The following is a 44,791-nucleotide window of genomic DNA, read 5'->3' on the forward strand; positions in this document are numbered from 1 at the left end:
TCACATATCGCCAATACCCGCCGCGATTACCTTCACAAGGTCACAACGACTATCAGCAAAAACCACGCGATGATCGTCATTGAGGATTTGAAGGTTGCCAGCATGTCAAAATCAGCAGCGGGCACGACCAGCCAGCCGGGGCGCAACGTCCGGGCAAAATCAGGGCTGAATCGTTCGATATTAGATCAGGGCTGGTTTGAGCTGCGCCGCCAGCTCGAATATAAGCAGGCATGGCGAGGCGGTCAGGTGTTGGCGATAAACCCGGCCTACACGAGCCAGCAGTGCGCCTGTTGTGGGCATACTGCGAAGGATAACCGCCAGACGCAAAGCCAGTTTAAATGCGCTGCGTGTGGTTATGAGGCGAACGCCGATGTGAATGGCGCTCGCAATATTTTAGCGGCGGGACACGCCGTTTTAGCCTGTGGAGGCGCGGTGCAATCAGGCCGCCCGATGAAGCAGGAACCCGGTACTGCGCGAGCAGCTATCACCCAGTAATGGGGATCCCCCTCCTGTGACGCGAAGCGCTAAGGTGGGGGAGGATGTCAATGATTGAGATGACGGGTACGAGTGGCTGGGTTCATCGACGCTTCCTCTGGATTTGACGGCCGCGAAGTCTACCTAAAAGTGGGGTTATTTGCAGCAAAGGGGGAACTGAATGCTGCTAATATCGTCAATCTGGCCGCCCGGTAGCGGGAAAAGAGGTCAGACACAGGGGGGAGGGGCTAGGTCCTGCTGCCGCTCTGGGGTAACATGCGCGCCTGCATGACATAAATCGGCCCCGTCCTCTCTCATCCGACGGAGGCGATGCACCTCTATATGACGGGTCTTCCATGAGATGGGCCCATCCGGATATTGAAAGAAGAGATCACCATGTTACAGATTGGCAAGATGAACACCCTGACCGTCGTCGAGATCGAGGAGCGCGGCGCCTGGCTGGCGGCGGGGGAATACGGCGAGCTGCTGCTGCCCAGGCGCCAGTTGCCGGAAGGCGTTGCCGAGGAGAGCGAGGTGTCCGTCTTCCTCTATCTGGATGCGGATTGCGAGCCGGTGATCACCACCGACAAGCCCTTCGCCATGGTGGGGGACATCGTCGGTCTCAAGGTGGTCAATGCCAACAAGATTGGTGCCTTCCTCGACTGGGGCATGAAGAAGGATCTCTTCGTACCAAGCCGCGAGCAGAACAAGCCGATGCAGGTGGGCCATGTCTATCTGGTGCACCTGATGCTGGACAACGAAGGGCGCATGGTCGGTACCAGCCGTCTGGAGCGCTTCCTGCGCATCGACCCCCCTTTCAAGAGCGGTGACGAGGTGACGGTGCTGCCGGGGGAACACACCCCCCTTGGCATCAAGGCCGTGGTCAATGGCCAGTACGCCGGCATGCTGTTCAAGAACGAGGTGTTCGGCCGCGTGATGACGGGCCGGCCGCTGACCGCCTGGGTCAAGCAGGTGCGCGAAGATGGCAAACTGGACCTGACCCTGCAAAAGCCGGGACTGGCCCGGATGGATGACGCCGGTGCGCGCATCCTGCTGCGCCTGCAAAAGCAGGGGGGCAGCCTTGCGGTGGGAGACAAAAGCGATCCTGACGTCATCTACAAGATGTTCAGCATGAGCAAGGGCACCTTCAAGAAAGCGATCGGCGGCCTCTACAAGCAGGGCAAGATCGTCATCGAGGAGCACAGCATCCGCCTCGTGGGCTCCGACACGCCGGCAGGGGACGAATAAGTTGCCGAGTCCCTGCATCGGTGACTGCCGGGCCAAAGAGGGGCTCTGCCTCGGTTGTGGCCGCACCCTGACCGAGATAGGCCAGTGGTCCACCATGGACAGCGAGGCCCAGCTGGCCCGCATGGCCGAGCTCGATGGCTCGAAGAGCACTCATGCCTGCCCGGGCTGCGGCGAGCCGGCGTTCTGCGCCGTGTCGGCGGGGGAACCCATCGAGCGCTGCTGGTGCAACCAGCTTCCCGCGTTGCCCATGAGCGATGCCAGCGCCTGCTGGTGTCGCCGCTGTCTGGCCAAGGCCATCGCGGCACGCCCCTGACTCGGGCATCGCAAAAAACGAAAAAGGCGCCTGGGGCGCCTTTTCTTATGCCTGTTGCTGGCGGTGCCAGCGGATATGCACGTCGTGCTCGCTCTGATCCCGGGGGAGCAGGAAGGTGGCGTAGATCACCTCGAACTCGTCCTGATGATCCAGCAAGCCGACCCAGACCTCGGCCCAACGTGCCATGTCCACCGGCTCGCCAAGTTCGGTTGACCAGTCGGCATTGGGCAGGGTTGCCTCCACCGCGCCACGTTGCTCGAACTCGAGGGTGATGTCGACGATTTGTTCGGGGGCCAGCATGTCGGCGGCCTGCTCCAGAAACTGATCATAGGCCCACTCGACCAGCTGATCCGGGCTACGTTGTTCCATGAAATCACTCCAGATACGTCCAGGTTCGCCACTTTAACAAGTATTGGGATGGGCAGCCAGCCCGGGGGCGGTGACGCCGTGCTGTCAAATGGCGGGATCAGGGGATAAGGTTAACAGAGCCGCCAGCAGGGGCGGCGTGACGGGGCGGCCTGGCAAGATGAAGCGACGACAGTACCGAAGGCAGATCAAGCGGCGGCGCGAAACCTGGTGGTGGCACTATCTGCCCCTTCATCGGGAAACCGTCGGCGGCCATCTGGGGCCCGCCTCTGATCCGCAGGATGGCGCTACTCTGTGCCGTGGACCCGGTTCAGGGTGACTTGCCCGAGTTGACCCATCTGACGACGGATCCAGGCCGAGCGCTGCTGCACATAGGGTGAGGGGGGCTTGACCCGATAACGCCAGGGGTTGGGCAGGGCGGCGGCGAGCAGGGAGGCCTCGTAGCGGGTGAGGCGTATCGCCGGTTTGCCGAAGTAGTGCCTGGCGGCTGCCTCGGCGCCATAGATGCCGGGTCCGAACTCCACGATGTTGAGATACACCTCGAGAATGCGGGACTTGTCCCAGCCCAGCTCCATCAACAGGGTGAACCAGGCCTCTATCCCCTTGCGCAGGAAGCTGCGATCGCTCCACATGAAGAGGTTCTTGGCGGTCTGCTGGCTGAGGGTGCTGGCACCGCGCACCCGCCCGCTTTGCTGGTTGTGCCTGAGGGCCGAGCTGATGGCGTCCATGTCAAAGCCGTGATGTTCGGCAAAGCGCTGATCCTCGGCGGCGATCACCGCCAGTTGCAGCTCCCGGGAAATCTGCTCAAGCGGCACCCAGTCGTGCTTCACCTCGGCCACCTTGGCAGGGGGAAACAGGGCGCGTTCGAGGCGCCAGGTCCACATGGGAGGGTCGATGAAGCGCAGCAGCGCGACCGAGACGATGGTGCTCGCAAAGGCGGCCAGCAGCAGCTTGCCGAGCCAGCCCAGCAGTCGCCGTCTGTGCGAAGGCCTCACGGGCGCGGGCCCGCCGTCCCAGTCATAGTGGCCAGGATCATCGGGATCCGGAATTATTGGGGCAGCCATTCGATGTGGCAGAACTTCTCGTCGACGCGGCGGGAGAGCAGCATGCGGGCAAACAGGTGCTCGTACTCTTCTTGTTCGTTGCCAAGGCCGACCCAGATCTCGGCATAGTCGGCGTCGCTCACCTCAAATCCCACGTCGGCCGCCCAGTCGTCGGCGGGATCGGTCTCCGCCAGCAGGCCGCGGTCGTTGAACTCCTGATTGAAGCGGACGATCTCCTGCTCGGGCAGGTTGTCGGAGGCCAGCTCCATGAAGAGTTCGAGGGCGGTGTCGAGCAGTTCCTCGACGCTGTGCATTTCGTCATTCAAAGACATAAAAGCCGTGTTCCAGATAAGGGGGGAGGGAAAGTCCGTCGGCAGCGCCTCGGGGTGCGCGGTATTCTAGCTGGCCCTGATGCCCTTGGCGAGATGCCGGGACGCCAGGCATTAAAAAACCGGATCCTGGGAAAGGATCCGGTCTTCGTTGGGGGAAGGGGTCGCGCATGGTGCGTCAGCTCATCCCTTCTTCTGGTCGTCGGCGAAGGTGATGTTGAGCTCCAGCACCGACAACTCGTCACTCTTCTGATCAAGCTGGACGGTGATCTTGTCCGGGTCGATCTGCACGTATTTGCGGATCACGTCGAGGATGTCCTGCTTGAGCTGGGGCAGGTAATCCGGCCCCCCTCTGGATGAACGCTCGTGAGCCACGATGATCTGCAACCGCTCTTTGGCCAGTTGTGCGGTGTTCTGTTTCTTGTTGGAACGAAAATAATCCAATAATGACATGCTTAACTCCCGAACAGTCGGCTAAAGAAGCCCTTCTTCTCTTCTTCCAGAAAACGGAAATCCTTGGTGTCACCCAGCAGACGGGCGACGGCGTCCTCGTAGGCCTGACCGGCATCGGACTCCTTGTCCAGAATGACCGGCTCGCCGGAGTTGGAGGCGCGCAGCACCGCCTGGGACTCCGGGATCACCCCGAGCAGTTTGATGGCCAGGATCTCCTGTACGTCCTGCACGCTCAGCATGTCGCCGCGGTTGACGCGGGTCGGGCAGTAGCGGGTTAGCAGCAGGTGCTCCTTGATGGGATCCTCACCGCGCTCGGCACGGCGGGACTTGGAGGCCAGGATACCGAGGATGCGATCCGAGTCACGCACGGAAGAGACTTCCGGGTTGGTGGTGACGATGGCCTCGTCGGCGAAATAGAGCGCCATCAGGGCGCCGGATTCGATACCGGCGGGGGAGTCGCAGACGATGTAGTCAAACTGCATCTCCGCCAGCTGATCCAGGATCTTCTCCACCCCTTCACGGGTCAGGGCATCCTTGTCCCGAGTCTGGGAGGCGGGCAGGATGAACAGGTTTTCGCAACGCTTGTCCTTGATGAGGGCCTGGTTGAGGTTGGCTTCCCCGTTGATGACGTTGACGAAGTCATAGACCACGCGCCGCTCGCAACCCATGATGAGGTCCAGGTTTCTCAGACCAATGTCAAAATCGATGACCACGGTCTTGTGGCCACGCTGGGCCAGACCGGTGCTCAGTGCCGCGCTGGTTGTCGTCTTGCCAACGCCACCCTTGCCCGATGTAACGACTATGATTCGCGCCATTCTCGCTTCCTTGTAACTCTATTTGATTCGGTCTATACGAAGTTGTTCATTGTCGAGCCGGATATGGACCGGCTCTTGTATCACGCCTGCAGGCAATGCATCGCTGAGCTGGAAGGTGCCCGCGATGGAGAGCAGCTCGGCCTGCAATTGCTGGCAATAAATGCGGGCCTTGGGATTGCCCTTGGCCCCTGCGATGGCTCGCCCACGCAGGGCACCATAAACATGGATGCTGTCATCGGCGATGACTTCGGCGCCAGGGCTCACCGAGCCCAGCACCACCAGCGAGGTGCCGGCTGCATAGATCTGCTGACCGGAGCGCACCGGGCCCACGTGGACCTTGCTTGCCTCCACGGGCGCTGGCACCGGAGGAACCGGTGCGGCCTCCACTTGCTTGGGCTCAGACACTGGCGGCGTCGGCTCAGGTTCTGCCTTGCGGCTCTTGCCTGACACCATGACGGCGAGGCCTGCCGCCTTGGCGGCCGTCTTCATCGCCTCGTCCCGCGCCCCCGTGATCCCGACCAGCACGAAGTCTTCCGACTCGACCAGCTCCCTGAGCTGTTCGAAATCGGGGATCGCCTCGAGGCGTTCCACATTGAGGACGAGGGGGGCACAATTAAAAAACTGGGGGGCCTGCGCGACCTTGGCCTCCAGCAGTTGTCGGATCCGGGCCGGATTGCCATCGCTGAGATGCAACACAGAAATAGTGAAGGTGGTCCCTTTCAATTCGTTATCGCGTTCAACCATGAATCTTCCCCGAACCGAGACGGTAATACGTTATTGTTATTCAATTCCTGATGTTATAGTTTGCCACCACCAGAGGCAATAAACCCGTCGGATTATATCAATTTCCATGTTGTGTGCAGTCTATAAAAGTCGCAAAAAAGCCGAGACCTATCTCTTTATTGAACGAAGAGAGGACTTTTCCCGCGTTCCCGAGGTGCTGATGAGTACCTTCGGGCGTCCCGAACTGGTCCTGATGACCAAACTGGACCCGGCCAAGCCCCTGGGGCTGGCCTCCACGGAGCGGGTGATGGCCGCCCTGAAGAGCCAGGGCTTTTATCTGCAGGTGCCACCGCCACCGGAAAACCTGCTGGAGCAGCACAAGGCGCAATTAAAGGACGCACGATGAGGGCGGGGCGGCTGGCACTGCTGTTGTCAGGCGCCCTGTGTTGTCAGGCGCCCTGTCGGGATCGCCGGTGCAGGCCGGCCCCGATTTTGACCAGTACGTGGCGAGCCTCAAAGAGCAGGCGCTGGCGGCGGGCATGTTGCCCGAGACGGTGAGTGCGGCCTTTGCGGATGTCCACCTTGTCGATGCCGCCATCAGGCACGACAAAAATCAGCCGGAATTCAAACTGACCCTGGACACATATATTCCCCGGGCGGTGCCGGAATGGAAAGTCAAGCAAGCCCAAACCTTATATCGCCAGCATTTGCCGCTGCTCACAAAAATAGGCAGGGAATATGGGGTTCAACCCCGCTTTATTGTTGCCTTGTGGGGAATTGAAACCAATTTCGGCAAAATAACCGGCCATTATCCCCTTATCTCTTCTCTCTCGACCCTGGCCTGGGACGGTCGCCGTGAAGCCTTCTTCAAAGGCGAGTTGTTCGATGCCCTGCGCATTCTGGAGCAGGGACATGTGAACCCCGCCAACTTCAAGGGATCCTGGGCGGGGGCCATGGGACAGGTGCAGTTCATGCCCTCGTCATTCCTGCAATACGCGGTGGATCAGGACGGGGACGGCAAGAAGGATCTCTGGGGCAATCTGGCGGATGTATTTGGATCGGCTGCCAATTATCTGAGCCAGAACGGCTGGCGTGAAGACCAGACCTGGGGACGGCGGGTGAGGGTGCCCGAGGCGCTCGATCCGGCGCTGCTGGGGCTTGAGATCCGCAAGCCGCTGTCGGCCTGGCAGGCGCTCGGGGTGCGGCAACTGGACGGCTCCCCTCTGCCTGCGGTCGACATGCAGGCCTCCCTCATCCGCCCCGACGATATTCACGGGCGAAGCTACCTTGCCTATGACAATTACCGGGTACTGCGTCACTGGAATCGCTCCCCCTATTTCGTGGTGGCCGTCGGTACCCTGGCCGATCGCATCGTGAAATAGCTCTCCCCCGTTCTCCTGTCACGGCGAACGGGTGGAGGTGATATGCCCGTCTCTTTTTATCCCTTGTCGGCCTCCCTTTATCCACGAACGCTGCCCTTTAAATCGCGACTAAAAAAAAGCGGGAATATATCCCGCTTTTTTCATGTCATCGCGACTCGGCGTTAGTCGCAGGCAACCTGCATCACCTTGATGGCCAGGCCACCGCGGGAGGTCTCGCGGTACTTGGAGTCCATGTCCTTGCCGGTGATGTACATGGTCTCGATCACCTTGTCCAGCGACACACGCGGCTTGGAGGTGCGACGCAGGGCCATGCGGGAGGCGTTGACCGCCTTCATGGCGGCAATGGCATTGCGCTCGATGCAGGGCACCTGTACCTGGCCGGCCACCGGGTCGCAGGTCAGACCCAGGTTGTGTTCCATGCCGATCTCGGCGGCTTCACAGACATGCTCGGGGCTGCCGCCCATCAGCTCGGTCAGGCCGGCGGCGGCCATGGAGCAGGAGACGCCCACTTCACCCTGGCAGCCCACTTCGGCGCCGGAGATGGACGCGTTCATCTTGTAGAGCATGCCGACGGCGGCAGCGGCCAGATAGAAGCGGGTGTACTCGTCGCGGCCCACCGGCTGGATGAACTTGTCGTAGTAGGCCAGCACCGCGGGGATGATGCCGGCGGCGCCGTTGGTCGGTGCGGTGACGACGCGGCCACCGGCGGCGTTCTCTTCACTCACTGCCAGGGCGAACATGTTGACCCAGTCCACGATGTTCATGGGATCGTTGGAGAGGTTCTCGTTGGTGGTCAGCTGGCGGTAGAGCGGGGCGGCGCGGCGCGGTACGCGCAGCGGGCCGGAGAGGACGCCCTCGGTGCGGCAGCCGCGCTCGATCCCTTCCCGCATGGTGGTCCAGATCTTGCCGAGCTTCTTGTAGATCTCTTCCGGGGTGTTGAAGCACTTCTCGTTTTCCATCATCAGGGCGGAGATGGAGAGACCACTCTGGCTGCAGTGGGCGATGAGCTCGGCGGCACTCTTGAAGGGATAGCTGACGGACATGTCGCCGCTGTCACCCTTGCCAAAGTTCTCTTCGTCGACGATGAAGCCACCGCCGATGGAGTAGTAGGTCTTGCTGTAGACGGCGTCATCTTCGATGAAGGCGGTCAGCCTCATGCCGTTTTCGTGCAGGGGCAGGGCCTCGTCATGGAAGATCATGGCGCCCTTGGGGAAGCTGACGGTGTGGCAGTGCAGGCCGATGGGCAGACGACCGGTCTGCTCCACGCGGGAGATGAATTCGGGGATGGCGTCGATGTCGACGTTCTCCGGCAGGTTGCCCGCCAGACCCATGATAATGGCGGTATCCGTGTGGTGGCCTTTGCCGGTCCAGGAGAGTGAGCCATAGACATCGACCTGGATCCGGGTGATGTCACGGATCTTGCCGCCAGCACGCAGTTCATCCACGAACTGTTTGGCTGCCTTCATGGGGCCGACAGTGTGGGAAGAGGAGGGGCCAACACCGATTTTGAAGATATCAAAAACGCTGATCATGTAACAATTACCTCAGGGTAGAAGGGGGCGCCATGCCCACTCGCAGAAAAGGGATCCATGGGACGGGTCTGTCGTCACAAAGGCCAGGGAACCGGATAACCACAGTGTAACGGTTCAATGCCTAAAAAAAGTTGAAACAGATCTATTTTTGTTGAATTCGTGGCGCGAGTATAAAATTTATTTTGATGGTTATCCATTTTGTTAAGCGCCAGACAAACGTTTTGCAAAAAAATACCCGGCGATGCCGGGTATTCGAGTGCCATATGCGGCTTTATCACAGCGGCTTAACACTCGGTGATGTTGACGGCAAGGCCGCCTCGTGCGGTCTCCTTGTACTTGGTCTTCATGTCGTTGCCGGTTTCCCACATGGTTCTGATCACCTTGTCCAGCGACACCTTGTGCTCGCCGGTGCCGCGCAGGGCGAGGCGGGCGGCATTGATCGCCTTGACTGCGCCCATGGCGTTGCGCTCGATGCAGGGCACCTGCACCAGGCCACCGACGGGATCACAGGTCAGCCCGAGATTGTGCTCCATGCCGATCTCGGCGGCGTTCTCGACGATGGCGGGGCTGGCGCCCAGCAGCTCGGCCAGGGCACCAGCGGCCATGGAGCAGGCCACGCCGACCTCGCCCTGACAGCCGACCTCGGCCCCCGAGAGGGAGGCATTCTTCTTGTAGAGGATGCCGATGGCGGCGGCAGTGAGGAAGTACTGCATCAGCAGCTCGTCATCCACCTTGCGCACGAAGCGATCGTAATAGTGCAACACGGCGGGGATGATGCCGGCGGCGCCGTTGGTCGGCGCCGTCACCACGCGGCCTCCGGCGGCGTTCTCCTCGTTGACGGCCAGCGCAAAGAGGTCCACCCACTCCATCACCATCAGCGGATCCTTGTTGAAATTGGTCTCGCCACAGAGCTGGCGATAGAGGGCGGGAGCCCGGCGCTTGACCTTGAGACCGCCTGGCAGCACCCCCTCGCTCTTGCAGCCACGCTCCACACACCCCTGCATCGCCTGCCAGATCTTGCGAAGCCCGGCCTTGATCTCCGCTTCCGAGCGAAACACCTTCTCGTTGGCCAGCATCAGCCCCGAGATGGAGAGGCCGCTCTCCTGGCACTGGGCCAGCAGTTCGGCGCCGCTCTCGAAGGGATAGGGGATGGGGTGGGCGGCATCGAAGCGGGCCGCCTCTTCCCGGGCGTTGGCGAAGTGACTCTCCTCGATGATGAAACCGCCCCCGATGGAGTAGTAGGTCTGCTCGAACACAAGGGTGTCACCCTCATAGGCGCGCAATGTCATGCCGTTGGAGTGGGCGGGAAGGGTCTTGCGCCGGTTGAAGAGGATGGCGCCGATGCGGGGAAATTCGCTGGGTTGCTCACCGCCCAGGCAGAGGGTCTGGGTCTGCTCTACCTGGGCGAGGAAGGCGGGAATGGCCTCGATGTCCACGGATTCGGGTTCAAATCCGGCCAGTCCCAGGATGATGGCCTTGCCGGTGCCGTGCCCCTTGCCGGTCTGGCCCAGTGAGCCGTAGCACTCGACGACAACGCGTCCGGTACGGGAGAGGAGTGCGTTCGCTTTGAGGGTCTGGATGAAGGCGCAGGCGGCCCGCATCGGTCCCACGGTATGGGAGGAGGAGGGGCCTATCCCGATGGAAAACATGTCGAAGACACTGATCATGACGTACTCCAATTATGGATTTCGTCTAAACATTGTAAATTTTTTGTAGTCGTTGAAAAGGGGGGAGATAGCGGGGTGTGATGGCGGTAGGGAAATGGGCGCGGGAGAGACGCGCCATGGGGGAGCCGCTCGGCATCCCATGGCGCCCGTGATACATCAGTCGAGGAACTCGCACAGATAGGCGGAGGCGATCTTCACTTCCAGCTTGAAGGAGGAGTGACCGGCCACGTCGAAGGATTCCCCCTGCTGGTAGGTGTGCCACTCATCTTCGTCGGCCAGCTGGATGGTGAGGGCGCCCTTGATCACCGTCATGCGCTCCGGGGCGGCGGTATTGAACAGGTACTCGCCCGCTTCCATCACACCAACGGTAGCTTTCTCGCCTTTTTGCTCGAAACCGATGGATTTAACATTTCCGTCAAAATACTCGTTAACTTTCAGCATCTTTTCTTCCCTGTATGCACGTTTGCAGAGCCAACGTAGCACACTGTTTTGGATGTTGTCATGGTAAAAGGAGCAAAAACAGCCGTGTCTCTTTTGAGGTTTTACTTTCTCATAAAGTTATCAATGCATTTCGTTAACGGATTCTAATGTAAAACGGGGCGCAAATATGAGATAAAGCGCACCGCCAGAGCAATGGAGAGGATTTGACGCTCTGGGTGGTCATTTACGCTGTAAAAGTGTGAGTAATTGCTAAATAAAGGAACATTCTGTGTTAACAAAAGGATTAATCAAAAGCATCGGCTTCCAGGTAGTGGTGGCCATGGTGCTGGGCGCGCTGGTCGGGGCGCTCATGGGAGAGCAAGCCACGGTGTTTGCGCCGCTCGGCACCCTGTTTATCCAGCTGATCAAGATGCTGGTGATCCCGCTGGTAGCGGTGGCCATCCTGTCCGGGGCCGCCAACCTGGGGGCCAGTCCCGCTGCTGGCAAGATTGGCGTCACCACGCTCGCCTTCTTCCTCGTCACCTCCGCACTGGCGGTGTTCCTGGCGTTGGTGATGGGTCAGGTGTTCAAACCCGGTGTGGGTGTTGACTTTGGCGCCACCGCGGCCATGTTCTCCGGCGACTACGCCGACAAGGGGGCACTGCCCGATGCAGTGGCCACCCTGCTTGGCATGATCCCGACCAACGTGTTCAGCGCCTTGAACGAGGCCAACATCCTGCAGATCCTGGTGTTCTGCATGTTCCTCGGCATCGCCCTGGCCAAGCAGCCCCGCGAGCGCGCCAAGCCGCTGGTGGACGGGCTCAACACCTTGGTGGACGCCTTCGTCTGGATGATCAACAAGGTGATGCTGATCGCCCCCATCGGCGTCTTCGGCCTGATGGCCGACGCCATCGGCACCTACGGCTTCGACGTGCTGACCCTAGTGCTCAAGCTGTTCGTCGTCTATATCGCCGCCATCCTCATCTTCGGCTTCGTGGTCTATCCGCTGCTGATCGCGTTCTTCTCCAACACGCCGGTACGCAAGTACTTCTCCGCGATGAAGAAACCGCAGATCGTGGCCTTCTCCACCGCCTCTTCCATGGCGACCCTGCCGGTCAACATGGAGACCTGCGAGCGCGATCTGAAGGTGACCAACGCCACCGCGTCCTTCGTGCTGCCGCTGGGCGCCACCATCAACATGAGCGGCAACGCCATCTATTACGGCCTGGTCGCCATCTTCTTCGCCCAGGTCTATAACATCGATCTTTCCATGGGGGCCTGGGCGGCGATCATCGTCACCTCCACCCTGGGTGCCATCGGTCAGGCCGGTGTGCCGGGCCCGAGCTTCCTGGTGGTTGCCGTGCTGCTGGCGGCCGGGATTCCCATCGAGGGTCTGCCGCTGCTGTTCGCGCTGGATCGTCTGTTCGACATGATCCGGACCGCGCTGAACATCACCGGCGATGCGGCCTGTGCCATCATCGTCGATCGCTACAGCCCGGATTACGATCCGAACCGCTGGAGCAAGGAGGCCTGATATCGGTCGTCCACGATGCATGACAAGAGGGAGGCTTCAAGCCTCCCTCTTTCATTTGTGTCTATTTGCTGGCGGTGTTCCCCGCTCGCCTCGCCCGTCTGCGTGCCTCAGGGGGAGAGGTGTGCCAGGGCCTGGCGGCAGCGCTGTTCGGCCGCCTCCAGCTCCAGCAGGACCATCTGGATATCTTCCAGCTGCTGCTGCAGGGTCTCCCGCTTGTCGGCCACCAGCCCCAGCATGGTCTGCAACTGGGAGCGGCTGCTCTTGTCCGCATCGTAGAGGTCGAACAGCTCCCGGATCTCTGCGAGGCTGAAGCCCAGACGCTTGCCACGCAGGGTCAGCTTGAGCCGCACCCTGTCCTGACGGCTGTAGATCCTGTGCTGTCCCTGGCGGGTCGGGTTGAGCAGGCCCTGATCCTCGTAGAAGCGGATGCTGCGGGTGGTCACATCGAACTCGCGAGCCAGTTCGCTGATGCTGAAGGTGCGGGTGTCGTCCCTGGATTTGGTCATGGGGCTGTCTTGGCTGCCATCTGGTTGTCAATGCAGGCTGGCACCTTACCCAAACGTCAACTTCCTCGCAAGTCTTGTTCCCGTCGCGGTCGCGGCATATGTTATCCCGATGTAACAAGGAGAGTGCTATCGATGGATATCGTGATTGTGGCGGCCAAACGTACCCCCATGGGGGCCTTCCAGGGGGCCCTGAGCGCGCTCGGTGCCCCCGAGCTTGGCGCCTGCGCCATCCGCGCCGCGCTGGCGCAGGCCGGGATGACGGGGGGGCAGGTCAATGAGGTCTATATGGGCAACGTGCTGAGCGCAGGGGTCGGCCAGGCGCCAGCCCGTCAGGCGGCGCTCAAGGGTGGGCTGCCGGACAGCGTGCCCTGTACCACCATCAACAAGGTGTGCGGCTCCGGCATGAAGGCGGTGATGCTGGCGGCGGACAGCCTGCGCCTGGGGGAGGCCGAGGTCGTGGTGGCGGGGGGCATGGAGAGCATGAGCCGCGCCCCCTATCTGCTGGACAAGGCGCGCAGCGGTTTTCGCATGGGGCACCAGAGCGTGCTCGATCACATGTTCCTGGACGGCTTGCAGGATGCCTACGAAGGCCATCTGATGGGTCATTACGCCCAGTTGAGTGCTGATCGCAGCGGACTGACCCGGGCCGACATGGATGCCTTTGCCATCGCCTCCCTGGAGCGGGCGTTGACGGCGCAGCGCAGCGGTGCATTTGCCGCGGAACTGGCTCCCGTCATGACCGCTGACCACACCCTGCTGCTGGCCGAGGATGAGCAACCGGGCAAGGCCAGGCCCGACAAGATCCGCGGCCTCAAGCCGGCCTTCAGCAAGCACGGCACCATCACGGCGGCCAATGCCAGTTCCATCTCGGACGGGGCGGCAGCCCTGGTAGTGATGCGGGGCGAGAGCGCTGCCCGGCTCGGATTGCCGGTGCTGGCCAGGGTAGTGGGTTACCAGAGTCACGCCGCCTTGCCGGCGGAGTTTACCAGTGCCCCCGTCGGCGCCATCGACAAGTTGCTGGCACGGGTGGGCTGGTCGGTGGAGGAGGTGGACCTGTTCGAGGTGAACGAGGCATTCGCCATGGTGAGCATGCTGGCGATGGCCGGGTGCGGCATCCCCCATCACAAGTTGAACGTGAACGGCGGGGCCTGTGCGCTGGGGCACCCTCTTGGCGCCAGTGGCGCCCGCATCCTGGTGACCCTGATCCATGCCCTGCGTGCCCGCGGGCTCAGACGAGGGGTGGCGAGCCTGTGCATCGGGGGAGGGGAGGCAACGGCCATCGCCATCGAGGCAGGCTGAATGCGTGGGTGAGATTGCTGCGGGTTGATGAAATGACAACGTCCCTTCAAGAGGGACGTTGTCATTTCTGGCGGGAGTGGACCGGTTGCGCTTCCATGGCCTGAAGCTGCTGGTTGACCCAGGCGGTGGCGCTCAGATAGAGGTGGCTGACTTTCTCTTCGTTGAGGCCGAGCCGGACGGTGTTGGCGGCGACCCGCTGCCAGTCGGCTTTCTCGAAATCTTCACAGAACGCGAGGTAGAACCCGAGCTTGCCCTTGCGGGTGAGCAGGGCGGCACGAATGTCATCGGTCAGGGGAATGGAGCCGAGCAGCTGATCCAGCGGTTCTCCCATGAGCACGTCCAGCAGGGAGAAGAGGCCGGTGACAAAGGCTTGCTGTGCCTGCTCTGCGGGCGCATGGGTCTGGGCCAGCAGTTCGCAGAACCGGGCTCTGATGAGGGACATCTGGTGGAGTTCGGCGCTCTTTTCACTTCCCGCACTGGTGGCGGCGATCAGGGCGACGAAGCGCTTGAGCTGGGCGTGCCCCAGGGAGCTTGCGGCCTGGCGAAACGAGGCGATGGGTTGTGGGAAGCGCTTGAGGTGGTTGATGTAGCGCAGCAGCTTGAGAGAGAGGGTGAAATCCTGATTGAGCAGTTGCTCAATCTTGTCCAGATCCGGTTCGGTCTGATTGACCACCTCGAGCAGCTGCATCACCACTAGTTGGGCCGGCGGTATGGTGGGCTGTTGCACCATCTGGGGGCGGCTGAAGAAAAATCCCTGGAACAGGGTGACGCCGAGCTGCTTCATCCGCTCGAACTCGGCCTGATCCTCGACTTTCTCGGCCAGATAGGTGAGGGGCAGGTGGCGATGATTCGCCATGAAGTGCTCGATGCAGGGTTGCGGCGTGCTGCGCAGGTCGAACTTGATGATATGGATGTAGGGGAGGAACCTGTCCCAGTCTGAGACCATGGTGAAGTCATCCAGCGCCAACCGATAGCCCAGCCCATAGAGCTGGATCACTTTCTCCAGCAGCGCATCGTCGGGCTCGGCATCCTCCAGGATCTCGATCACCACCTTGTCACGGGGGAGGCACTCGGCCAATCCGTCCAGCAACAGGGAGTGGGGGAAATTGATGTAGCAGGGGTGATCTCCGATGAGCTGATCGATGTTCTGCTGCAAGAACTGCTCGGCAACCAGCCTGGAAGTGGCCTGCTGTGCGGAGACGGAGGGAAATACATTGTCCAGGCTGTCGCGAAACAGCAGCTCATAGGCTTGGGTGTTCAACTCCCGATCCAGAATGGGCTGCCTTGCTACATAGGAATACATGCATCTCTCCACCATGGTTACAGGCTTGATTCTATGGTGAAGCGGATCACTATGCCAGTGCCGACCGGTCGGGAAGGTCAACAACTGGCATACTATTTGTCAGGAAACCCGGGGTGTCAGAACAGGTAGTTGAGCTGCAGGCCGGCGAGCCAGGCATCCCCTTCCGAGGTGCCATTGAAAGTGGAGGTGGTCTGGGGGATGCCGGGCCTGAGCTGCATGGTTTCGCTCACGTCCACCTTCTTGCCGTCGATCAGGGTCAGCCCCAGATCCAGCGAGAGGTGACGGTCAATCTGGTAGCCCACGCCAGCGCTGTACCAGACCCGATCCGAGTCGGGGATGGAGATGGTGCGGCGATCCGCCGGGACCGGGCTGCGGTCGTAGGCGATACCGGAGCGCAGTTGCCACTGGGGGGCCAGCTGGTAGGTCATCCCCAGGGCATAGCGCCAACTGTCTTCCCAGTGCTCCTCCTTGATGTGCATGGTGCCGTGGTGGTCGAGCTCGGATTCGAGCTGCACGAACTTGCTCCAGTTGGTCCAGTTGATGCTCGAATGCAGCGCCAGGGCCGGGGTGAGCTGATGGAACAGAGCCAGCTCGGCGGTGGCGGGCAGGGGCAGATCCAGGCTGCCGGTATCGGTGAAGGGCTGGCCCCTTTGATCGATGCCGATGGCGTCACCGGAGAGGGTCAGGGTCACGTCGTGGCGATAGGAGAGACCGACGCGGGTTGCCTGCGACAACTCAAGCAGGGTGCCCAGGTTCCAGCCCATGGCCCAGCCATCCCCTTTCAGGTGCTTGGCTATCTGGTTGTTGGAGGGGAAAGTGCCGCCCACTTCCCCTTCCCCCTGAATGGCGGAGAGACCGGCCCCGACGGACCAGATGCGGTTGATGCGATAGGCCAGGGAGGCCCCCAGATCCACTGTCTTGATGTCGGAGACGTTGCCGAAGTGACCGGCGTTGTAGTTGTCCGGCATCTTGACCCCGAGTCCGTAATAGGAGGTGGCGGCAAGTCCGAGGCGCCATTGCTCGCTGAGGGGCACGATGAGATAGGCGTTGGGCACCCAGGCGTCACCCGCAATGTCGTGGGCTCCGGCATCCAGACTGACCGGCCCCAGGGTGGTAGGCACCCGGGTGGTGCCCTCGATGTTGACGTCGGGGTGCACGTGGATGACGCCGCCGGAGAAGGCCAGGGTATCGAACCGGGTCATGGCGGCGGCGTTGCGGGAGAGCACGCTGGCATTGTCGGCGATGGCGGCTTCACCCGCGAAGGCACGCCCCATGCCGGTGGCGGATTGCTCCGCGAGCTGGAAGCCGGCAGCCTGTACCTGGCTCGACAGCAGCAAGAGGGCTATGAGGGAGGGGTTGAACGTCGGATGCATGGTCTTTCCTCGGGATGAACTGGGTGTTCATTCTGTTATTCGGTTGGGGCCGGGATTTTATATGGTATGACCAGCAAGGCAACGGGGAGAGGGGAACGTGCGGCAAAACGGGATTAAATGCTGAAAGAAATACCCATAACAGTTTGATAAAAAAAGAAAAGAGTACAGTTGTTTACTACAGCTGTGCGCTCAATTGGCGAAATTGGATAAAAAAAGAGCGCCCTGGGACGCTCTCGATGATGACATGAAAATCAGAATTTCATGTTGAACTGGGCGGAAGCCAGCAGGGCGTTGCCGTGGGAGGTGCCCTTCCAGCGCAGCGCATCGCTGTGGTTGCGCAGGCCTTCGTTCACGTCCACTTCCTTACCGTCCAGATAGGCCATGCCGAAGTCGAGGCTCATGTCCGGATTGATGTGGTAGGTGGCACCGGCGCTGTACCAGATACGGTCGGAGTCAGGAATGCTCAGGCTGCGGTATTCCGGCTCGATGGGGCTGTTGTCGTAGGCGAAGCCGATACGGGCTTCCCAGGACGGGTTGACGTACCAGGTACCGCCCAGGGCGTAACGGGCTGAGTCCTTGAACTTCTCGTCTTTTTGCAGGCACACGCCGCCGGCGCAGTTGCTGCTGGTGGCCTTGAGCTCCTGGAAGGCGCTCCAGTCGGTCCAGTTCACGGAGTAGTGGACAGCGAATTGCTGGTTCAGGCGGTGGTAGCCTGCGAACTCGGCCTGGGCCGGCAGATCCAGCTTCAGGTTGCCATCGACGACGCGGTTGCCGGAGGTGGCACCCTGGAAGTCGCCGTCAAAGCTCAAGTCCACCTGGGAGCGGTAGGTCAGGGCGAGACGGTTGTTGTCGTTGATCTCGTACAGGGTGCCGACGTTCCAGCCAAAGCCCCAGGTGTCGCCCTTCAGGTGAGCCAGACGGGTATCGGAGTTGGCGCCCGGAATGGCGGCGGAAAGCGCACCGGCATAACGGTTCAGCTCGGCGGCGGCGTAGACGGCATTGATGCCGGCACCGACGCTGAAGCTGGAGTTGATGCGATAGGCGATGTTGGGGTTGATGTTGAAGGTCAGCAGCTCGGTGTCACCGGCGCCGGCACCGGCCGCGAAGGTCTTGGAATATTCGGTGGAAAGGCCGTAGTTGGAGAAGAGGCCGATCCCCCAGGCCCACTGATCATTCAGGGGCTGGATGAAGTAGGTGGCCGGCACGAAGGCATCGGGGGCGATGTCGCTTTCGCTGGACGGAGCCAGCTTGGTGGGGCCGGCATAGATGTCGCCAGCCACATCCACGTCGGGCTTGATATAGGTGCCGGATACAGACAGTGCCATCTTGTCGAAGGTGGTCATGGCCGCCGGGTTGCGGGACAGCACGGCCGCGTTGTCGGCGATGGCTGCTTCACCTGCGAAGGCGCGACCCAGACCGGAGGCCGAGTGCTCGTTCAGCTGGAACGCGGCGGCGAAGGTCTGGGTGCTGGCCAGGGTCACGGCCGCAGCGATCAGGCTTTTCTTGAAAAAGGCAGTTGTCATAGTGTTCTCTCTTTGTAAGCAGATTTTCTGTCGACATCGCGGCTCTTTGGCGGCTATTGACGACATGATCTGTTGTTATGTCAGCTTCTTCCCATTCATTGCTGGCGTGATTCTATGGATCTGGTAGGAGGTAAGAAATCAGACCAGTGACAGCAGAATACATAAAAGTTTCTATTGTGTTAATCATTTGTTTTAACTTGCCGTTTTATTAGGCTGATTTATCTATTATTGGATAAATAAAGCACAAATGGTGCCGTTTGCGTCATTTAAAATAAATGGTAGAAATGTGACTTCGCGCGGGCAATGGGCGGGAACATGCGGGGATGTGGGGATGAACAGGCAGACAATGAGGATGTCTGCCTGTGATGTGGCTGAGGCGGAGGACGAGTCAGCCTGGGTCAAGGTCTGTTAAATGGACCAGTGCAGGCGTGACTCAAGCTGGCGGGCAACCGGGGCGAGGGGCTCCTGCATGTCTCCGATGAGCACCATGTTGGCCCCCTTGAGCGGCAGAATCTCCCCCTTGAGGGTCCCGTCTGCAAAATCGGACTGGATCGTCAGTGGCAGGTGCTTGGGGACGAGGAACAGGGTGACCGGTCCCATCTTGCCCTGCAGCACCATGTGCAGGGCCGGTCCCTGGTAGAAGGCGCAGTGGTTGACATAGGTTACCTTCATGCCCGGCATCTCGCTCAGGGTGGCGCCATATTTCTCCATTTTCGCGTTGATGGTGTGCAGGCTGACCCGCTCATCCACCGCATGAATGAAGGGCTCTTCCCCATAAACGTGGGACATGGCGACCTGAGCCAGCGACAGGGTGTCCGGTGCCACAGGCCAGCTGATCCAGCGGGTGCTCATGCCGAGCAGGAAGGCGACCGAGGCCGCGATGGCCAGAGCGCGCCATGGCGTGCGTGCAGGAGTGACGGGCAGCGGGACCACCTGCTCCTCTTCGGCTGCCATCGCCTGCCTGAGCAGGATCCGCTCCGCAAGACCGGCTGGTACGTCCACTTCCAGAGTGCTGCGCACCTGGCGCTCGAGCTGCTGCATCTCGTCCAGATGCTTGCGATTGGCCGGTGACGCCTCGGCGGCTTTCAAGAAGGCGGGATCCCTGTCCGAGGGGTGAGTGATGGCCCGGCGGCGAAATTCAAGCTCATCCATTGGTGTGTCCTCTCTGTTGTTTCGCAGACTCCATGGCCTCTTTTATCTGGTTGCGGGCGCGAAACAGCCTTGTCATGACGGTGTTCTTGTTCAGGCCGAGTTGCTCGGCGATCTCCTCCCCGCTGAATCCCCCCAGAACCTGCAGCAGCAGCGGCTCCTGATACTCGGCAGGCAGGCGCGCGATGTGACGCCTGAGCCATTCGTGCTCCATCTCCTGCTCGCTTGGCAGGACACCCTGATCCCGTAGGGGGTGCTCGTCGAGGTCGACGAGATCGAACTGCTTTCGCTCAAAGCGGCGGGCATTCTCCCGCCGCAATATGGTGATGAGCCACGCCTTGGCAGCCTTGTCGTCCAGCAGGGTATCTATCGCCTTCCAGGCGCGCAGGAAAGTCTCCTGCACCAGATCCTCGGCGATTTGCGGATCCCGGCACAGCCAGTAGGCGTAGCGGTAGATGTCCCCGTGCAGGGCGTGCACCAGGGCTTCGTACTTGGTTTGTTTGTCAGCCATCTCCCCATAGACCGGAGAAGTGCAGGGATCCTTTCCCGTGTCGGCCCTTTTTCTTCTGAAAAAACCTAACGCCATAAAGGGGTGTCCTGTTTCATGAGGGGCGCATCATGCACGCATCCACGCCAGTATTCGAAGACCATAGGCTATCGCAAAGCTCTCCCAGGTGCACAACTCCCTGGCGAGCGCCTGTCTGGGCAGGTGTTCGCCAGGGACTCGCTTGGGGGAAAAACAGGCCCGATCCAGGTCGTCCAGCAGCGCCCCCATGGCGGGGTCGCGGTGACAGGGCAGCCTGGCCAGATGAAGACAGGGGGGGGCCCAGCGCAGGACGGCCCAGGTCAGCAGGGTTTCCCTGGCCTCGTCAGGAGAGCCCGTGGCGAGGGCCCGTTGCAGGCGATAGAAGGCGCGCCAGCGCGGCCAGCGGCGCATGAATGCCCGCAGCAGGATGGCCAGGAGCACCCAATAGAGATACTGGACCCCTGGTGCGGGGGAGGCGGGAGTGGCGCTCTCCCTTGCCGTGAACACCAGAGAATGTGCGGGCAGGCGCGCCTCCTCGATGCGGCCGCTCTGGGTGTTGAACCAGCGCAGGGTCTGGGGGGGCAGCACATAGCGCCCCGCCTCGTCGGCGGTCAGGGCCTGGCGCCACTGGCGCTCGAAGCGAAGCGCCCCCTCGGCCACGAATCGCTCCTGTTGCTGCTCGCCGTCCGGCTTCATGGAGAGGCCGGCGGGCAGGGGCGGGGCCGGCAAGGGGGGCTGGCGGTTGCCATCCCCCCCTTCCATTACCAGGGTGAGGGTGCGGATCACCGGCTCACCCACCCTGGCCTGGGCCGGGCTGAACTGCTGGCGCAGCACCAGGCTGCTCGCCACCGGCTCCAGGGGGGCCTTGTCCACCTTGATGAAGAGGGTCGCCGCCCTGACGGACAGCAGATCCCCCGCGTTGCCCGGCGCGGTCGCACCGGCCGCGTCCTGGGGCGGCAACCGCCCCTGAAAGCGGGGGGATTCGACGGGATGGAGTCCGGGCCCTTTGGCCTGCAGCAGCCATTTTCGCGTGAGACGCCCGGGCAGGCCGGGGCTGGCGGGAGAGTCCCAGCGATCCTCGCCGAGGCGGCGAATGGTAAAGGCCGGGGTGATGGGCTCGCCGAGGTTGGGGGCCTCCAGGTTGGCTGGCAGCCAGAGGGTCAGCTCATAGATGAAGGGCTGGCCGGGGTAGAGATTCCCCTCATGGAGCACCCGGGCCTGCAGCTCGACCGGAGAGAATACCGGGTCTTGTGTCGGCATCAGGGTGTCGTCCAGGGAACGTGTCGGTACCGCCAGGGAGGGGGTGAGATCGGCGCCAAGGGGCAGGGAGGGCACCTGGCGCGGGCTGGTATCGAGCAGGTGCAGGGGGATCTGCCAGCGGGTCAGGCTGCGGCTCTGGGCACTGACCCGCTGGATGCTGACCCGCCCGACCGCAAACTGGCGCAGCAGCGGTTGCAGGTTGAGATCCTCATCGCGGTGCAGCCCGTCGGCCTCGATGACGAGCAGCCAGTCGCGCTCGCTCGCCCCCGGCAACAGCTCGGCCTCGACAGGGACGGCCTGCACCCGCATGGCGCACAGGGCGAGCAGCAGCCAGCAGCCGATCCGGGGGGAGAGCAAGCGCAGCACGAGGATCACCAGGGCTCCTCCACCTTGATCAGGGGGCGGCGCAGGGCCTCCTTGCGAAGACGCTGCTCCAGCAGCAGCACGGGGGGCGCCGGGGGGCGGGGAGCCTCTGAGGCGCGGGCGGGGTCGGGAGTGTCGGCCTGCTCCGGGGTATTTGCCGAGGGCGTTGTCTGCGGCGGGTTGGCCCGCAGCAGGGCCAGATTGTGCAAGGCATCCCTGTGCCCAGGTTCAAGGCGAAGGGCGCTCAGATAGGCCTGCTCCGCGGCGGCAAGATCCCCGAGCCAGACCAGGGCATTGCCCCTGTTGTAGTGGGCGGTGGCGCTGTTTGCCCTGCCATAGGCGGCGACGGCCCTGGCGTAATCCCCGGATCTATACCAGGCGTTGCCTTGCCAGACCGGATCCTGGAAGGCGTTGGCCGCTTCCCGATAGTGTCCCTGGCGATAAGCCTGCCAGCCTGCTTCATCTTGTCGGGAGGCCGCCTGCAGGGAAGGGGGCGCGAAGCCAATGACGAGGATCACCAGCAGCCAGTGGGCGCCGATCCGCGCCAGCAGCGCCAGGGGGAGCAAGGGGATGAGCAGCCAGGGGCCGAGATCCCGGGATTGCCCCTGCGTCAGGGCCTGGCCCATGGGCAGGGGGGCAAAGCGGGGCAGGCCGGAATCGAGCCAGGCCAGCCTGCCTCCGGTACTGGCGGCAAGGGCGGTCATGGCCTCCTCGTCGGGCGCCGGCAAGGTGTGGCCGATCGGGCTGCCGAGCTGCCAGCGCTCTGCAGCCACGCCGGGCAGCCGGGTCTCCTTGCCCCCGCTGGCCAGCAGGATGTCGAGCCGCGGGGCTGAGCCTGCCTTGCAGAACAGGTCGTTGAGGCAGGGCAAGAGGGCGGCGATGCGATCGCGCGCTGTCCCGGAGAGGCCGTCGGTCACGAGCAGCAGACGGGCGGACTGGCCCGGCGGGATCAGGGTGAGGGCCAGGGCAACGGCGCGCTCGGGGGCGCTGCCTTGGACAGGCATGATGGCCGGGCGCAGGTCCGGCAGCAGCAGGGCGATGGCCTGATGATCCCGGGTGGGAGGCATGGCGAGGTAGGCATCCCCGGCAAACAGGATGAGGGCGATGGGATGGGCCGCGTCCTGCCGCGCTATGTCGGCCAGCATCTCCTGCAATCCCAGTCTCACCCGGGTTGCCCGGTCCGGCGCCAGATCCTGTGCCAGCATGGAGTCGGAGAGATCCAGCAGCCAGATATCAAGGGCCGGGCTCGGCATGGGGAGACTCTGCTGGCGCAGGGCGGGGCCCGAGAGCGCCAGGATCACCGGCAGACAGGCAAGCCAGCGCCAGGGGATGGCCCGATAGCGGCTCGGCAGCAGATAGGCCTGCATGGCCGGGGAGAGCAAGCCGGGATCGCGGCGGCGGCGCCACCCCTGCCACAGCCAGGGGAGCAGGGCCAGCAACCAGAGGGGGCGCAGCAAGATCAGCTCCATGGTGCCACCATCATGGCCTGCCTATTCATGGGATGGCCTGTGTGACAGCGGGCTGCGCCAGCGGGCTGGCCAGCAGAGCAGCAGCCAGGCCAGGGCCAGTGGCCAGGGGTAGAGCTCCTGGTGGGGCCGGGAGAGGGTCTGGGGCCGGGCGAGGGGCTCCAGGGTGTCGATGGCCTGGTTGATGGCGGCGAGATCGCCCCGGTTGCGGGCGCGAAAATAGCGGCCTCCTCCCAGTGTCGCCAGCTGCTGCAACAGGGCTTCATCCAGTTCGGCACTGGGATCGGCGTCCCCTGCGGGCGCGGCGAAGGTGTCGGGGTCGGCGCCCACCCCCAGGGTATAGAGACGGATGCCGGCTTTGGCGGCGAGCCTGGCCTCGGTCAGGGGATCCGCATTGCCCGAGGTATTGCGCCCGTCCGTCACCAGCAGCAGAGCGGTGGGGCGGGTGGGGTCGGCGTGCTGGCGTGCCAGCAGGATGGCTTCCCCCAGGGCCGTGGTGCGCCCCACCAGATCGAAGTCGAGTTCCCTGGCCAGGGTGAGCAGAGCCCCGGTCTCCTGGGTGAGGGGGGAGAGCAGATAGGCGTGATCGGCAAAGACGACGAGGGCGATGCGATCCCCCGGGCGGGAGGCGACAAGGTTGCTTATCTGCTGGCGCACCGCGGCAAGCCTGTCCGTTTGCTCTCCGTCATCCAGCATGTCCTGGGTGCGCATGCTGTCGGAGAGATCCACCGCCAGGATGAGGTCCCGGCTGCTCTGGTAGTGAATGATCGGGGGCTCCTGCCACTGGGGGCGGCACAGGGCCAGTACCAGGGCGCACCAGCAGAGCATCATGCGCCACAAGGGCTGCCCCGCCTGGGGCTGGAGCAGGGGAAAACCTCCGTGAACGAGCCGGTTTCCTCCCTTGCGCCCCTTCATGGGAGGCAGGCCGAAGCGCACCAGTAGCGGCAGGGCGAGGGCGAGGGAAAACCAGGGCCAGGCGAGGATCATCGCGTACCCTCCGGGGGAGGTGCCCCCCGCTTGCTTGCCGGGAATCGCGGCGCACTGACGCAGCGTCGCCCCCAGGCGAGATAGGCGAGACGCAATCTTTTGCGCTGCGCCTCATCGGGCACGCTGCCCCCATAGAGCCAGAGTGGCCACTGGGCGGCAAACCGGGAAAAATCGCTCCCCCCCTTGCTGTCCAGCCAGGCGAGCCAGGCCTCCCCTTGCAGGGGGGCCGCCTCGGGCCAGCGGGCCATGGCCGCTTCTCGCAGGGCATCCTGCAGCCTGGGGACGAGATCGTCTGCCTGCCAGTCTATCCGGTGCGCCCAGCGGCGCTGGCGCAACAGGGTGAGGGCCGTCGTGGCGATCAGGCAAGCGGCGATCGCCGCGATCAGCAGCCCCCCGAGGGCCATCAGGCGAGGATCCTGTGCAGGCTCGAGAGCGGGGCCTTGGTGGATGTCACGCAGCTCGGCACGGATGGCTTGCAAGGACTCGCTGGACGAGGGCTGGCGATATGCATCCGGTGCGGGCACGCCCTGCTCCCCCCTCAAAACAGACGGCATCCGCCCTCCTGCCACTGGCGTTGCAGGGTGGCGCCGTTGTCGAGGCGATAGAGGCGCGTCACCAGGGGCAGCAACTGCTGGCGACAGGCCTCGGCCTGTTCGTCGGCCGCCCTCTGATAGCGGGCGCGAAAGCGGGGATCTTCTCCCGCGAGCCAACCGCTGTGTCTGCCTGCCTGCACTGCCAGCTGCCCCTGCTCGGGCAGGGCGGCTTCCAGGGGATCGCGGATTTGCCAGTAGTGGATATCGTGGCGCGGGCGAAGGCGTTGCAACTGCTGGCAGAGGGCCTTGTCCGGTGCCTGGTGATGGCTTATCAGGGTCAATCTGGCCCCGTGGGGCAGGGTGAGTCGTGCCAGGGTCTGGGCCAGCGTCCAGGGCGGGGGGGCGCGATCCAGCCCAGCCTCGTAATGGCGGCAGAGCGCTTCCAGCAGAGGCATGAGAGAGCCGCGCTGGTGCTCTGTGTGGGGGACTGCGCCTTGGCAGATCAAGGTATTGGCCTGTTTCTCCCCCTGCCAGAGCAGGGCGGCGGCCAGCTCGCAGCCAAGGCGGGCCTTGAGCTGGGCGCGGGAGCCAAAGTACATGGCGGGTGAGAGATCCAGCAGCAACCAGTGGGCCTGATCCTGCTCTTCCCCGTAGAGGCGGGTGTGGGGGCGGCCGAGGCGGGCGGTGACCCGCCAGTCGATGTGGCGTACCTCGTCACCGGCCTGATAGAGGCGAAGCTCCCTGAAATGGAGCCCGGGTTGGCGCCCGATACGCCCCTGGGCCGCCTGATGAATGCGGGCACGCTCGCCCTGGCGGGTCCAGAGGCGCACCGCCAGCAGCCGCTCGAGGGGGAGGGCGATGTCGGGGTGATCCCGGGGCTCGGCGACGGGGGTCATGGCGACAGGGCTGCCTGTGGGGGTCGGCTCAGGGGCATGGGATGGCATTCAGCAGCAGGGTGATGAGCGCCTCGCTATCGAGGTTGTCCGCCAGCGCCTGATAACTCGGGATGAGGCGGTGGCGCAGCACGGCAGGCGCCAGTTGCTGGATGTCTTCGGGCAGCACGAAGTCGCGCCCGACGAGCCAGGCCCGGGCCCGTGCGGCTCTTGCGAGGCCGATGCTGGCTCTGGGACTGGCCCCCACCGCGACCAGGGGGTCTAGCTCGGGGCACAGGCCGCTGCCGGGGCGGGTAGCGCACACCAGCTGCACCAGATAGTGCTCGAGGCGCCCCTGCATCTGTACCCCTTGAACGGCGGTGCGGGCTTCCAGCAGGTCGGACTGGCTGAGGGTGACCGGCGGCGTTGGCAGGGCGTCGCCGCGGGCGTTGAGCTGGAGGATGGCCAGCTCCATGGCGGGGCTGGGGTAATCCACCAGCAGCTTGAGCAAGAAGCGATCGAGCTGGGCCTCCGGCAGGGGATAGGTCCCTTCCTGCTCGATGGGGTTCTGGGTGGCGGCAACCATGAAGAGGGAGGGCAGGCGCCAGCTCTTCTTGCCCACGGTGATCTGGTGCTCGGCCATGGCCTCCAAGAGGGCGGATTGCACCTTGGCCGGCGACCGGTTGATCTCGTCCGCCAGCACCAGGTGATTGAACAGGGGGCCGGGTTGAAACACGAAACTCGCATCCTGGGGATGGAAGACCTCGCTGCCGGTGAGATCGGCAGGGAGCAGATCCGGGGTGAACTGGATACGGGCAAAGCGCCCCTCCACGGCACCGGCCAGCGCCTTGACCGCCCGGGTCTTGGCAAGACCGGGGGCCCCCTCGATCAGCACATGTCCTTCACATAACAGGGCGATCAGCAGCCCCTCGATGAGGGGGCCCTGTCCCAGGATCTGGCTGCCCAGATAGTCTCCAAGTGCTCTGAACTCGGCCGCTGCCATGCGATAAACCCGTTGTTTTTATGGAAGTTGATCTTTTTATACCCCAGTTGGCTCACAAGGGCGAGGGAGGGTGGCAAGATGGGGACAATTTAGTTTCAATCAGCCGTATGAAAGTTGTGATTGGATTGTTAAGATGTGGCGCAATGAGGTCAGACCTCTGCCTTTTTAACCCAAGGAGCCAGGATGAAACAGCCATTGAAACTGACGACTCGCCAGGGCGAACGGATAGCCGTCGTGGCGGGTCTGCGCACCCCCTTTGCCAAGCAGGCCACCGCTTTTCACGGCGTGCCTGCGGTGGATCTGGGCAAACTGGTGGTGAGCGAGATGCTCGCCCGCACCGATCTCGACCCCAAGCTCATCGACCAGCTGGTGTTCGGCCAGGTGGTGCAGATGCCGGAAGCGCCAAACATCGCCCGGGAGATCGTGCTTGGCACTGGCATGAGCGTCAGCACCGATGCCTATAGCGTGTCGCGCGCCTGCGCCACCAGTTTCCAGGCGGTGGCCAATGTCACCGAATCCATCATGGCCGGCACGGTGGACATCGCCATCGCCGGCGGTGCCGACTCCTCTTCCGTGCTGCCCATCGGGGTCAGCAAGTCTCTGGCCCGCGCCCTGGTGGATCTCAACAAGGCGCGCAACCTCCAGCAGCGTTTCAATATTCTGCGCCGTCTGCGCCTGAAGGACCTGCTGCCGGTGCCCCCGGCCGTGGCCGAGTACTCCACCGGTCTCTCCATGGGGCAGACCGCCGAGCAGATGGCCAAGACCCACCAGATCAGCCGCGAGGCGCAAGATGCGCTGGCCCACCGCTCCCACACCCTGGCGGCCGAAGCCTGGGCCCAGGGCAAATTGAGTGGCGAGGTGTTCACCGCCCACGTGCCCCCCTACAAGTCGCCGCTGGAACGGGACAACAACATCCGCGAAAGCTCCGATCTGGCGAGTTACGCCAAGCTCAAACCGGTGTTTGACCGGGCTCACGGCTCGGTGACCGCCGCCAACGCCACCCCGCTCACCGACGGCGCCGCCGCCGTGCTGATGATGCGTGAAGGGCGGGCCCGCGAGCTGGGTCTGGAACCGCTGGGTTACATCCGCAGCTTCGCGTTTTCCGCCATCGATGTCTGGCAGGACATGCTGATGGGCCCCTCCTATGCCACGCCGCTGGCGCTGGACCGTGCCGGCATCACCCTTGGGGATCTCACCCTCATCGACATGCACGAAGCTTTTGCTGCCCAGACGCTCGCCAACCTCAAGATGTTTGCAAGCGCCGAATTTGCCCGTGACAAGCTGGGCCGGGATCAGGCCATCGGCGAGGTGGACATGGAGAAGTTCAACGTGCTCGGCGGCTCGCTGGCCTTTGGTCACCCCTTTGCCGCCACCGGGGCGCGCATGATCACCCAGACCCTGCATGAACTGCGGCGCCGGGGTGGGGGATTGGGGCTCAACACCGCCTGTGCGGCGGGTGGGCTGGGTGTGGCCATGGTGCTGGAGGTGGAATGATGAGTGCCAAGACTTTTTCTCTGGATATTCGCAAAGACGGCATCGGCATCCTCACCATGGATGTGCCCGGTGAGAGCATGAACACCCTGAAGGCCTCCTTTGCGGACGAGATCCGCACTCTGCTGGCCGAGGTAAAGGGGAACGGGGATCTGATCGGTCTGGTGATCGTCTCGGGCAAGAAGGACTCCTTCGTTGCCGGGGCCGACATCGCCATGCTGGCGGCCTGCACCAGCGCCCAGGATGCCGAAGCGCTGTCCCGGGCCGGACAGGACGTGTTCGCCGAGATCGAAACCCTGGGGATCCCGGTGATCGCCGCCATTCACGGCCCCTGCCTTGGCGGCGGGCTGGAGCTGGCGCTCGCCTGTCATGGCCGGGTGGTGACCGATCACGGTAAAACCGTGCTGGGCCTGCCGGAAGTGCAGCTCGGCCTGCTGCCGGGCTCCGGCGGTACCCAGCGCCTGCCGCGCCTCATCGGGGTGGCCAAGGCACTGGATCTGATGCTGACCGGCAAGCAGGTGCGGGCCAAACAGGCCAGGAAGCTCGGGCTGGTGGATGACATGGTGCCCCCGTCCATTTTGCTGGAAGCTGCCATCAAGCTTGCCAAGAAGGGCAAGCCGCGCCACCACCTGAAACGGGATCTGCAGGGCAAGGTGCTGGAGACCAACAAATTTGGTCGCAAGGTGCTGTTCGATCAGGCCCGCAAGGGGGTCAAGGCCAAGACCCGGGGCAACTACCCGGCGCCGGAGCGCATCATCGAGGTGGTGCGCATCGGCGTGGAGGAGGGGATGCAGGCCGGCCTGCTGGCCGAAGCCCGCCACTTCGGCGAGCTGGTGATGACGCCGGAATCTGCCGCCCTGCGCTCCCTCTTCTTCGCCACCACGGAGATGAAGAAAGAGGTGAGCTATCAGGGGGCCGAGCCGCGCAAGGTGGGTCATGCCGCCGTGCTGGGGGGCGGCCTGATGGGGGGGGGTATTGCCTTCGTCACCGCCACCAAGGCGGGGGTACCGGTGCGGATCAAGGATGTGGCGAGCGCCGGCATCGGCAATGCCATGCGTTACAGCTACGACCTCCTCGCCAGGAAACTCAAGCGTCGCCAACTGCTGCGCAGCGAGCTGGAGAAACAGATGAGCCTGCTCACCGGCACCCTGGACTATTCCGGTTTCCACCGGGTGGACATGGTGGTGGAAGCGGTGTTCGAGGACATCAACCTCAAGCACCAGATGGTGCAGGACGTGGAGCGCGAGTGCGGGGAGCACACCGTGTTTGCTTCCAACACCTCCTCCCTGCCCATCCACCAGATCGCCTCGGCGGCGACGCATCCGGAGCGGGTGGTGGGGCTGCACTACTTCAGCCCGGTGGACAAGATGCCGCTGGCCGAGATCATTCCCCACGCCGGCACCAGTGCCGAGACGGTGGCCACCACCCTGGCCTTCGCCCGGGCCCAGGGCAAGACCCCCATCGTGGTGAAGGACGAGGCGGGCTTCTACGTCAACCGCATCCTGGCGCCCTACATGAACGAGGCGGCGCGCCTGGTGCTGGAAGGGGAGCCGGTGGAGGTACTGGACGGCGCTCTGCTCGACTTCGGTTTCCCGGTCGGCCCCATCACCCTGCTGGACGAGGTGGGGATCGACGTGGGAGCCAAGATCTCCCCCATCCTCGAAAAAGAGCTGGGTGGCGAGCAGTTCCAGGCGCCCAAGGCCTTTGACAAGCTGCTGGAGGACGATCGCAAGGGGCGCAAGAACGGCAAGGGCTTCTATCTCTATGGCAAGGCGGCCCCGCGCAACAAGCTCACCGGCAAGGAGGGCAAGAAGACGGTGGACGCGAGCGTCTACGACGTGCTGGGCGTCAAGCCCCAGGCCAAGCTTGCCAGGCAGGAGATCGCCGAGCGCTGCGTGCTGCTGATGCTCAACGAAGCAGCCATGGCCCTGGATGGCGGCGTGGTGGCCTCGGCCCGGGACGGCGACATCGGCGCCATCTTCGGCATCGGCTTCCCTCCCTTCCTGGGCGGTCCGTTCCGCTACATGGACAGCCTCGGCATCGACTATCTGGTGGGGCGTCTTGAGCACCATCAGAAGCGCTTTGGCGACCGCTTCGCCCCCTGTGCGCGACTGAAAGCGATGGCGGCGGAGCAGCAGACCTTCTACTGATGGCTCTCGACGGCATGCATCGAGCGAGGCGACCCCAAGGTCGCCTCGCTTTTTGTTGGGCGTACCTTTCCGGTTTGGGGCGGGGGAGCGAAGAAAAACGGGGCGGAGAGGGGTAAAACCTTGATCTGGCGCAAACAGGTGCCCCATTTATTACTTTGGTGGCATAGGACTCAGGCGCGGGTTGAGGTCAAATAGTCTTATCAGGAACGGGGGCGACCCCGTCACGAAAGGGACACCCATTTCACTGGATGAAGGACACACTATGAGTCTGCTTGAACACACCATCTGGACTGTATTGGGGTATGGGGCCATGCCCTTTATCTTCCTGAGCGGGTTCGTGGCAGTGGCAGTGACCTGCTGCCTGCTGCTCAATGCCTTCGGGGTCAAGTCCGCCGAGAAGTGAGTCACTCTCGTTCATGCCGCCAAATGCCAGTCTCACGACTGGCATTTGTTTTTTGTGTCTTCTGAAGCACTTGCCCGCCCCTGATGGGGTAAAGGGAGCGCAAGACGGTCGAACCCGGCGGCCATTTTGATTACACTGACGCCCGGCATGTCCGCCCCCTTCTCTTTTATCAGGTATTCACGACTTCTATGGCGCTCAAGGCAACCATCTTCAAGGCCCAGATCAGCTTGTCTGACATGGATCGCAATCTCTATCAGGACTTCTCCCTCACCCTGGCCCGTCACCCCTCCGAGACCGACGAGCGCATGATGATCCGCCTAGCGGCCTTCGCCTGGCATGCCGCCGAGCGGCTGGAGTTCACCAAGGGGCTCTCTGCCGACGACGAGCCCGAGCTCTGGTGCAAGAACTATTCCGATGAGATTGAACTCTGGATTGAGCTGGGTCAGCCGGACGAGCGCCGCCTCAAGAAGGCATGCAACCGCTCTCGCCAGGTGGTGCTCTACCTCTATGGCGGTCGTGGCACCAGCGTCTGGTGGAAGCAGAACCAGGGCAAGCTCGGTCTGCACGACAACCTGAGCGTCATCGAACTCTCCGACAGCCAGACCCTGCCCCTGGCGGCCATGGTGGAGCGCACCATGCAGCTCACCTGCACCATCTCCGACGGCCAGCTCTGGGTCAGCAACGGCAGCCAGGAGGTGACGCTGGACCCCGTGGTGCTGATGGGACGCCCGGCCCGCGAACTGTAAACGGGATACCCATGTTCAGCGCCCTGCTCAATATCGTCATTCCCGTGTTTGCGGTGGTGGGCCTTGGCGCCCTCTATGGACGGCTGCGACCGGGCGGGGCCCTGGGTTATGTCAACCGGGCCAATATCGAGCTCTTTACCCCGGCGCTGGTCTTCTCAGCCCTGGTGAAATACCCCCTGGATCTGGCGGCGCACCTGCCCCTTGTGGGGGCCGGTGCCCTGGTGATCCTGCTTCCCGGCTCGCTGCTCTCCCTGCTCAAACTCAAGGAGATAGAGCGGGCCGCACTGATCCTGCCCGCCATGTTTCGCAACACCGGCAACCTCGGCATTCCGCTGATGGTGCTCGCCTTTGGCGAGCAGCAGCTCGGCGCCATCGTCATCCTCTTTGTGCTCTCCAACCTGCTCCACTTCTCGGTGGGGATGTTCATCCTCTCCGCCAGCAGCTCCCGCTGGCTCTGGCTGAGAAGCCCCGTGCTCTGGGCCGCCTTCGCCGGGCTGCTGGTGGCCAACCTGCATATCCCGCTGCCGGAATACCTGGTGACCAGCGCCGCTCTGCTCGGCCAGATAGCGGTGCCCCTGATGCTGTTTGCCTTAGGCATCCGGCTGATGGAAGGGGAGCTGGATCATCTGGGGCTGGCCATCAAGTGCAACCTGCTCTACCTGTTGGCGGGGGGCCTCTCCCTGGGGCTCGCCGTCTGGCTGCTGCCCCTCGAACCTGACTGGATACCACTCCTGATGCTGTCGGTGGCGCTGCCCCCGGCGGTATTGAATTACATCCTGTGCGAGCAGTACCAGTGTCAGCCCGACAAGGTGGCCAGTATTGTGCTCGGCGGCAATGCGCTCTCGGTGGTGGTGATCCCGCTGGCGGTCTGGTTGGCGCTGCATCTGGGGAGTTGACCCTGCTCTGTCTTCCTCTTCAAGGACGCCCGATGGCGTCCTTTTTATTGCTATCGTGCATGTCCGATGTTGTTTTGCTCATCGAGTACAGCCGAGCTTGCTCGCGTATCTGACAAGGTTTTGAAGCCGGTTTAGCCGGATAAGGCAGAGAGTGGAAGGGGGAGAAAGGGAATAAAACCGGGCGGCCTTGGCCGCCCTGTTTATTGATGGGGAGCAGGCTGAACCTGGCCATCCTTGCGCAGTTGGGTATAGAGACCAAACCCCGCCAGCAGGCCGGCGAGGGCCAGCAGCCACCAGATGGCGGTGGCGGGGCGGCTGCCCGCATCCCCCAGCATAAAGCCGATGAGCAGGTTGCCAAAGAGCGCCATGCAGCCCCCGGCGCTGGCATAGAAGCCGTAGTAGCTGCCGAGCTGCTCAGGGGGCGCGTAGCGGGGCAGCTGGGCGGCGAAGAGCGGGAAGCAGAGGATGGAGCCCAGGGAAAGCAGGGCCACCTGCGTCAACACGCCTGCCGTCGGCCAGGGTGCCAGCAGGGGCAGGGCGAGATAGCTCAGGCCCATCATGCCTATCCCCAGCCCCATGGCGAGCGGTACTCCCAGGCGGCGCTCCACCAGGCGGGAGGCTGGGAGCTGGAGCAGAACGCCGATCACCGCCGAGAGGGTGAAGACGCCGCCGAGCAGGTGGGTGGCGTCCGGCAGGCTCTGGATATGGGCGGGGAGGGCGAGGTAGAGCTGGTGGAACAGGATCTGGTAGCTGCCTGCCAGCAGGGTGAACCCCATGAAGGGGCGCTGGCGCACTATCTCCCCCCATTGGCGCAAGATGGCGCCACGGGGGCTCGGGTTGCTCACCGGGCGTTTAGGCAGCACCCGGTATTGCAGCACTCCGAGCAGGGCGAAGAGGCTCGCCGCCAGGATCCCCGTCAGGGTATAGCTCTGCTGGGTCAAGGTGAGGCCGACCAGGGGGCCGAGCAGCATGCCCGCCTCGCTGGCCAGATTGTGCAGGGCGAAGGCGCGCTGACGCTGGCTCGGGTTGTGGCATTCGCTGGCAAGGTAGGCCTGGGCGCAGGGGGTGAACAGAGCCCCCGCAAAGCCGGTGAGGGCGGCGGCCAGCAGCAGGATGGGCAGGGACTCGGCCCAGCCCAGCAGCACGAAGCCTAAAGATCGTACCAGGCAGCCCCAGACGATGGCGGGATGGTAGCCGATGCGATCCCCAAGGGTGCCGCCCAGCAGGAAGAGCCCCTGCTGGCTGAAGACCCGCATCCCCATGACGAGGCCACAGGCCCAGCCGGCCAGGCCGAGCCCGCTGCCCATGTGCTGGGCGAGGAAGGGCATCATCATGTAGAAGCCGAGGTTGAAGGCGAGCCCATTGGTGATGAGCAGGCGGGCGGCCGGGCTCATGCCCTGCCAGTCCCGCCAGTAGGAGGCGCCGTTCATGGTCGCCTCCCGCCAGTGCGTGGGGAGGTGGTCGCCGGGGTGGCGCAGGACTGTGTCATGATGTCTTTCGCAGGGTTCTGAGGAAGGGGATGCCGTGCTGATCGTGGCTTATCTCCACCGGCACCTGGTAGAGGCGCTCGATGAGGGCCGCGTCGAGCACCCGGGCGGGGGGGCCGAAGGCCTGCAGATCTCCCCCTGCCAGCACGATCAGCTGATCGGCAAACTGGGCGGCCAGGTTGAGATCGTGCAGCACCACCAGGGTGATCCACTGCTGCTCCCGGGTCTGCTGGCACAGGTGCTCCATCAGTTGCATCTGGTGGTGCAGGTCCAGGGCGCTGACCGGCTCGTCCAGCATCATGATGCGGGGGTCGCGCAGCAGCACCTGGGCGAAGAGCACCATCTGCCGCTGGCCGCCGCTCAAAGAGTAGAGGGGGCGATCCGCCAGATGGGCGATGCCAAGCGCCTGCAGGGCACGGCCGGCGGCCAGGATGTCCTCGTCCGCGAGGCGCATGGAGAGGCTGTCGAGGCGCCCCAGCACCACCACCTCGATGACGCTGAGATCCAGCTCCAGCTGGATGTTCTGGGGCATGTAGCCAAACTGCTGGCGCCACCTGGCCTGCGTCATCTGGCGGGCACTCTGGTCCCCGAGGCGAATGTCGCCACTGTCCGGGGTCAGTTCACCAAAGAGGGTGCGCATCAAGGAGGTCTTGCCGGTCCCGTTCGGGCCGATGATCACATGGACCTGACCCGGATGCAGAGTGAGGCTGAGATCCCGCAGCAAGGTCTGCTGGCCGAGGGAGAGGGAGAGTCGGGATATTTCAAGCACGTTTACGCCCCCTGCCGAGGATCAACCAGATGAAGAAGGGCACGCCAATGAGTGCGGTGACGATGCCGATGGGGAAGAGGGCCCCCGGAATGATGGACTTGGAGAGCACCGAGGCCGCCGAGAGCATGCAGGCGCCGCACAGGGCGGAGAGGGGGATCAAAAAGCGCTGATCTTCCCCCACCAGCATGCGGGCGATATGGGGGGCCACCAGGCCGACGAAGCCGATCACGCCGACGAAGCTGGTGGCGGTGGCGGTGAGCAGGGCGACCAGCACCAGGGTCTTCATGCGCAGTCTGTCGACATTGACCCCGAGGCTGCGGGCGCGGGCTTCCCCGAGGCGCAGGCTGGTGAGGGCCCAGGCATCCCGGTAGATGAGCAGGGTGCAGATCAGGGTGACGACGGCGGTGATGATCAGGGAGTCCCAGGTGGTGCGCATCAGGCTGCCAAACAGCCAGAACAGGATCTGCTGGTTGAGTTCGGGGGAGGAGAGGAACTGCAGCAGGGAGAGCAGGGACTGGAACAGGAACAGCAGGGCGATGCCCGCCAGGATCAGGGTCTGGCTGCTGACATGGCGCATCATGGCCAGACCAAACAGCAGGCAGGCGGCAAACATGCACACAATGAAGGCACCGGCCGGGATGGCCACCAGGGGAGGAAGCCCGAGGCCGCCGGTGTAGAGGGCCAGCGCCGCGCCCAGGCCCGCCGCCGCCGCGAGCCCGAGGGTATAGGGACTGGCGAGGGGGTTGTCCAGCAGGGTCTGCATCTGCACGCCGCCAAGACCGAGGGAGGCGCCGACCACCAGGGCCATGAGGGCGATGGGCAGGCGCATGTCGTGGACGATGGTGCGGGTCATGGGATCGGCCTGGGCGGGGGAAACCAGGGCATCGATCACGTCGTGCAGGGCCAGCAGGGAGGGGCCGGTGGCGATGTCGAGCACCAGGGTAATGCACAGGACCAGGGCGAGCAGCAGGAGCCAGTGCCAGCGACGGCGCTCCCGTTGCCGCTGCCGGGCGAGGGTCTGCTGCAGGGCAGCCAAATCATTCATGATGTCAATCCTGAAACGGGCGCTGCAAGAGGCGCCCACACAATCCAAGAGGGTTGCTGAAGAGGGGGTGGCCGAGGTGGGCCGCACCCGAAGTGCCGGGATTAGCTTGCGTCATCCTGCTTGATGCCCAGCATGAAGGTGCCCTGGGGACGGATGGGCAGGTAGTGCTGGTAGAACGCCTGATAGGTGGCCAGGGGGTCGAGATCCTGGAAGAGGTCCGGATAGAGGGCCTTGGCCATGAACTCGATGAGGGCGGCATCCATGATGCTGCGGGTGGCGCCGTGATAGACCGCGTAGAGGCGACCCTGCTTCACCGCAGGCAACTCGCGCCAGCCCGGACGGGCGGCAAAGCCCTGCAGGCGCTGGCGCACGGTCTTGGCCGACACATCCTGGCCCACCTGCATGGCGACAGCACTGCTCACGCTCTCGTAGCCCGCCATCAGGATCACCTCGGGCTTGCTCGCCAGCAGTTGTTCCGGGTGGATGGGGCCCCAGCGATCGACGAAGGGGGCGGCCACGTTCTCACCGCCCGCCAGCAGGGCCATAGCGCCCCACATGTCCTTGCCATAGGTGTAGCTGTACTCGGCCGGGCCCTTGTCACCCAGCTCGATGTAGACCCGGGGCGGCTTGCGCTTCGCGGCGGCGATGCGCGAGGTGATGGTGTCAATCTTGGCCTTGTACTCGTCGGCCATCTTCCGGGCACGGGCCTCCTGGCCGGTCAGCTTGCCAAGCAGCAGGGTGCTCGCCATGTGCTGTGCCAGGGTCTGGGCGTTGTAGTCGATGACCACCACCGGGATCCCCGCCTGCTCGAGGCGCGGCAGGTCCGCGGCCAGGGCCTCGTATTGCCACTTCGCCAGGATCACCAGATCGGGCTTGACCGCCAGGGTCTTCTCGATGGAGAAGCTCTGATCCTGCACGTTGCCAAGGTCCGGCACTTTGGCCAGTTGTGGCTGGCTGGCCACGTAGAGAGACCAGATGGCGGGACGGGACTTCATGAACCAGCTCAGGGACATGCCCACCAGGCGCTCGGCGCCGCCTTCACCGGCCACGGCCAGGTAATCTTCGGGATAGAAACCGAGCACGATGCGGCTGGCCGGAAGGCTCAGGGAGACCTTGCGGCCCATCACATCTTCCACTTCAACGGGGGGGGCGGCCTGCGCCATCCAGCTCGCCAGGACGAGCTGGCCGAGCAGCAGCAACTTTGCCAGGGGGTGACGAAACATCTTGTAGCACCTCGGGAATAGAGACGGTCAAAAAAAGAAAGTGAGAACTATTGCCATTCGCGAGCGCAAAAGCAACAAACCTTTGTGCCATCCCCTCTCTTGTTATTTATGTCACTACTGGAACCCATGCCACCGCGGCACAACACCCTGCTCCAATAGAAGCCCTCTCTCTGTTTGCATGGAAAAAGGGTGGCCCGTGGTGCCCATCTTGCCGCGTGTGGAGCAGGGTACTGGCCGCCGCACCTCTCGCGCTCTCAACCCTGGAGTCTGTCCGATGTCTAGTCTCCCTGGCATGGCACCGCCAGAGGTGGCGACGATTTCCTGCGCACCGATGACGGACACTGCCCATTCGGGTATTGCCCGTCACCTGCACGCAACATTTTGTTGTCATTGTTAGCCAGCTCCCAGCGGCTCCGCCGTCAAAGGGGCAGAGTAGGCCCGCCGCGGGATCATGGCACCGAATCGTCATGATCTCGCCGGCAACAAGGTGCTGCGGCCCGCCTTGCGCGGGGCGCCAATAACACGAACTGCAAATAAAAAAAGGAAACTGACCATGTCAGGAAGACATTCTCTCGTGGCGCTGGCCGTCGGGCTGGCGCTCGCTGGACAGGCGCAGGCGCAACTGCTTATCACCGAATACCTGGAAGGGTCCGGCAACAACAAGGCGCTGGAGCTGAGCAACCTCGGCAGCGACGCCGTCGATCTCTCCCAATACCGGCTGGCGCTCTATGCCAACGGCAAACCCCTCACCGAGGCCCCCACCAACAGCCTGGCGCTGCAGGGCACCCTGGCGCCGGGGGCCAGCCTGGTGCTGGCCAATCCCTCCGCCAGCAGCGAGATCCTGGCCAAGGCCAATCAGACCAGCGGCAACCTGGTGTTCAACGGTGACGACGCCCTGGTGCTCTATCGCGGCAGCGAGCTTGTGGACAGCTTCGGCCAGGTGGGGGTGGATCCGGGCACGGCCTGGGTCTCGGGCGGCGTCTCGACCCTGGACATGACCCTGCGCCGCAAGGCCACCGTCACCACGGGCCGGGTCGATGCGACCGCCCCTTTCGATCCGGCGCTCGAATATGTGGCTGCTCCCAAGGATGACGCCAGCGGTCTGGGTTGCAGCGGCGATGGTCCCTGCGATGGCACCCAGCCGCCCGCCTTCGTCTGCCCGGTGGATCAGTTGGTGCCCGTGCCCGCCATTCAGGGCCCCGGCAGCAGCAGCCCGCTGGTGCCGGCCGGCAAGTTTGAGTCCGAACAGGCCTATGCCACCCGCGGCGTGGTGACCCAGGTGGTGAGCGGCCTCTACAAGGGCTTCTTCATTCAGGACGTGCAGGGGGACGGGGAGCCGGCCACCTCCGACGGTCTCTTCGTCTACAGCACCAAGGCCAACGCTGCCGTCGTGCCGGGGGCCGAGGTGTGCGTCTCGGGCAAGGTGAAGGAGTATTTCAACCAGACCCAGCTCAGTGCCGACGAACTGGCGGTGACCCAGCCTGCCGGCGCCGTGCCGGCGGCGGTGGATCTGGTGCCGGTGGCGGGGGAGAGCCTGAGCCAGCTGCTGGAGCGTCACGAGGGAATGCAGGTGAGGCTGGTGCCCGAATCCAGCCTGGTGGTGACCCGCAACTTCAGCTTCGATTACGACGGCAAGCGCAACAACCTGGTGCTCTCTTATGGTGCGCCGCTTATCAAGTCGACCCAGAAATTTGCGGCCCAAAGCGAGGAGGCAAGCAACTGGGCCCTGCGCAACCAGCAGAACCAGCTGGTGGTGGAGACCGACGCCAAGGCGCCGGATGGCGTGCTGCCCTGGTTCCCCGGCTTCAATGCCGAGGACGGTTACCTGCGCATCGGCGACAGGCTCAACGGGCTGGAGGGGGCCCTCGGTTACTCCTACAACCTGTTCAGGCTGGTGGCGAACAATCGCATCGACGCAAGCCAGATAGATCACAGCGGCTGGGATCGGGTGGAAACCCCCGAGCTCGCCGAGGCGGGGGATCTGCGGGTCGCGAGCTTCAACGTGCTCAACTTCTTCACCACTGTCGTGGGAGGGGATGCCAACCCCACCGGCAGCAACCGGGGCGCCCTCACGGTGGCGGAGTTCGAGCTGCAGCGCACCAAGATAGTCAGCGCCATTACCCGCCTCAATGCCGACGTGGTGGGGCTGATGGAGATCGAGAACAACGGCTATGGCGACAACTCCGCCATCGCCAACCTGGTGGGGGCCCTCAACGCCGCCCAGCCGGACGAGGCGGATCACTACCGCTGGATTGCCTCGCCGGATGGCAAGCCCATCGGCACCGACGCCATCACGGTGGGCCTCATCTACCGGCCCGCCAAGGTGACCCCGGAGGGGGCCGCCAGCCTCATCGCGCTGCCGGTGCAGCAGGCCGAGGCGCAGGACGCCAGCGGCAAGCCGGTGACCATCAACCAGGGGATGCGCGAGTCGCTGGTACAGCGCTTCAGCTCGCCCAAGGGGGATGCGCCCCTGACCCTGGTGGTCAACCACCTCAAGTCCAAGGGCTCCGCCTGCTTCGAGGATTACCCCGACTACGCCACAGCCGATCCCCTCGATGGCCAGGGCCACTGCAACGCGCTGCGGGTCTCCGCCGCCAAGGTGCTGGGGGAGACCCTCAAGGATTTGGCCGGGGATCTGCTGCTTATCGGCGACATGAACGCCTACGGCATGGAGGACCCCATCCGGGTGCTGACCGACTATGATCCGGCCGCCCAGTCGCGCCAGATCATGAGCGCCTCCTTCACCACATTGGCGGGTCAGCCCTTCGAAGAGAGCGGCAGCGCCCTGGGCAAGGGATATGGCCTTATCAACCTCAACACCCGCTTCCACGGCACCGACACCTACTCCTACAGCTATGAGGGAGAGCTCGGCAACCTAGATCACGCCCTGGCCAATCCGAGCCTCGCGGCCAAGGTGATCGGCATCGAGGATTGGCACATCAACTCCGCCGAGAGCAACTTCTTCGAGTACGGCAGCAAGTACAGCGGCCAGCTGGCGAAATCCGAGGGGCCCTTCAGCGCCTCGGATCACGACCCCGTGCTGGTGGCCATCCAGTATCCGCTGCCCCCCGCCGGGGTGTTGAGCCTCGAGAGCGCCGCCGCCAGCGTGGAGGAGGGCAACACCCTGTCCCTGACCGTCAGCCGCAGCGATGGCAGCCATGGGGAGGCCAGCGTGAGTTATCGCATCGCCTACGGCAGCGCCGATGCCAACGACGTGGCGCCGCTTACCGGCACCCTGCACTGGGCCGCCGGGCAGAGCGACAGCCAGACCATCAGCATCCCGGTGAAGAGCGACACCCTGCGCGAGGGGGACGAGACCTTCACCCTGGAGCTCTATGATGCGAGCGGCGCGGCCCTGGGGGATCAGCACCAGACCCTGGTGACCATCAAGGACAAGCTGGCGCCGTCCACCATTGCGCTGGCTCACCCCACCATGACGGTGAACGAGGAGCAGTGGTTTGCCGAGATCCCCCTGGTGCGCACCGGCGATCTCAGCAAGCCCGCCCGTGCCAGGGTGAGCCTTGAGGGGATCACGGCGCGCTGGGGGCTGGACTTCCTGCCCTGGCTCGGCCAGTCGGTGAGCTGGGCCGCGGGCGAGGGGGGAAGCAAGTCGGTCAAGGTGCTGGTCATCGATGACTGGTTCGTCGAGCCCACCGAGCAGTTCAGCGTGAGCCTCGAGAAGCTGAAAGGGGCCCAGCCGGGCGCCGTCCAGCAGACCCGGGTCGACATTCTGGACAACGACAAGTCCTGGTGGCCCTTCGGTCGCCACTGAGGATGATTGAGCAACAAGAAAGGGGCCTGCGGGCCCCTTTCTGTTGAGAAAACTTTTGTTGGGAAGACCTGTTGCAGACAGGTTGGGTTGCGAAGATGAAAAAGGCCCACCATCGTGGTGGGCCTTCTTCATGGCAGGGCGCTCCTAACGGAGTATCAACCCTGCGCGTTGCTCAGTACCAGCTTGCCATCCTTGACCGGAATGGTGGGGCCGGGTTGCTTCTCCATGCGTACCACCCCTTCCTGGCCGGCGAGGCGGTAGGTGACGTCATAGCCGATGGTGCGGGTGCTGCTCTCCTGCACCGTCTTGCAGCGCTGCTCCGTGGTGGTGTAGGTATCACCCGCCTGCATGTTGCCCTGCACCTGATTCCCGGCATAACCCCCTGCCACGGCACCGGCGGCGGTGGCCACCTTCTTGCCGCTGCCACCGCCAAACTGGTGGCCGACCACGCCGCCCAGGGCCGCGCCAACCACGGTACCCAGGATCTTGTGCTCGTCCTGCACCGGCTTGCGGTGGGTCAGGGTGACGTTGCGGCACTCCTGACGCGGCGTCTTGATGGTCTCGGTCACCGGCTTGCTGGCCAGCACCTCGGCAAACTGGGGCTCTGATGAAAACAGGGATCCGCTGGCGACCGCCGACAATGCCAGCGCAGAGGCCACACCGATCCCGACACCTGCCAACATGGATTTGTTCATCACTCTTCTCCTCGTACTCATACCCGTTGAGGGCTTGGGATCATTCTTGGCATTTTGCGCCGCAGGCTCAAGGCAAGGGCCACGGGATCGCGACAGGGGCTGACTGCGCAAAAAGTGACCGCGCAAAAATAGCGTCGGCGATTGGCGACAGGGGGAGCAGGGCCGAGGGCCCCTAAGACGTTTCGCTAATACCTGGGATCTGCCCCCCTTGATACCCTTTCATCCGGTTCCAGCCGGCATCCTGGCCCCGCATCAGGGCGCAATGCCGGTCGTGGTGAACCGCGAGAGCCACCCCGTTTTGTGTCCCTGTGAGGAAGGATCCGATGACAGAGCAGAACATGTACGACGCCGGCCTTGGCAAGACGCCCGCCAATTTCGAGGCGCTGACCCCCTTGAGCTTTCTGGGGCGGGCCGCCCGGGTCTATCCCGACTATCCGGCGCTGATCCACGGCACCCTGCGCCAGAGCTGGGCCCAGACCGAGCGGCGCTGCCGCCAGCTCGCCTCGGCCCTGCGCCGTCGCGGCATTGGCGAGGGGGACACAGTCTCCATCGTCGCCCCCAATGTGCCGGCCATGTTCGAGGCGCACTTCGGGGTACCCATGAGCGGCGCCGTGCTCAACACCATCAACACCCGGCTCGATGCGGACGCCATGGCCTTCATCTTCCAGCACGCCCAGAGCAAGGTGGTGCTGGTGGACCGGGAGTTCGGCGCCGTGGTGCGAAAGGCGCTCTCTCTCATTGACAGCCAGCCCTTGGTGATCGCCATCGACGATCCCCTCTACCGGGAAGGGGAGCTGGTCGGCGAGCTCGACTACGAGGGGTTCATCGCCCTGGGGGACGGGGACGAACCCGGCTGGCTGCCGGCGGACGAGTGGCAGGCCATTTCCCTCAACTACACCTCCGGCACCACGGGGAACCCCAAGGGGGTGGTCTATCACCATCGCGGCGCCCACCTCAATGCGATCAACAATGCCCTCTCCTGGGAGCTGCCCAAGCACCCGGTCTACCTCTGGACCCTGCCGATGTTCCACTGCAACGGCTGGTGCTTCCCCTGGACCCTGGCGGCCACCGCCGGGGTGAGCGTCTGTCTGCGCCACGTGCAGGCGGCGGCCATCTACGGGGCGCTGCGCGAACACAAGGTGAGCCATTTCTGCGCCGCCCCCATCGTGCTCAATATGCTCAACAATGCCGATCCGGCCCTCAAACAGGGACTCGACCACCCCGTCAAGGCGATGACGGCGGGGGCAGCGCCACCCGCCACCGTGATCGCCGGCATGGAGGCCATGGGGATCGCCGTGACCCATGTCTATGGCCTCACCGAAACCTATGGCCCCTGCGTGGTGTGCGAGCCGCAAAGACGCTGGCAGGGGCAGGATGCCGCCACCCTCTCCCGTCTCAAGGCGCGCCAGGGGGTGGCCTCCCCCCTGCAAGGGGAGATGCGGGTCATCAACCCCGTCAGCGGCGAGCCGGTTCCCATGGATGGCAAGACCCTGGGAGAGATAGTGCTGCGGGGCAACATCGTCATGAAGGGCTACCTCAAGAACCCGGCGGCGAGCGAAGAGGAGATGGCACAGGGATGGTTTCGAAGCGGGGATCTCGCGGTCTGGCACCCGGACGGCTATGTGGAGATCAAGGACAGATCCAAGGACATCATCATCTCCGGCGGGGAGAACATCTCCAGCCTGGAGGTGGAGGATGTGCTCTATCGCCACCCCGATGTGGAAGAAGCCGCGGTGATTGCCATGCCGGACGAGACCTGGGGGGAGGTGCCCTGCGCCTTCGTCAAGCTCAAGGAGGGGCGCGAGCTTACCCAGGCCGAGCTCATTGCGTTCTGCCGCGAGCAGATGGCCCACTTCAAGGCCCCCAAGCGCATCATCTTCACCCCGCTGCCCAAGACCTCCACCGGCAAGGTGCAGAAATTTATGCTGCGCAAGCAGCTGGAGTAGAACGGGAAGTCACAGTCATGTGAAGGTTTAAGCTGGCGCCATATTGCCTCGGGGTGATATGGCGCCAATTCCTATGTTCATCAAACTCTTTTGGATCTCACTCTGGTAATATCCTGCTCAGTATCGGAACAGGAAAACACTATGACGGTTGCAGCATTTGATTGGAGTGAGCCACTTCCATGGGCTGGCCCGGGAGCCATCGACGGAGTGGTGGAGGATTTGGCAGGTGACAGGCTGGGCCGCGCTCGCTATGCCGAGTTTTTGAGCAACTATCTGGCGGCAGAGGGCAAGCAGCGCAACTATGTGCTGAACCTCAATGCCGAATGGGGTGCAGGCAAGACCTGGTTTATCAAGCGCTGGTATATGGAACTTAAAGAGTGCTATCCCACCGTTTATATCGACGCCTGGCAGCAGGACTTTTCCGATGATCCCTTGTTGACGGTGATCTCGTCGATTATTGAACAATTGAGAGACGCCACCGGAAATAATGTTGCCGTACCTGATGGCATCAAGTCCAGGCTATTGGGGTTGCTTAAGGTCGGCGGAAAATTGGTGATCAAGTCAGCCATTAAAAAGGCTGGGCTGGAGGATGGTGATTTCTCTTTGGAAAGTGAAGATGCAGATCAGTTAGTTGATACTCTCTGTGGCGCTGTTTCCCAAATCAACCATCAAGCCACAACTGCCCCAGCCCCAAGTGACCGTTACACTCGGGGCTTTCTGACAGGCAGACCAAGGGTATTCAGTTTGTTTATGGCACTGACATACGCCATGACTTCTCCCACTTGGCCATTGTAGTTACGCAGACTGATTCTCCCCGCCAGCAACTGCTTGAACCGATACATCGCCGTTTCCGCCAGCGAGCGACGGTGATACCCCGATATCTTCTTCCAGTGCGCCAGCCCTTCCTTGCGCATCACCAGCACAGCCTCATTTCTTGGATGTCCTTTTTCCCATAGCCCAGCGTTCTTGCGAGGCGGGATACAGGCTGTCGCCCCTTTGCGCGAGATTAGCTGATGGCTGGCTTTGCTGTCATAGGCGCCATCCGCATAAACACGTCCCAGCTTGCGCCGCAGTGGGTTGAGCAAGGTCGGCAACACCTCGGCATCATGGACATTTTCCAGCGAGACTTCCGCCGCCACGATATCGTGGGTCACCGGGTCTACCGCCAGATGCAACTTGCGCCACACTCGCCGCTTCTCGGCGCCGTGTTTTCTGACCTTCCACTCGCCTTCACCAAATACCTTCAGGCCCGTCGAATCGATAACCAAGTCAGTGATGCGCCCCTTAGAGGGCTGTCGATAAGCCACCGCCACCGTGCGTGCTCGCTTGCTGACACAGCTGTAATCGGGGGCACAAAGCGGTACGTTCATCAACTCGAACAGGGAGTCGAGTAGTCCCTGGGTGCCCGCAGAGTGAGGTTGAAAATCCCCTTGAGCATCAGGAAGGTGCAGATGGTCTGGTCAGTGTATAGTTGGCTGCGGCCCCGCCGCCCATGATGGCCGTGGTGAAAGCAGTTGTTCATGGCCTCGGCATCAACCCAGAAGGTGAGTGAACCACGGTTAATCAAAGATTTGTTGTATGTAGGCCAGTTGGTGATGGGGTGAAGCGACGTGCTCATGATGCAGACTTGAAGGAGATGGTGGTGATCAGATCACCAAGTCCTCAGTTAGTTCCATTCAAGCTGCATCGATTTGGGCAACAACGCC

41 protein-coding genes and 1 pseudogene are annotated in these 44,791 nt (G+C 63.2%); 15 read left to right on the plus strand and 27 right to left on the minus strand.

What is annotated here, in order from left to right:
- From AB5Y70_RS18700 to AB5Y70_RS18710, 3 genes are all read left to right on the plus strand, one after another.
- A partial coding sequence (locus AB5Y70_RS18700; RefSeq protein WP_368176103.1) for an RNA-guided endonuclease InsQ/TnpB family protein occupies positions 1–495 on the plus strand: 495 nt, incomplete at its 5' end.
- Between the two features lie 357 nt (positions 496–852).
- A complete protein-coding gene (locus AB5Y70_RS18705) occupies positions 853–1,722 on the plus strand; it encodes a S1 RNA-binding domain-containing protein (RefSeq protein ID WP_042014378.1) in 870 nt (289 codons plus the stop codon).
- 1 nt (position 1,723) lies between these two features.
- On the plus strand, positions 1,724–2,035 hold the full coding sequence (locus AB5Y70_RS18710; RefSeq protein WP_039039099.1) for a DUF1289 domain-containing protein: 312 nt from the start codon (positions 1,724–1,726) through the stop codon (positions 2,033–2,035).
- Between the two features lie 45 nt (positions 2,036–2,080).
- On the opposite strand, the gene AB5Y70_RS18715 is transcribed toward AB5Y70_RS18710, so the two are convergent.
- The 6 genes from AB5Y70_RS18715 to minC all read right to left on the minus strand — a co-directional run bounded on the left by AB5Y70_RS18715 (position 2,081) and on the right by minC (position 5,785).
- Entirely contained in the window at positions 2,081–2,404 is a 324-nt protein-coding gene (locus AB5Y70_RS18715) for an HI1450 family dsDNA-mimic protein (RefSeq protein ID WP_010674643.1), read from the minus strand.
- Positions 2,405–2,688: 284 nt separating this feature from the next.
- On the minus strand, positions 2,689–3,396 hold the full coding sequence (gene mtgA / locus AB5Y70_RS18720; protein ID WP_080988723.1) for a monofunctional biosynthetic peptidoglycan transglycosylase: 708 nt from the start codon (positions 3,394–3,396) through the stop codon (positions 2,689–2,691).
- Between the two features lie 53 nt (positions 3,397–3,449).
- Positions 3,450–3,776, minus strand: a complete 327-nt coding sequence (locus AB5Y70_RS18725) for an HI1450 family dsDNA-mimic protein (protein WP_029314491.1) — start codon at positions 3,774–3,776, stop codon at positions 3,450–3,452.
- A 180-nt stretch (positions 3,777–3,956) separates the two neighbouring features.
- Positions 3,957–4,226, minus strand: coding sequence for a cell division topological specificity factor MinE (gene minE, locus AB5Y70_RS18730; protein ID WP_010674646.1), 270 nt, complete (start codon positions 4,224–4,226; stop codon positions 3,957–3,959).
- A 2-nt stretch (positions 4,227–4,228) separates the two neighbouring features.
- Positions 4,229–5,041, minus strand: coding sequence for a septum site-determining protein MinD (minD, locus tag AB5Y70_RS18735; RefSeq protein WP_010674647.1), 813 nt, complete (start codon positions 5,039–5,041; stop codon positions 4,229–4,231).
- Between the two features lie 18 nt (positions 5,042–5,059).
- Positions 5,060–5,785 (minus strand): septum site-determining protein MinC, encoded by a 726-nt coding sequence (gene minC, locus AB5Y70_RS18740; RefSeq protein ID WP_043156191.1) that lies wholly within the window; start codon positions 5,783–5,785, stop codon positions 5,060–5,062.
- A gap of 106 nt (positions 5,786–5,891) precedes the next feature.
- On the opposite strand from minC, the gene AB5Y70_RS18745 reads away from it, so the two are divergent.
- Together AB5Y70_RS18745 and AB5Y70_RS18750 are read left to right on the plus strand one after the other, a co-directional pair.
- The gene (locus tag AB5Y70_RS18745; RefSeq protein ID WP_039039102.1) at positions 5,892–6,170 is read left to right on the plus strand and encodes a YcgL domain-containing protein; all 279 of its coding nucleotides are present in this window, start codon (positions 5,892–5,894) and stop codon (positions 6,168–6,170) included.
- A gap of 37 nt (positions 6,171–6,207) precedes the next feature.
- On the plus strand, positions 6,208–7,146 hold the full coding sequence (locus tag AB5Y70_RS18750; protein ID WP_043156189.1) for a lytic transglycosylase domain-containing protein: 939 nt from the start codon (positions 6,208–6,210) through the stop codon (positions 7,144–7,146).
- Between the two features lie 161 nt (positions 7,147–7,307).
- On the opposite strand, the gene AB5Y70_RS18755 is transcribed toward AB5Y70_RS18750, so the two are convergent.
- The 3 genes from AB5Y70_RS18755 to AB5Y70_RS18765 form a co-directional block, all read right to left on the minus strand.
- Positions 7,308–8,678: an L-serine ammonia-lyase gene (locus AB5Y70_RS18755; protein ID WP_039039104.1), complete on the minus strand. Its 1,371-nt coding sequence runs from the start codon at positions 8,676–8,678 to the stop codon at positions 7,308–7,310.
- Between the two features lie 284 nt (positions 8,679–8,962).
- Positions 8,963–10,345: an L-serine ammonia-lyase gene (locus AB5Y70_RS18760; protein ID WP_010674652.1), complete on the minus strand. Its 1,383-nt coding sequence runs from the start codon at positions 10,343–10,345 to the stop codon at positions 8,963–8,965.
- A 156-nt stretch (positions 10,346–10,501) separates the two neighbouring features.
- Complete coding sequence (locus tag AB5Y70_RS18765) at positions 10,502–10,786, minus strand: pyrimidine/purine nucleoside phosphorylase (protein WP_010674653.1); 285 nt, start codon at positions 10,784–10,786, stop codon at positions 10,502–10,504.
- Between the two features lie 268 nt (positions 10,787–11,054).
- Here AB5Y70_RS18765 and AB5Y70_RS18770 point away from each other — a divergent pair, with 268 nt between their 5' ends.
- Entirely contained in the window at positions 11,055–12,299 is a 1,245-nt protein-coding gene (locus AB5Y70_RS18770; protein WP_029314496.1) for a dicarboxylate/amino acid:cation symporter, read from the plus strand.
- 107 nt (positions 12,300–12,406) lie between these two features.
- On the opposite strand, the gene AB5Y70_RS18775 is transcribed toward AB5Y70_RS18770, so the two are convergent.
- On the minus strand, positions 12,407–12,805 hold the full coding sequence (locus AB5Y70_RS18775; RefSeq protein ID WP_010674655.1) for a MerR family DNA-binding transcriptional regulator: 399 nt from the start codon (positions 12,803–12,805) through the stop codon (positions 12,407–12,409).
- Between the two features lie 132 nt (positions 12,806–12,937).
- On the opposite strand from AB5Y70_RS18775, the gene AB5Y70_RS18780 reads away from it, so the two are divergent.
- Positions 12,938–14,104 (plus strand): thiolase family protein, encoded by a 1,167-nt coding sequence (locus AB5Y70_RS18780; RefSeq protein WP_010674656.1) that lies wholly within the window; start codon positions 12,938–12,940, stop codon positions 14,102–14,104.
- Between the two features lie 61 nt (positions 14,105–14,165).
- Here the strand turns inward: AB5Y70_RS18780 and AB5Y70_RS18785 are convergent, their stop codons facing one another.
- The 11 genes from AB5Y70_RS18785 to AB5Y70_RS18835 form a co-directional block, all read right to left on the minus strand.
- Positions 14,166–15,407: an EAL and HDOD domain-containing protein gene (locus AB5Y70_RS18785; protein ID WP_202040505.1), complete on the minus strand. Its 1,242-nt coding sequence runs from the start codon at positions 15,405–15,407 to the stop codon at positions 14,166–14,168.
- Positions 15,408–15,523: 116 nt separating this feature from the next.
- Complete coding sequence (locus AB5Y70_RS18790) at positions 15,524–16,780, minus strand: outer membrane protein transport protein (protein WP_010674658.1); 1,257 nt, start codon at positions 16,778–16,780, stop codon at positions 15,524–15,526.
- A 251-nt stretch (positions 16,781–17,031) separates the two neighbouring features.
- On the minus strand, positions 17,032–18,303 hold the full coding sequence (locus tag AB5Y70_RS18795) for an outer membrane protein transport protein (RefSeq protein WP_010674659.1): 1,272 nt from the start codon (positions 18,301–18,303) through the stop codon (positions 17,032–17,034).
- A 408-nt stretch (positions 18,304–18,711) separates the two neighbouring features.
- A complete protein-coding gene (locus AB5Y70_RS18800; protein ID WP_010674660.1) occupies positions 18,712–19,455 on the minus strand; it encodes a DUF3379 domain-containing protein in 744 nt (247 codons plus the stop codon).
- On the minus strand, positions 19,448–20,038 hold the full coding sequence (locus AB5Y70_RS18805; RefSeq protein WP_029314498.1) for a sigma-70 family RNA polymerase sigma factor: 591 nt from the start codon (positions 20,036–20,038) through the stop codon (positions 19,448–19,450). Before AB5Y70_RS18805 ends, AB5Y70_RS18800 begins: the two co-directional genes overlap by 8 nt.
- Positions 20,039–20,068: 30 nt before the next feature.
- Positions 20,069–21,547 (minus strand): BatD family protein, encoded by a 1,479-nt coding sequence (locus AB5Y70_RS18810; RefSeq protein ID WP_102949314.1) that lies wholly within the window; start codon positions 21,545–21,547, stop codon positions 20,069–20,071.
- Positions 21,548–21,609: 62 nt separating this feature from the next.
- Positions 21,610–23,070: a VWA domain-containing protein gene (locus AB5Y70_RS18815; protein WP_010674663.1), complete on the minus strand. Its 1,461-nt coding sequence runs from the start codon at positions 23,068–23,070 to the stop codon at positions 21,610–21,612.
- A gap of 21 nt (positions 23,071–23,091) precedes the next feature.
- Entirely contained in the window at positions 23,092–24,054 is a 963-nt protein-coding gene (locus AB5Y70_RS18820) for a VWA domain-containing protein (RefSeq protein WP_010674664.1), read from the minus strand.
- Positions 24,051–24,608 carry a DUF4381 family protein gene (locus AB5Y70_RS18825; RefSeq protein ID WP_109422669.1) on the minus strand — a complete coding sequence of 186 codons (558 nt, stop codon included), beginning with the start codon at positions 24,606–24,608 and terminating at the stop codon, positions 24,051–24,053. The genes AB5Y70_RS18820 and AB5Y70_RS18825 overlap by 4 nt, the downstream gene beginning before the upstream one ends.
- Positions 24,593–25,483 carry a DUF58 domain-containing protein gene (locus tag AB5Y70_RS18830; RefSeq protein WP_010674666.1) on the minus strand — a complete coding sequence of 297 codons (891 nt, stop codon included), beginning with the start codon at positions 25,481–25,483 and terminating at the stop codon, positions 24,593–24,595. The genes AB5Y70_RS18825 and AB5Y70_RS18830 overlap by 16 nt, the downstream gene beginning before the upstream one ends.
- Before the next feature lie 28 nt (positions 25,484–25,511).
- Entirely contained in the window at positions 25,512–26,462 is a 951-nt protein-coding gene (locus AB5Y70_RS18835; protein ID WP_010674667.1) for a MoxR family ATPase, read from the minus strand.
- A gap of 183 nt (positions 26,463–26,645) precedes the next feature.
- Between AB5Y70_RS18835 and fadI the strand changes: the two genes are divergently transcribed.
- The 5 genes from fadI to AB5Y70_RS18860 all read left to right on the plus strand — a co-directional run bounded on the left by fadI (position 26,646) and on the right by AB5Y70_RS18860 (position 32,148).
- Positions 26,646–27,956: an acetyl-CoA C-acyltransferase FadI gene (gene fadI / locus AB5Y70_RS18840; RefSeq protein ID WP_010674668.1), complete on the plus strand. Its 1,311-nt coding sequence runs from the start codon at positions 26,646–26,648 to the stop codon at positions 27,954–27,956.
- Positions 27,956–30,103 (plus strand): fatty acid oxidation complex subunit alpha FadJ, encoded by a 2,148-nt coding sequence (gene fadJ / locus AB5Y70_RS18845; RefSeq protein WP_010674669.1) that lies wholly within the window; start codon positions 27,956–27,958, stop codon positions 30,101–30,103. The genes fadI and fadJ overlap by 1 nt, the downstream gene beginning before the upstream one ends.
- Positions 30,104–30,365: 262 nt before the next feature.
- Positions 30,366–30,506: a TIGR02808 family protein gene (locus tag AB5Y70_RS18850; protein ID WP_010674670.1), complete on the plus strand. Its 141-nt coding sequence runs from the start codon at positions 30,366–30,368 to the stop codon at positions 30,504–30,506.
- A gap of 188 nt (positions 30,507–30,694) precedes the next feature.
- Complete coding sequence (locus tag AB5Y70_RS18855; RefSeq protein WP_010674671.1) at positions 30,695–31,252, plus strand: YaeQ family protein; 558 nt, start codon at positions 30,695–30,697, stop codon at positions 31,250–31,252.
- An 11-nt stretch (positions 31,253–31,263) separates the two neighbouring features.
- Entirely contained in the window at positions 31,264–32,148 is an 885-nt protein-coding gene (locus AB5Y70_RS18860) for an AEC family transporter (protein ID WP_010674672.1), read from the plus strand.
- 200 nt (positions 32,149–32,348) lie between these two features.
- Here the strand turns inward: AB5Y70_RS18860 and AB5Y70_RS18865 are convergent, their stop codons facing one another.
- The 4 genes from AB5Y70_RS18865 to AB5Y70_RS18880 form a co-directional block, all read right to left on the minus strand.
- Positions 32,349–33,578 (minus strand): MFS transporter, encoded by a 1,230-nt coding sequence (locus AB5Y70_RS18865; RefSeq protein WP_010674673.1) that lies wholly within the window; start codon positions 33,576–33,578, stop codon positions 32,349–32,351.
- Between the two features lie 55 nt (positions 33,579–33,633).
- Entirely contained in the window at positions 33,634–34,404 is a 771-nt protein-coding gene (locus tag AB5Y70_RS18870) for an ABC transporter ATP-binding protein (RefSeq protein WP_010674674.1), read from the minus strand.
- Positions 34,397–35,449, minus strand: coding sequence for an iron ABC transporter permease (locus AB5Y70_RS18875; protein WP_010674675.1), 1,053 nt, complete (start codon positions 35,447–35,449; stop codon positions 34,397–34,399). Before AB5Y70_RS18875 ends, AB5Y70_RS18870 begins: the two co-directional genes overlap by 8 nt.
- A 101-nt stretch (positions 35,450–35,550) precedes the next feature.
- A complete protein-coding gene (locus AB5Y70_RS18880) occupies positions 35,551–36,672 on the minus strand; it encodes an ABC transporter substrate-binding protein (RefSeq protein ID WP_010674676.1) in 1,122 nt (373 codons plus the stop codon).
- A 553-nt stretch (positions 36,673–37,225) separates the two neighbouring features.
- Between AB5Y70_RS18880 and AB5Y70_RS18885 the strand changes: the two genes are divergently transcribed.
- Positions 37,226–40,444, plus strand: a complete 3,219-nt coding sequence (locus tag AB5Y70_RS18885; protein WP_029314502.1) for an ExeM/NucH family extracellular endonuclease — start codon at positions 37,226–37,228, stop codon at positions 40,442–40,444.
- Between the two features lie 155 nt (positions 40,445–40,599).
- Here AB5Y70_RS18885 and AB5Y70_RS18890 read toward each other — a convergent pair whose 3' ends face one another.
- Positions 40,600–41,139, minus strand: coding sequence for a glycine zipper 2TM domain-containing protein (locus AB5Y70_RS18890; protein WP_010674678.1), 540 nt, complete (start codon positions 41,137–41,139; stop codon positions 40,600–40,602).
- 323 nt (positions 41,140–41,462) lie between these two features.
- On the opposite strand from AB5Y70_RS18890, the gene AB5Y70_RS18895 reads away from it, so the two are divergent.
- A complete protein-coding gene (locus AB5Y70_RS18895; RefSeq protein WP_010674679.1) occupies positions 41,463–43,085 on the plus strand; it encodes an acyl-CoA synthetase in 1,623 nt (540 codons plus the stop codon).
- 141 nt (positions 43,086–43,226) lie between these two features.
- Positions 43,227–43,880: a KAP family P-loop domain-containing protein gene (locus AB5Y70_RS18900; RefSeq protein WP_010674680.1), complete on the plus strand. Its 654-nt coding sequence runs from the start codon at positions 43,227–43,229 to the stop codon at positions 43,878–43,880.
- Here AB5Y70_RS18900 and AB5Y70_RS18905 read toward each other — a convergent pair.
- Positions 43,787–44,703, minus strand: a pseudogene (locus tag AB5Y70_RS18905) (IS5-like element ISAs13 family transposase). The gene AB5Y70_RS18900 and the pseudogene AB5Y70_RS18905 sit on opposite strands and share 94 nt — an antisense overlap.
- Positions 44,704–44,791: the final 88 nt, after the last annotated feature.

The sequence above is a fragment of the Aeromonas sp. s1(2024) genome (assembly GCF_040908005.1).
In the GTDB taxonomy this organism is placed as follows: Bacteria; Pseudomonadota; Gammaproteobacteria; order Enterobacterales; family Aeromonadaceae; genus Aeromonas; species Aeromonas caviae.

Bases quoted from the DNA above. Each gene is read 5' to 3' on its own strand.
- AB5Y70_RS18715 (WP_010674643.1), bottom strand. From the start codon at position 2,404: ATGGAACAACGTAGCCCGGATCAGCTGGTCGAGTGGGCCTATGATCAG.
- AB5Y70_RS18725 (WP_029314491.1), bottom strand. From the start codon at position 3,776: ATGTCTTTGAATGACGAAATGCACAGCGTCGAGGAACTGCTCGACACC.
- minE (WP_010674646.1), bottom strand. From the start codon at position 4,226: ATGTCATTATTGGATTATTTTCGTTCCAACAAGAAACAGAACACCGCA.
- minD (WP_010674647.1), bottom strand. From the start codon at position 5,041: ATGGCGCGAATCATAGTCGTTACATCGGGCAAGGGTGGCGTTGGCAAG.
- minC (WP_043156191.1), bottom strand. From the start codon at position 5,785: ATGGTTGAACGCGATAACGAATTGAAAGGGACCACCTTCACTATTTCT.
- AB5Y70_RS18745 (WP_039039102.1), top strand. From the start codon at position 5,892: ATGTTGTGTGCAGTCTATAAAAGTCGCAAAAAAGCCGAGACCTATCTC.
- AB5Y70_RS18755 (WP_039039104.1), bottom strand. From the start codon at position 8,678: ATGATCAGCGTTTTTGATATCTTCAAAATCGGTGTTGGCCCCTCCTCT.
- AB5Y70_RS18760 (WP_010674652.1), bottom strand. From the start codon at position 10,345: ATGATCAGTGTCTTCGACATGTTTTCCATCGGGATAGGCCCCTCCTCC.
- AB5Y70_RS18765 (WP_010674653.1), bottom strand. From the start codon at position 10,786: ATGCTGAAAGTTAACGAGTATTTTGACGGAAATGTTAAATCCATCGGT.
- AB5Y70_RS18775 (WP_010674655.1), bottom strand. From the start codon at position 12,805: ATGACCAAATCCAGGGACGACACCCGCACCTTCAGCATCAGCGAACTG.
- AB5Y70_RS18780 (WP_010674656.1), top strand. From the start codon at position 12,938: ATGGATATCGTGATTGTGGCGGCCAAACGTACCCCCATGGGGGCCTTC.
- AB5Y70_RS18785 (WP_202040505.1), bottom strand. From the start codon at position 15,407: ATGTATTCCTATGTAGCAAGGCAGCCCATTCTGGATCGGGAGTTGAAC.
- AB5Y70_RS18790 (WP_010674658.1), bottom strand. From the start codon at position 16,780: ATGCATCCGACGTTCAACCCCTCCCTCATAGCCCTCTTGCTGCTGTCG.
- AB5Y70_RS18795 (WP_010674659.1), bottom strand. From the start codon at position 18,303: ATGACAACTGCCTTTTTCAAGAAAAGCCTGATCGCTGCGGCCGTGACC.
- AB5Y70_RS18800 (WP_010674660.1), bottom strand. From the start codon at position 19,455: ATGGATGAGCTTGAATTTCGCCGCCGGGCCATCACTCACCCCTCGGAC.
- AB5Y70_RS18805 (WP_029314498.1), bottom strand. From the start codon at position 20,038: ATGGCGTTAGGTTTTTTCAGAAGAAAAAGGGCCGACACGGGAAAGGAT.
- AB5Y70_RS18810 (WP_102949314.1), bottom strand. From the start codon at position 21,547: ATGCGGGTGCAGGCCGTCCCTGTCGAGGCCGAGCTGTTGCCGGGGGCG.
- AB5Y70_RS18815 (WP_010674663.1), bottom strand. From the start codon at position 23,070: ATGGAGCTGATCTTGCTGCGCCCCCTCTGGTTGCTGGCCCTGCTCCCC.
- AB5Y70_RS18820 (WP_010674664.1), bottom strand. From the start codon at position 24,054: ATGATCCTCGCCTGGCCCTGGTTTTCCCTCGCCCTCGCCCTGCCGCTA.
- AB5Y70_RS18825 (WP_109422669.1), bottom strand. From the start codon at position 24,608: ATGCCGTCTGTTTTGAGGGGGGAGCAGGGCGTGCCCGCACCGGATGCA.
- AB5Y70_RS18830 (WP_010674666.1), bottom strand. From the start codon at position 25,483: ATGACCCCCGTCGCCGAGCCCCGGGATCACCCCGACATCGCCCTCCCC.
- AB5Y70_RS18835 (WP_010674667.1), bottom strand. From the start codon at position 26,462: ATGGCAGCGGCCGAGTTCAGAGCACTTGGAGACTATCTGGGCAGCCAG.
- fadI (WP_010674668.1), top strand. From the start codon at position 26,646: ATGAAACAGCCATTGAAACTGACGACTCGCCAGGGCGAACGGATAGCC.
- fadJ (WP_010674669.1), top strand. From the start codon at position 27,956: ATGAGTGCCAAGACTTTTTCTCTGGATATTCGCAAAGACGGCATCGGC.
- AB5Y70_RS18850 (WP_010674670.1), top strand. From the start codon at position 30,366: ATGAGTCTGCTTGAACACACCATCTGGACTGTATTGGGGTATGGGGCC.
- AB5Y70_RS18855 (WP_010674671.1), top strand. From the start codon at position 30,695: ATGGCGCTCAAGGCAACCATCTTCAAGGCCCAGATCAGCTTGTCTGAC.
- AB5Y70_RS18860 (WP_010674672.1), top strand. From the start codon at position 31,264: ATGTTCAGCGCCCTGCTCAATATCGTCATTCCCGTGTTTGCGGTGGTG.
- AB5Y70_RS18865 (WP_010674673.1), bottom strand. From the start codon at position 33,578: ATGAACGGCGCCTCCTACTGGCGGGACTGGCAGGGCATGAGCCCGGCC.
- AB5Y70_RS18875 (WP_010674675.1), bottom strand. From the start codon at position 35,449: ATGAATGATTTGGCTGCCCTGCAGCAGACCCTCGCCCGGCAGCGGCAA.
- AB5Y70_RS18880 (WP_010674676.1), bottom strand. From the start codon at position 36,672: ATGTTTCGTCACCCCCTGGCAAAGTTGCTGCTGCTCGGCCAGCTCGTC.
- AB5Y70_RS18885 (WP_029314502.1), top strand. From the start codon at position 37,226: ATGTCAGGAAGACATTCTCTCGTGGCGCTGGCCGTCGGGCTGGCGCTC.
- AB5Y70_RS18890 (WP_010674678.1), bottom strand. From the start codon at position 41,139: ATGAACAAATCCATGTTGGCAGGTGTCGGGATCGGTGTGGCCTCTGCG.
- AB5Y70_RS18895 (WP_010674679.1), top strand. From the start codon at position 41,463: ATGACAGAGCAGAACATGTACGACGCCGGCCTTGGCAAGACGCCCGCC.
- AB5Y70_RS18900 (WP_010674680.1), top strand. From the start codon at position 43,227: ATGACGGTTGCAGCATTTGATTGGAGTGAGCCACTTCCATGGGCTGGC.